Genomic DNA, 57426 nt, shown 5'->3' on the forward strand with positions numbered 1-57426 from the left:
TACGGCAGGCGCCAATCGATGGGTTCGGCGTCCATGTCGGCGAGCAGCTTGTTGGCGCGACTGAACGGCCGCGACCCGAAGAACCCACGCGATGCCGACAACGGCGAGGGATGCGGCGATTCGATCGCGACGCAGCTGCCCTCGGCCAGCATCGGTTTCAGCGTCGAGGCGTCTCGGCCCCACAGGATCGCCACCAACGGCTGCTCCCGCCGCACCAGCGCGCGAATCGCGCACTCCGTCACCGCTTCCCACCCCTTGCCGCGATGCGACGCCGGGGTGCTGGGCCGCACCGTGAGAACCCTGTTCAGCAGCAACACCCCGCGTTGCGCCCACGGTGTCAGATCACCGCACGACGGGCGCGGAAACCCCAGGTCGGCGGTGTACTCGTCGAAGATGTTGGACAGACTGCGCGGCAACGGGCGCACGTCGGGAGCCACCGAGAAACTCAGGCCCACCGCATGGCCGGGGGTCGGGTAGGGATCCTGCCCGACGATCAGCACCCGGACATCGGCGAACGGAAACGTGAAGGCGCGCAACACGTTCGGACCTGCGGGCAGATACTGCCGGCCGGCCGCGATCTCGGCACGCAGGAATTGCCCCAGCTGGGCCACCTGATCGGCGACCGGCTGCAGTGCCGCCGCCCAACCCGGTTCGACGAGTTCGCTCAACGGGCGCGCGGTCACTGCAGTCCCTCCACCTTCTTGTTTGATCCTGCGCTCAGGGTGCCGCAACACCGTCAGATGCAGCCCTGCACCGCGGAGTCGAAGTATTCCGGCGACTCATCACCCTAGAACGACTGCCAGCCCGCGTGCCCGTCCCACTCCCTGCCGTCGACCAGCACCCGCGCGGTCCCCTCCAGCACCCACCCGATCGCCCGCCACCCGGCCGGCACCGCGCCGGGGAAGCACGCCACCAGAGCATGGTCTTCACCACCGCCGAGCACCCATGCCCACGGGTCGGCGCCGACGGCCGCCGCGGCATCGGCCACCGCGTCGCGGTCGGGTGCGAGCGCCTCGGTGGACAGCTCGAACCCCGTCCCGGATGCCTCGGCGACGTGCCGTAGATCGGCGATCAAACCGTCGGAGACGTCGATCATCGCCGTCGCACCGGCTGCCGCGGCCAGCGGTCCCTGCCCATACGGCGGTTGCGGCACCAGGTGCCGGCGCCGCAGGTCGTCGAATCGCTCGATTCCGTTGCGCACCAGCTCATATCCGGCGGCCGAGCGTCCCAGGTCACCGGCTGCCGCCAGCACCGAGCCGGCCTTGGCACCAGACCGCAGCACCGGCGCCCGGCCGTCGAGGTCTCCCAGCACCGTCACCGACACCACCCACTGCGGACAGCTGACCAGATCCCCGCCGGCGACGCCGGCACCTACCAGTTCGGCTTCCTCCCACATGCCGTCGACGAGCGCACTCACCTGGTCGGCCGGCGTCGTGCCCGGCGCCCCGAAGCCCACGACGAACGCGGTGGGGCGCGCCCCCATGGCCTCAATGTCGGCCGCGTTCTGGGCGATCGCCTTCCGGCCGATGTGGTAGGGGCTCGACCAGTCCAGCCGAAAGTGCCGGTCCTGCACCAACATGTCGGTCGACACGACGATGCGACCGTCACCAGCCGACACCACCGCCGCGTCGTCGCCGGGTCCGAGGGTGACGGCGGCGGGTTGACGACGGCCGCGGACCAGTCGCTCGATCACGCCGAACTCACCGAACTGCTCCAGGGTCGGGGATTCCTCCGATGCGTGCTCGCCCATGCCCCTCCTGCCGGCGCGTCCCTGGACCTCGGGACGCTCGTCGGACCCACGGTAAGTTGAATCTTGCGCCCGTTGGGGCCAAAAGCGTCAGTGTAGTAGTGCAATACGTTCGGAGGTCGTATGACAACCGGGCCCGATCCGGGCGGGCCGCCCCGTGGCGTGCTGATCGGCGCACTGCTGCTGGCCGTCGCCACAATCGCGGGTATCCTGATCTTCGCGGCCACCCGCCGCACCGCGCAGCAACCGGTCAGCATTCCCTCGGTGCCCGCGCCGCAGGCCTCCAGTTCCGCCTGCCAGTCCCTGAAGACGGCCCTGCCGCCCCGACTCGGGGATTATCAGCGCACCGCGGTCGCCGAGCCGGTGCCCGAGGGGGCCAGCGCCTGGCGATCCGCACCCGACACCGAGCCGGTCATCGTGCGTTGTGGGCTCGAGCGTCCGGACGACTTCGTGGTGGGCGCGCCGATCCAGGTGGTCGACCGGGTGCAGTGGTTCCAGGTCCAGACCGACGTGGCCGGGCCGGGCCAATCCACCTGGTACACGGTGGATCGTGCGGTGTATGTAGCGATGACGCTGCCCGCGGGATCCGGGCCGACCCCCATTCAAGACCTGTCCAGCGTCATCGACCGCACCATCGCCGCACAGCCGATCCAGCCGGGCGAGGCCCGGTAGCGGGCGGCTACCGCAGGCCCACGCCTCGCGCCAAGGCGGTGTCCACCATGGTGGCCAACAAGGTCGGGTAGTCGACGCCGCTGGCCGCCCACATCCGCGGATACATCGAGATCTTGGTGAACCCCGGCATCGTGTTGATCTCGTTGATCACCGGGCCCTCGTCGGTCAGGAAAAAGTCCACCCGAGCCAGACCCTGACAATCGATGGCTGTGAAAGCTCGAACGGCCAACTGCCGCACCGCATCTGCGATGTCGTCGTCGACCTTGGCCGGTACGTCCAATTCGGCTGCATCGTCGAGGTACTTGGTGGCGAAGTCGTAGAAGGAATCCTCGCGCCCGCGCACCCCGGCCACCCGGATCTCGCCCAGCGTGCTGGCTTCGATTGTGCCGTCCGGCTTTTCAAGCACGCCGCATTCCAGCTCGCGCCCGCTGATCGCAGCTTCCACGATGACCTTCGGGTCGTGGCGACGGGCCTGGGCGATGGCGTCTGGCAACTGCTCCCAGCTCGACACCCGGCTGACGCCGATGGACGACCCGCCCCGCGCGGGTTTGACGAACGCGGGCAGGCCCAACCGTTCACGTTCCTCGGGCTCCAGGGTGTCCTGGGACGGGCGCAACACGGCGTAGGCACCCACTGGAAGTCCTTCGGCGGCCAGCAGCTTCTTGGTGAACTCCTTGTCCATTCCGGCCGCACTGGCCAGCACGCCCGCCCCGACGTAAGGCACACCGGCGAGTTCGAGCAACCCCTGGATGGTGCCGTCCTCGCCGTAGGGACCGTGCAGGACCGGGAACACCACGTCGACCTGCGTCAGCACTTTCACCGGATCTCCCGCGTCGCGAGTGGTGCCAGGCAGGGCCACCAGTTGTCCGCCGCGCTGCGGATTGGTCGACAACGCCAGCTCGGCGCCCGAGTCGGCGCTCACCTGCGGAAGTTGGCGGTCGGTGATGGCCAGCGCGTCGGGGTCGCCGTCAGTGAGCACCCACGACCCTTGCGGCGTGATGCCGATCGCGACGACCTCGAACCGGTGCGGGTCGAGGTTGCGCAGAATGCTGCCCGCAGACACGCAGGAGATGGCGTGCTCGTTGCTGCGCCCGCCGAAGACGACGGCAACGCGCACTCGGCTGGCAGTCACAACCTAGAGAGGCTACCGGTCGGGACGCGTGCGGGCCCTATTCGGGCTTTGTGCTGCGGCCCAGCAGTAGCGCGATCGCCTCGTTGACCGACAGACCCTTGTGACAGACCCGGTGCACGGCGTCGGTGAGCGGCATCTCCACGTCGTAGCTGGACGCCAGCGCCAGCACCGACTGGCACGACGTCACGCCCTCCACCACGTGCCCCTCCTTGCTGTGCAGCGCGGAGTAGATCGTGTCGCCGCGGCCCAGGCGCTCACCCAGTGAGCGGTTTCGCGAGTAGGGCGAGGTACAGGTGGCCACCAGATCACCCACCCCGGCCAGACCCGCCAGGGTCGCGCCCTTGGCGCCCAGGGCCAGGCCCAGCCGCATGATCTCGGCCAGACCCCGGGTGATGATCGCCGCGGTGGTGTTCTCGCCCAGCCCGACGCCGACCGCCATCCCGCAAGCCAGCGCGATGACGTTCTTGCACGCCCCGCCTATCTCGGTCCCCACCACGTCGGAGTTGGTGTAGGGACGGAAATAGCCGCTGTTCAAGAAGCGTTGCAGCGCCACCGCACGTCCGGAGTCGCTGCACGCCACCACGGTCGCCGCCGGCTGGCCCTGGGCGATCTCGCTGGCCAGGTTGGGTCCCGAGATCACCGCCACCTGCGAGGCGTCCACTCCGGTGACCGAGACGATCACCTGGCTCATCCGCATCAACGTGTCCAGTTCGATGCCCTTGGCCAGGCTGACCAGCGTCGCGCCGTCGGGCCACAGTCCGTTCCAGTTTTCGAGGTTGGCCCGCATCGTCTGGGCCGGCACACCCAGCAGCACCGTCGTGGCACCGGACAGGGCCTCTTCGGCGTCGGACGTGGCGCGAATTCCCGACGGCAACTGCGTATCCGGGAGATAGTCGGGGTTGGACCGGGTGGTGTTGATCCGGTCGGCGACCTCGGCGCGCCGCGCCCACAACGTCACCTCTCCTCCGGCGTCGGCGAGCACCTTGGCCAATACGGTGCCCCAGGCACCGGCGCCCATCACCGCGACAGTTCCCGTGCCCGCCATCCGCTACCCCTCGTGTGTTGCCTACGCAGGCGACACCCTAAACGACCGGGCGGGCGTCACGCGACGCTCGGGCCCGACTCACCGAAACCGACAGGACTGACGCTGGCAGGATGACCGTATGGGCGGCTCTGGGACTGACGGTGGAGTCGGTTTGATCATCGCCGTCAAACGGTTGGCCGCCGCCAAGACCAGGCTGGCTCCGGTGTTCTCAGCGCCGACCCGCGAAGCGGTGGTGCTCGCCATGCTGGTGGACACCCTGACCGCCGCGGCGCGGGTGAGTGCGTTGCACTCGATTACCGTGATCACCCCCGACGAGGAAGCCGCGGCCGCGGCGAGCGCCCTCGGGGCCGAGGTGCTGACCGACCCGACGCCCTCCGATGATCCTGACCCGCTGAACAGCGCCATCGGCGCCGCCGAACGGGCGATGACCGTCGACATACCCAATCTTGTTGTGTTGCAGGGTGATTTACCTGCCCTGCAGACACCGGAACTCGCCGAGGCGGTCTCGGCCGCCCGCGCCCATCGGCGTAGCTTCGTCGCCGACCGGGTCGGGACGGGGACGGCCGCACTCTGTGCGTTCGGGACACCGCTCGATCCCCGGTTCGGACCGGATTCCGCGGCGCGCCACCGTAATTCGGGCGCCGTCGAGCTGACCGGAGCATGGCCGGGTCTGCGCTGTGATGTCGACACACCCGCCGACCTGGCCGCCGCGCGACAACTGGGCGTGGGGCCGGCGACCGCGCGTGCCATCGCGCATCCTTGATTCCGTCGGCTCCCCGCATATGGCGGGACGGTGAACGCCATGTGGATATAGCCGGACTGCTGGCAGCATCGCCGGGTGATAGGCGATGATCGCAGGGTGACCGACATCGAAGCCAGCCCAGAGACAGCGGCACGCCCGGACGAGAACGTATGGCAGCCAGGCGACACCGCTCCCGGTGCGCTGCCGGCCGCGACAACCGCGGCGATCAGCGATTCGCTGCCCGAGGAGCGCTATCTCAATCGCGAATTGAGCTGGCTGGACTTCAACGCTCGCGTGCTCGCGCTGGCCGCCGACAACTCGATGCCGCTGCTGGAGCGAGCCAAATTCCTGGCGATCTTCGCGTCGAATCTCGACGAGTTCTACATGGTTCGGGTCGCCGGTCTGAAACGGCGCGACGAGATGGGCCTGTCGGTGCGCTCGGCCGACGGTTTGACGCCGCGCGAGCAACTGCGCCGCATCGGTGAGCAGACCCAGCACATCGCCAGCCGGCATGCCCGGGTGTTCCTGGATGTGGTGCTGCCCGCCCTGGAAGAAGAAGGCATCTACATCGTCACGTGGGCCGACCTGGACGAGGCGGAATGCGACCAGTTGTCGACCTATTTCAACGAGCAGGTCTTCCCCGTCCTCACCCCGTTGGCCGTCGACCCCGCCCACCCGTTCCCATTCGTCAGTGGACTGAGCTTGAACCTGGCCGTCACCGTCAAGCAACCCGAAGACGGCACCCGGCATTTCGCCCGAGTCAAGGTGCCCGACAACGTCGATCGCTTCGTCGAACTCGAGCCCAAGCCGGGCGGCGACGGAGACGACCGGGTGGCCGTGCGGTTCTTGCCGATGGAGGAATTGATCGCGGCGTTCCTTCCGGTGCTCTTCCCGGGCATGGAAATCGTGGAACACCACGCGTTCCGGATCACCCGCAATGCCGACTTCGAGGTGGAAGAGGACCGCGACGAAGATCTCCTCCAGGCCCTCGAGCGGGAGTTGGCGCGCCGCCGGTTCGGTTCCCCGGTCCGGCTCGAAGTCGCCGACGACATGACCCAAAGCATGCTCGAACTGTTGCACCGCGAACTCGACGTGCATCCCGGCGACGTCATCGAAGTCCCTGGACTGCTGGATTTGTCGTCGCTGTGGCAGGTCTACGGCGTGGATCGGCCCGACCTCAAGGACCGCGCCTTCGTCCCCGCCACCCACCCGGCGTTCGCCGACCTGGAGACGACCAGGGGCATCTTCGCCACCCTGCGCGAAGGCGATGTGCTGGTGCATCATCCGTACGACTCGTTCTCCACCAGCGTGCAGCGATTCATCGAATCAGCCGCCGCCGACCCGCACGTGCTCGCGATCAAGCAGACGCTGTACCGCACCTCCGGTGATTCGCCGATCGTGCGTGCGCTGATCGACGCCGCCGAGGCCGGAAAGCAAGTCGTGGCAATGGTGGAGATCAAAGCCCGCTTCGACGAACAAGCCAACATCCGTTGGGCGCGAACGCTTGAGCAGGCGGGCGTGCACGTGGTCTACGGGTTCGTCGGGCTCAAGACGCACTGCAAGACCTGCCTGGTGGTGCGCCGCGAGGGTCCGATCATCCGGCGCTACTGCCATGTCGGCACGGGCAACTACAACGGCAAGACGGCACGGCTGTACGAAGACGTAGGTCTGCTCACCGCGGATCCCGACATCGGCGCCGACCTGACCGACCTGTTCAACACCCTGACGGGCTACTCGCGCAAGCTGGCCTATCGCAATTTGTTGGTGGCCCCGCAGGGGATTCGCACCGGCATCATCGAGCGCGTCGAGCGCGAGGTGGCCGCGCACCGCGAAGGTCGTGACGCCCGGATCCGGCTGAAGATGAACGCCCTTGTCGACGAACAGGTCATCGACGCGCTGTACCGCGCGTCGCAGGCAGGGGTACGGGTGGAAGTGGTGGTGCGCGGCATCTGCGCGCTGCGCCCCGGCACCGAAGGCTTCTCCGAGAACATCGTCGTGCGCTCGATTCTCGGCCGCTTCCTGGAACATTCGCGAATCCTGCACTTCAATGCGATCAACGAATTCTGGATCGGCAGCGCCGACATGATGCACCGCAATCTCGACCGTCGGGTCGAGGTCATGGCGCAGGTCAAGGATCCCCGGCTCACCGCGCAACTCGACGAATTGTTCGAGTCCGCATTGGATCCGTCCACCCGTTGTTGGGAACTCAACTCCGACGGTCAGTGGACGGCCTCGCCCCAGGAAGGTCGCAGCGTTCGCGATCACCAGGTCTCACTGATGGAACGACACCGCAGCCCCTGATCCCGCGGACGGTCTGCTACGGAGCCAGTCCACTGCCGCGCCACCTGTTCGAATTGACCTGCAGGAGTTGGAGTGTCGTCCCAGAACTCGTCTGCCCGCCGGGACCGGATCGTGTACGCCGCGGGCGCGGTGTTATGGCGGCCTGCCCACGGCTCGGGCAAGTCGGTCGAGATCGCAGTGATCCACCGGCCCCGCTATGACGATTGGTCGCTGCCCAAAGGCAAGCTGGACCCGGGTGAGACCGCCCCCGTCGCCGCGGTGCGCGAAATCCTGGAAGAAACCGGGCACCGCAGTCATCTGGGCAGGTGCCTCACCACCGTCACCTACCCCGTCGACCAACGTGTCAAAAAGGTGCACTACTGGGCCGCACGCAGCTTGGGCGGGACTTTCACGCCCGGCGACGAGGTCGACGAACTGCTCTGGCTGCCCTTGTCGGCGGCCATGAAGAAGCTCGACTACCCGCCGGATCGAAAGGTCTTGCGGCGGTTCGCCAAACAACCGGCGGACACCAAGACGGTGTTGGTGGTGCGGCACGCCACCGCGGGAAGCAAGGCGCGCTTTCGTGGCGACGACACCAAACGGCCGCTGGACAAGAAGGGACGCGCCCAAGCCGAGGCACTGGTGGCTCAACTGTCGGCGTTCGGCGCTACGCACGTCTATGCGGCCGACCGGGTGCGCTGCCACCAGACGGTGGAACCCCTCGCCGAGGAACTCGGGGTCACCATCCACAACGAGCCGCACCTCAGCGAAGAGGCCTACGCCAAGAACGCCAAACGCGGCCGGCAGCGGGTGTTGCAGATCGCCAAGCGGTCCGGCACGCCGGTGATTTGCACGCAGGGCAAGGTGATTCCGGATCTGATCAGCTGGTGGTGCGAACGCGACGGGGTACGTCCGGACAAGTCACGCAACCACAAGGGCAGTACCTGGGTGCTGTCGCTATCAGGCGGCCGGCTCATCGCAGCCGACCACATCGAAGGCGCGCTGCCCCCTAACATGCGGGCCTGACGCACAAATTCCCTCCGGGGGCATCGCTGCCGCCCGAAGGGAATTCGCGTTAGGAACTACTTGCGGCCGCGCCGCGTCGACGTAGCCTTCTTGGCCGGAGCCTTCTTGGCCGGAGCCTTGCTTGCGGCCTTCTTGGCCGGAGCCTTGGTCGCAGCCTTGCGAGCCGGCGTCTTGGTGGCGGCCTTCTTGGCCGGAGCCTTGCTTGCCGCCTTCTTGGCCGGAGCCTTCGTGGCCGCCTTCTTGGCCGGAGCCTTGCTTGCGGCCTTCTTGGCCGGAGCCTTCGTGGCCGCCTTCTTGGCCGGAGCCTTGCTTGCCGCCTTCTTGGCCGGAGCCTTGCTCGCCGCCTTCTTGGCCGGAGCTCTCTTGGCCGCGGTCTTCTTCGCCGCACCACCGACCACGCCGCGCTTCACCGCGGGGCCGTCAGACGGGAGCTTTTGTGCGCCAGACACAACCGCTTTGAATTGGGCGCCCGGACGGAACGCCGGTACCGAGGTGGGCTTCACCTTCACAGTCTCGCCGGTGCGTGGATTGCGGGCCACGCGAGCCGCGCGGCGACGCTGCTCGAAGACACCGAAGCCGGTGATGGTCACGCTCTCGCCCTTGTGAACCGCACGCACAATCGTGTCGACGACATTCTCCACGGCGGCGGTCGCCTGCCGGCGGTCTGAGCCCAATTTCTGTGTGAGCACATCTATGAGCTCTGCTTTGTTCATCCAACCCTCCGAAGCCAGTGGTCCTCGATTAGGAACCGACTAGAGGACACGGTAAACCCTCAGCTGGCAAATTGCCAAGAGCCACGCGCAATTTCAGGTCGCGCATCTTCGCAAAGGGGCCGAATTTTCGGAATCCGATTGCCGCCCTTGACCGGTGGTGCGAGCGCGAATTTGCCTTGCCTTACCGGCTGACTCGGCAGCAATTCCGCGTCGCGGGGCCGGGTCAGGAGACTGGCAAAGTGCTCGGTTTCCAGGACGGACGAGCCGCCTCGAAATCCTGAATTTCGTCGAGTTTTCGCAGCGTAAGGGCTATATCGTCAAGACCTTCGAGCAGTCGCCACGCGGTGTAATCGTCAATCCTGAACGGCAACACCGTCGTTCCCGCGGTGATAATTCGATCTTCAAGATTGACAGTGACTTCCAGCCCCGGACTCTGCTCGATCAGCTTCCAGAGCAGTTCGACTCCGTCTTGGTCGACTTCGGCCGCCAGTAGACCCGCCTTGCCGGCGTTGCCGCGAAAAATGTCGCCGAAGCGGGAGGAGATAACTACTCGGAATCCGTAGTCCATGAGCGCCCAGACCGCATGTTCGCGAGAGGATCCGGTGCCGAAATCGGGGCCAGCAACCAAGACTGAGCCGCGGTCAAAGGGGCTGAGGTTGAGCACGAATGACGGATCCGAGCGCCAACTCGCGAACAAACCGTCGTCGAATCCAGTTCGGGTGACGCGTTTGAGAAAGACCGCCGGGATGATCTGGTCGGTGTCGACATTCGACCGCCGCAGCGGAACACCGATACCGGTGTGGGTGTGAAAGGCTTCCATGTCTTTTCCTAATTCTCAGCGTGAAATCAATTCAAGTCGGCCGGTGCGGCGAGCGTGCCGCGGACCGCGGTGGCCGCGGCAACGGCGGGAGATACCAAGTGCGTGCGGCCGCCCTTGCCCTGTCGCCCTTCGAAATTGCGATTGGACGTCGCGGCGCAACGTTCGCCCGGCGCAAGCTGATCGGGGTTCATTCCCAAGCACATCGAGCAGCCCGCCTGCCGCCATTCGGCACCGGCGGCGGTGAAGATCTCCCCCAGGCCTTCGGCTTCGGCTTGGGCCCGTACCCGCATCGAGCCGGGAACCACCAGCATGCGCACCCCGGGCGCCACCTTGCGGTCCCGCAACACGTCGGCGACGACCCGCAGGTCTTCGATGCGACCGTTGGTGCAGGACCCGACGAACACCGCGTCGACCGCGATGTCGCGCATGGCCGTTCCGGGCCGAAGGTCCATGTACGCCAACGCTTTCTCCGCTGCCTGGCGCTCGGCGTCGTCGGTCATCAACTCCGGGTCGGGCACGGCCGCGGCCAGCGGCACACCCTGGCCCGGGTTGGTGCCCCAGGTCACGAACGGGCTCAACGAGGCCGCGTCGAGATAGACCTCGGTGTCGAAGACCGCACCCGGGTCGGTGCGCAACTGCTGCCAATAGGCCAGCGCGGCGTCCCAGTCGGCTCCCGTCGGCGCGTGCGGACGGCCGCGCAGGAATTCGTAGGTCGTCTCGTCGGGAGCCACCATGCCCGCCCGGGCACCGGCTTCGATGCTCATGTTGCAGACCGTCATCCGGCCTTCCATGGACAGCGATTCGATGGCGCTGCCGCGGTATTCGATGACATAGCCCTGGCCGCCGCCGGTTCCGATCTTGGCGATCAGCGCCAAAATGATGTCCTTGGCGCTGACCCCCGGGGGCAACTGACCGTCGACGTTGACCGCCATCGTCTTGAACGGCCGCAGCGGCAACGTCTGCGTGGCGAGCACGTGCTCCACCTCAGATGTGCCGATGCCCATGGCAATTGAGCCGAACGCGCCGTGGGTCGACGTGTGACTGTCACCACACACGATCGTCATGCCCGGCTGGGTGAGGCCCAGTTGTGGTCCGACGACGTGCACGATGCCCTGCTCGATATCGCCCATCGGGTATAGGCGGACACCGAATTCGGCGCAGTTGCGCCGCAACGTCTCCACCTGAGTCCGCGACACCAGATCCGCGATCGGCTTGTCGATGTCGACAGTCGGGACGTTGTGATCCTCGGTGGCGATCGTCAGGTCGGTCCGCCGTACCGGACGCCCGGCCAGTCGCAGCCCGTCGAAAGCCTGTGGGCTGGTGACCTCGTGCACCAGATGCAGGTCGATGTAGATCAGGTCCGGCCCGGTGCCTTCACCGGACACGACCACATGGTCGTCCCAGACCTTTTCCGCCAACGTGCGCGGTCGCTCCGCCATTTCAACCTCGATTCACTCGTCCGCGGCTCGCCGATCATTGGGCTGGCGATCTCACAATGCGAGACGCTAGTATCTCTCTGTGAGACAGCATAGCGGTATCGGCGTCCTCGACAAAGCCGTCGGCATCCTGCACCAGATCGCGGAATCCCCGTGTGGGCTGGCCGAACTGTGCGACCGGACGGGTCTGCCCAGGGCGACGACCTACCGACTGGCGGCGGCCCTGGAGGTGCACCGGTTGCTGGCACGCGACGAGGAGGGTCGCTGGCGATTGGGACCCGCGGTGACCGAACTCGCTGCGCGCGTGAACGACCCGCTGCTGGCCGCGAGTGCGGTGGTGCTGGCACAGTTGCGCGAAACCACCGGTGAGAGCGTGCAGTTGTACCGTCGTGAAGGTACGTCGCGGGTCTGTATCGCCGCGCTGGAACCGCCTGCGGGCCTTCGCGATACCGTGCCGATCGGGGCGCGCCTACCGATGACGGCCGGGTCGGGGGCCAAGGTGTTACTGGCGCATAGCGACGGGGCCACCCAGAAGGCCGTGTTGCCGGACGCGAAGTTCAGCGAGCGGGTGCTGGCCGAGGTGCGCAAACGCGGCTGGGCGCAGAGCGTGGCCGAACGCGAGCCCGGTGTGGCCAGCGTGTCGGCACCGGTGCGCGACGGTCGAGGCGTTGTCGTTGCAGCGATTTCGGTCTCCGGCCCCATAGACCGGATGGGCCGACGACCGGGTGAGCGTTGGGCGGCCGACCTGTTGGCCGCGGCCGAGGAGCTGGCGCGGCGTCTGTGAGGGTCGGTGCCGAACTGCATCCCGGGCGGGTAATTCGCGAAAGATCCGCCCTCAGTTCGGTGTCGGCGGCCTCATTGCAGGCTCGCCGCAGGCACCCCGCGACCAAATGACACACTGACGCCATGGGAACCAATCAGCGCGCGAGCATCGTCATGTCCTCCGATGAAATCGCCGACTTCGTCACCAACAGCCGCACCGGCACGCTGGCCACCATCGGTCGCGACGGCCAGCCGCACCTGACGGCGATGTGGTACGGGGTCGTGGACGGTGAGATCTGGCTGGAGACCAAAGCCAAATCGCAGAAGGCGGTCAACCTCAAGCGGGATCCGCGAGTGAGTTTCCTGATCGAGGACGGTGACACCTACGACACGCTGCGCGGGGTCTCCTTCGAGGGCGTGGCCGAGATCGTCGACGATCCCGAGACCTCGCACCGGGTCGGCGTCAGTGTGTGGGAGCGCTACACCGGCCCGTACACCGACGAGATGAAGCCGTTCGTCGAGCAGATGATGAACAAGCGCGTCTGTGTGCGCATCGTCAGCCGTCGCACCCGATCCTGGGATCACCACAAGCTGGGGATGGCCCCGATGCCGCTGGGCGGCTCGACCGCGCCCGCCGCGGACTGACGAGCAGACGCAAAATCCCCCTGTTTCGCACCGAAAAGGGGGATTTTGCGTCTGCTCGGCATTTGTAGCCCCGATGGGATTCGAACCCACGCTACCGCCGTGAGAGGGCGGCGTCCTAGGCCGCTAGACGACGGGGCCAGACACGATCCGGAGTGTCAGCATAGCCGAACCCGGAAAGCCTACCTAATCATTCGATCGGGTGACGCTTTGCTGGGGTACCAGGACTCGAACCTAGAATGGCTGAACCAGAATCAGCTGTGTTGCCAATTACACCATACCCCATTGGCCGCCTAAAACCGCTGCTCAGAGCCCGTTTTCGGGTTGTGCCCGGTCGCGGAACCGCTGAGATCAGTCGTTGAAGACCTTTTGAAAGCCGAAGAGCACACTACCAAAGACTCAGACCGCGATCCCCTCGCGGGCTGAACGCAGTCTGCTCAGGCTGCGGTCCCGCCCCAGCAGTTCCAGCGACTCGAACAACGGCGGGCTGATGGTGGTGCCGGTGGCGGCGACTCGGATCGGACCGAACGCCTTACGTGGTTTGAGCGCCAGGGCTTCGATCAGCGCACCCTTCAGCGCCTGCTCGATGTGCTCAGTGGTCCACTCGGTCACCGTGTCCAGCGCCGAGATCGCCGCATCGAGTACCGGACCCGCGTCCGTGCCCAGTTCCTTGGCGGCCGCCTTCGGGTCGAGGCTGTACTCGTCGTCGTTGAGGAACCTCAGCAGGGCCCACGCGTCACCGAGCACCACAATGCGAGTCTGGATCAGCTCGGCCGCGGTGGTGAAGTCAGCCTCGTCCAGTTCGAGCCGCTGACCGTGGGCGGCCAGATAATCGCGCAACCGGCCGGTGAAATCCTCGAGGGTGAGCCTCCGGATGTGTTCGGCGTTGAGTGCGTCGGCCTTCTTCTGGTCGAACCGGGCCGGGTTGGAGTTCACGTTCACCACGTCGAAAGCCGCAACCATCTCGTCGAGACTGAACAGGTCGTGGTCGTCGGCGATCGACCAACCCAGTAGCGCAAGATAATTCAGCAATCCTTCGGGGATGAAACCCCGGTCACGGTGGGCGAAGAGATTGGACTGCGGATCGCGCTTGGACAGTTTCTTGGTGCCCTCCCCCAATACCGTTGGCAAGTGGGCGAATTCCGGAATACGCTGGGCCACCCCGATTCGGATGAGCGCTCGGTACAGGGCGAGCTGGCGCGGCGTCGACGGCAACAGGTCCTCGCCGCGCAGCACGTGGGTGATCTCCATCAGCGCGTCGTCACAGGGATTGACCAAGGTGTACAACGGATCTCCGCTGGCTCGGGTCAGCGCGAAGTCCGGCACCGAGCCCGCCGCGAACGTGGTAGGTCCACGCACCAGATCGTCCCAACTCAGATCCTCGTCAGGCATCCGCAACCGCACCACCGGCTTTCGGCCCTCGGCCAGGTACGCAGCACGCTGTGAATCGGTCAGTTGCCGATCGAAGTTGTCGTATCCCAGTTTCGGATTGCGGCCGGCAGCGACGTGGCGTGCCTCGACCTCGTCGGGCGTCGAGAACGCGTAGTAGGCCTCGCCCGCTTTGAGCAGCCGGCCCACCACGTCCCGGTAGAGGTCACCGCGCTGAGACTGTCGATACGGTGCGTGCGGCCCCCCGACGTCGGGACCTTCGTCCCAGTCCAGGCCGAGCCAGCGCAACGCGTCGAGCAACGCCGAATAGCTTTCCTCGCTGTCCCGCTCGGCGTCGGTGTCCTCGATGCGGAACACGAAGGTGCCACCGGTGTGCCTGGCGTAGGCCCAGTTGAACAACGCGGTGCGCACCATCCCGACGTGCGGTGTGCCGGTGGGCGACGGGCAGAACCGAACTCGTACTGTCACGACTTTCCTTTGTGCACAAGCGGATTCGATTTTCGCAAAACGGGATTCGTGAGGGTGCCGATCCCCTCGACGGTGATCGAGACGGTGTCGCCGTCCTCGATCGGGCCGACCCCGGCGGGTGTGCCGGTGAGAATGAGATCGCCTGGCAGCAAAGTCATTACCGCCGAGATCCACTCGATGACGGCGCCGACGTCGTGGATCATCAACGAGGTACGCGCGTGCTGCTTGACCTCGCCGTTGACCTCGGTGCGCAGCTCCAGATCGGCCGGATCGACGTCGGTGACGATCCACGGTCCGATTGGGCAGAAGGTGTCGTGGCCCTTGGCCCGGGTCCACTGGCCGTCGGACTTCTGCTGATCGCGCGCCGACACATCATTACCGATGGTGTAGCCGAGGATGTTGTCTGCGGCCTGCGCCGCCGACACGTCCTTGCAAGCCCGGCCGATCACCACGGCCAACTCGCCTTCGTAGTGCACGGGTGATGCGTTGGCGGGCAATCGGATCGGGACGTTCGGTCCGACGATCGCGGTGTTGGGTTTCATGAAGATCACCGGATCCGCCGGTGCCTGGCCGCCCATCTCGGCGATGTGGTCGGCGTAATTCTTCCCGACGCAGACGACCTTGCTGGCAAGTATCGGCGCCAACAGTCGGACGTCGGCAAGCGGCCAGGAGCGGCCGGTGAAACTCGGCGTCCCGAATGGATGTTCGGCGATCTCGCGGGCCGTCATACCGCCCGGATCGTCCAATGGGCCTTCGACGCTGACGAAAGCCACTCCGTCGGGGCTGGCGATTCGACCAAGGCGCATTCGGAAAAGCCTAGCGAGGGTCGCGAGCGCGGCGTAGCCGGGCGCTGCGGGCCCTCGCCATCAGACCCCGCGAGGGTCGCGAGCGCGGCGTAGCCGGGCGCTGCGGGCCCTCGCCATCAGGCCCCGCGAGGGTCGCGAGCGCGGCGTAGCCGGGCGCTGCGGGCCCTCGCCATCAGGGCCCGCGAGGGTCGCGAGCGCGGCGTAGCCGGGCGCGCCTCGATGACATCGAAGAGGAAACGGCCGGTGCCCACCTCGATAACTCCTTTGCTCAGCACCTCCTTTCCACCTGACATGTGTGCAAGCATGGCTTGATGTCCTCGGACGCGATCAGCGCCGTCACGCGCTGGTCGATGGTCGCCGTCGCGCTGGTGGTGACTGCCAGCGCGTTCAGCTTCATCAACGCCGTCCCATTCCTGATCCCTGCGCTGGAAGCCGCGCGCGGGACACCGCTGTCCGAAACCGGTTTGTTAGCGGTGATGCCGAGCCTGGGCATGGTGGTGACGTTGATCGCCTGGGGCTACGTGGCCGACCTGATCGGCGAGCGCATCGTCCTGACCCTGGGTGCGATGGTGACGGCGGCGGCGGCCTACGCCGCGTCGACGGTCGATTCCCTGCTAACCCTGGGAATCCTGCTGTTCATCGGCGGCATGGGCGCGGCCAGCGCCAACCCCGCCTGCGGCCGGCTGGTTGCCGGTTGGTTTCCCCCGCAGCAACGCGGTCTGGCAATGGGAGTTCGCCAGACCGCACAACCGCTCGGAATAGCGATGGGAGCCTTCGTTATCCCGGGGCTCGCGCAAGATGGCCCGCCCGCAACGGGACTGCTGTTTCCGGCTTTGGCGTGCGCGGTCTCGGCGGTGGTCGCCGCCGTCTTCGCCCACGACCCGCCACGCAAACCGCGCCCGCAAGCCGTCCCGGCAGAGTTGACCAGCCCCTACCGCGATTCCACCGTTTTGTGGCGGATCCATGCACTCTCGGCACTGATGGTGATGCCGCAGTCGATGACCGTGACCTTCATGCTGGTCTGGCTACACAAGGATCATGGCTGGTCCGTGGAAGCGGCCGGGACGCTCGTCACCGTCACCGCACTGCTCGGCGCGATCAGCCGCATCGCAGCGGGTCGCTGGTCGGACGTCATCGGGTCCCGGATGCGCCCGATCCGAGCGATCGCGCTGTGCACCAGCGCGACCATGCTGCTGCTGGCGCTCACCAACGATCTCTACCCGGCGCTGGCCGTAGCGCTGATGGTGACGGTGTCGGTCGTCACGGTGATGGACAACGGCCTCGAGGCCACCGCCATCACCGAATTCGCCGGTCAGTTCTGGAGCGGACGCGCTCTGGGCGTGCAGAACACCACTCAGCGCCTGATGACGTTGGCCGGACCGCCGATGTTCGGCGCGGTCATCGGCGCGTTCGGCTACCCGGTGGCGTTCGCGTTGTGTGGACTTTTCCCGTTGGCGGCCGTACCGGTCGTCCCGACGGGGTTGCTGGTGCCCGGAATGGAGGAGCGGCCACCGCAAAGACCTCGCGACGAGGTTGCCCGGTTGCTCGAGTAGCGGGTCGCCGACGGCCGCTGTGCGAGCATTAGCGGATGTCCGAAGAGCCGGCGGGCCCCATCGCGCGTTGGTCGATCGTCGTCGTCTCGCTGTTCGTGACTGCCAGCTCGTTCCTGTTCATCAATGGCGTCGCCTTCCTGATACCCAGGTTGCAAACCGCGCGCGCGATACCGCTGAACCAGGCGGGTTTGCTGGCGTCCATGCCGAGTTGGGGCATGGTGCTCACACTGATCGCGTGGGGATACGTGCTGGACCGCGTCGGCGAGCGCATCGTGCTGACGGCAGGCACGGCCCTCACCGCGGTGGCGGCCTACGCTGCTGCTTCGGCGGATTCGCTGTTCCTGATGGGAGTTTTCCTTTTTCTGGGCGGCATGGCGGCGGCCAGCTGCAACACCGCCGGCGGCCGGTTGGTGTCCGGGTGGTTTCCGCCCGAGCAGCGCGGGTTGGCGATGGGAATCCGCCAGACCGCCCAACCGCTGGGAATTGCCGTGGGCGCGTTGGTCATTCCAGAGCTGGCCGAGCGCGGCGCCCAGGTTGGGCTGATGTTCCCGGCCGCCGCGTGTGCAGTTTCCGCGCTCGCCAGCCTGCTGGGCGTCAAGGACCCGCCCCGCAAGCCCCGCGCGACGGCCACCGACGAAGAATTGGCCAACCCATATCGCGGTTCGCCGATGTTATGGCGGACACATGCGGTGTCGGGATTGCTGATGATGCCGCAGACGGTCACCGTCACCTTCATGCTGGTCTGGTTGATCAACCATCACGGCTGGTCGATCGCCGCCGCCGGTGGCCTGGTCACCATTTCCCAGCTGATCGGCGCCGCGGGCCGCATTCTGGTCGGGCGTTGGTCGGATCGCATCGGATCCCGGATGCGACCGGTTCGGATCATCGCGGGGGCGGCCGCCTTGACGATGTTTCTGCTGGCCTTCGCCGACCACCTCGATTCCCGGCTCGACGTGCTGCTCATGATCGCCATCTCGGTGATCGCGGTGCTCGACAACGGACTCGAGGCCACCGCCATCACCGAGTTCGCCGGACCCTACTGGAGCGGGCGTGCGCTGGGCATTCAGAACACCACGCAGCGATTGATGGCCGCGGCCGGGCCGCCCATGTTCGGTGCGCTGATCAGCGCGGCCGCGTATCCGCTGGCGTGGGCGCTGTGCGGGCTGTTCCCGCTGGTTGCGACACCGTTGGTGCCTACCCGCGTGCTGCCGCCCGGTCTGGAATCTAGAGCGCGGCTGCAATCCGTTCGCCGGCATCGCCGGTGGCAGGCCGTTCGTCCCCGCGAGTCGCCAGGTAAGTCGCGACCGCCCGATCCACTCGCGCCGCCGCCTCGTCCTCGCCAAGATGGGCCAGCAGCAACGCCACCGACATGATCGCCGCCGTCGGATCGGCGATGCCCTTGCCGGCGATGTCGGGCGCGCTGCCGTGCACCGGTTCGAACATGGACGGATTGGTCCGCGTCGCGTCGATGTTTCCGCTGGCCGCCAAACCGATACCACCGCAGACCGCGGCGGCCAGGTCGGTGATGATGTCGCCGAACAGGTTGTCGGTGACGATCACGTCGAACCGGCCCGGGTCGGTGGCCAGGAAGATGGTGGCCGCGTCGACGTGCTGGTAGGCCACCTCGACGTCGGGGTACTGCTCACCGATCTCCTGCACGGTCCGCAACCACAGGCCGCCGGCGAACGTCAGCACGTTGGTCTTGTGCACCAGGGTCAAGTGCTTGCGACGCTTGCGGGCCCGTTCGAACGCGTCGGTCACCACCCGTCGCACCCCGAAGGCGGTGTTGACGCTCACTTCGGTCGCCACCTCGCGGGGGGTGCCGACGCGGATCGCGCCGCCGTTGCCGGTGTAGGGGCCTTCGGTTCCCTCGCGAACCACGACGAAGTCGATCTCGGGATTCCCGGCCAACGGACTGTGCACACCGGGATACAGCCGGGCCGGGCGCAGGTTGACGTGGTGGTCGAGTTCGAAGCGCATCCGCAGCAGCAGGCCGCGTTCCAGGACGCCGCTGGGCACCGACGGGTCGCCGATGGCTCCCAGCAGGATGGCGTCGTGCTCGCGTAGCTCGGGCACCACCGACTCCGGCAGCACTTCCCCGGTGGCGTGAAACCTGCGGGCGCCCAGGTCGTACTCGGTCTTCTCCACGCCGGGCAGGACGATGTCGAGGACCTTGACTGCCTCGGCGACGACCTCAGGCCCGATCCCGTCGCCGGCGATCACCGCTAACTTCAATTGCGCCGCTCCTCCTCATCACTGCGTTCTGCATCGTCGCCGGCGCGTTTCATGACAGGTCGACCACTTCGAGCTTGTTGGCGCCGACCGCCTCGGTGATCTCCGAGCGCACGCCGTCGGGGACGTCCTGGTCCAGCCGCAACAGGATGGTCGCGCTGTCGCCCTCGGTGTCCTCGGACAGCTGCGCGGCCTGGATGTTGACCCCGGCCGCACCGAGCAGCGTGCCGATCTTGCCGAGCGCGCCCGGCTGGTCGGCGTAGTTGATCACCAGGTTGATGCCCTGGGCGCGCAGGTCGTAGTTGCGGCCGTTGATCTGGACGACCTTCTCGACCAACTGCGGTCCGGACAGCGTGCCGGCGACATTGACCACCGACCCGTCGGCGGCGACGGCTCGCACGTCCACCATGCTGCGATGGTTCGGGCTCTCGGTGGCCTTGCTGATCTCGGCCGTCACACCCCGGTCCGCGGCCAGGGCCGGCGCATTGACGAACGTCACCGTCTCTTCGATGACAGCCGAGAAGAGCCCGCGCAGCGCGGAGAGCTTGAGCACCTCGACCTCTTCGGCGGCGAGCTCACCGCGCACCTGCACCTGCACGGTTACCGGCAACTCGTCGGACAGCGCGGCCGCCAGCACGCCGAGCTTGCGGGCCAGATCCAGCCACGGAGCCACCTCCTCGCTGACGACGCCGCCGCCGACGTTCACCGCGTCGGGAACGAACTCCCCGGCCAGCGCCAGCCGCACGCTCTCGGCGACGTCGGTGCCGGCGCGGTCCTGGGCCTCGGCGGTCGAAGCACCCAGGTGCGGGGTGACGACCACCTGCGGCAGCTCGAACAGCGGGCTGTCGGTGCAGGGCTCGGTGGAGAACACGTCCAGACCGGCGGCGCGCACGTGGCCGCTGGTGATCGCCTCGGCCAGCGCGGCCTCGTCGATCAATCCCCCGCGCGCGGCGTTGACGATGATGACGCCCGGCTTGGTCTTGGCCAGCGCTTCCTTGCCGATTAGACCCTTGGTCTCGGGTGTCTTGGGCAGGTGCACCGAGATGAAGTCGGCGCGGGCCAGCAGGTCGTCCAGCGAGAGCAGTTCGATGCCCAACTGGGCGGCGCGGGCCGACGACACGTAGGGGTCGTAGGCGACGATGTGGGCGCCGAACGCGGCGATCCGCTGCGCGACCAGCTGCCCGATCCGGCCGAGCCCGACGACGCCTACTGTCTTGCCGAAGATCTCGACGCCGGAGAACTTCGACCGCTTCCAGGTGTGCTCGCGCAGCGTGGCGTCGGCGGCCGCAATCTGGCGAGATGCGGCCAGTAGCAATGCGATTGCGTGTTCGGCGGCGCTGTGGATGTTCGACGTGGGGGCGTTGACCACCAGCACGCCGCGCGCGGTGGCGGCGTCGACGTCGACGTTGTCCAGGCCGACGCCGGCACGGGCGACGATCTTCAGCTTGGGCGCCGCGGCGAGTACCTCGGCGTCGACGGTGGTGGCCGACCGGACCAGCAGCGCGTCGGCCTCGGGTACCGCGGCCAGCAATTTCTCCCGGTCCGGGCCGTCGACCCAGCGCACCTCGACCTGGTCTCCCAGGGCAGCGACGGTCGATTCGGCCAGTTTGTCGGCGATCAGTACAACAGGCAAGTTCACGCGGACAGCCTAGCGGCGACCGTCAGCGCGACGGAGTCGGGCGCAACGGGTCGCCGCCATCGCGGCCAGCGGCGACCGTCAGCGCGACGGAGTCGGGCGCAACGGGTCGCCGCCATCGCGGCCAGCGGCGACCGTCAGCGCGACGGAGTCGGGCGCAACGGGTCGCCGCCATCGCGGCCAGCGGCGACCTTGCGGCGGCCAGACATCGCTGCGGCAGATTCCCAGAACGACGACCGGCGCTGCTGAGTACGATCCGGCCGTGTCCTCCCCCACCCGCCCGGCGATCTGCGTCAACATGATCGTCCGCAACGAGGCCGCGATCATCGAGGAGACCCTGGACAACATCGCGCCCTATATCAGCTCCTGGGTGATCGTGGACACCGGCTCCGAGGACGGGACCCAGGAACTCATTCGCGATCACATGGCCCGGCTCGGCATTCCCGGGGAGTTGCACGAGCGACCGTGGCGCAACTTCGGACACAACAGGTCCGAGGCGCTGACCCTGGCCCAGGGCCGCGGAGACTACATCTGGGTCCTCGACGCTGACGACAAAGTCACGGGCACTATCGATTTCGGCCAGCTGGGCTATGACCTCTACCAGCTCCGGTACGGCCAAAGCGAAAGCTCCGAGGTGTACTGGCGCCCGAACCTGTTCCGCGACGGGTTACCGGTCCGCTACGAAGGCGTGGTCCATGAGTACGTGATGGTGGACTCCGATTTCAGCCACGACCGGCTCGACGGCGACTACTACATCGATTCTCGCCGCCTCGGAGCGCGCAACCGCGACCCGCAACAGAAGTACGAGAGCGACCGCGACCTGCTGCTCGCCGAGGTCGAACGCAATCCCGACGACGCCCGGTCGGTGTTCTATCTTGCGCAAAGCTATTTCGATCTGGGCGATTTCGAGAATGCCCGCAGGTGGTATCTGAGGCGCGTCGACATGGGAGGGTGGGCCGAAGAGGTCTACCAATCGATGTACCGGGTCGCGGAGTCGATGTGGTCGATGGGTGCGTCCTGGCCGGAGGTGCAAGACGCCTACCTGCGGGCCTGGGAGTTCCGGCCGACCCGCGCGGAACCGTTGTACGCCATCGCATTTCGGTACCGACTCGACGAGCGTTACCGGCTCGGCTATCTGTTCGCCAAGCATGCCGCCGAGATCGCGTTTCCCGCCGAGGACACGTTGTCTGTCAGCGCAGACACCTACAACTGGGGTGCGCTCGACGAGGCAGCCGTCTGCGCATCGTGGATCGGCGAGCACGCTGAGGCGGTCGCACTTTGGCGGCGAATCCTGGCCCGCCCCGGCGTCCCCGAAGAAGATCGGCAACGCATCGCCGCCAACTGCGACAACAGTGCCGCGCGGATGATCGACGGCGCCGCCGCGTACCCCGGTGAGCTGGCGCGGCAGCTGACGGGTGGTCGCCGCCACGCCGAGGTGACGCTCAGCCTGATCGCCGGGCCGGATCGCGCCGGCACCGAGGTGACGCTGAACTCACTGCTGAACTGCTGCACCGACGTCTGGCGAGTCGGGCTATTTCTGGTGGTCGATGCCGGGCTGTCTGCGGCCGACCGCGCGGTACTGCTCGAGCGGTATCCGTTTCTGGAGTTCTGCCCGATCGCTGTCGCCGCGTCCCCGGCGTCGCTGTTGGCACAGGTCCGGGACCAGATCTACGGACGGTTCTGGCTGCATCTGGACCAGGGTTGGCGGTTCTATGCCGCCGACAGCCTGATCACCCGCCTGACCAGCGTGTTGGAGGCCGCGGACCACGTGTTCCAGGTAGCGGTCAACTTCACCGACGCGGACCAGCTCATCGGCGCCAGCGCGACGGACGAAATGGTGTCTCAGGCGCCCGGTGCCGGACGCTACGTGCTGGGTAAGCAGGTGGCGCAGGGCCCGGCGATGTTCGACACCGCACGACTGGACCGCCTCGGCGGTATCCGTGCCGATGACCCCGATGCGCTCGCCGAGCTGGGCCGACGAGCCGCAGCCGCCGGGTTGGCGACCGCGAGTCTCGACCAGGTGTTGTGCATCACCTCGGCCTGACCGGTAGGCCCGGTTTGCGCCGAGGATGTCGTCGGCTGTAATTCACAGATGGATGTCACCGTCGTCGGCAGCGGACCCAACGGATTGGCCGCGGCCGTTATTCTCGCCCGCGCCGGACTGAAAGTGCAGGTCATCGAGGCCCAGCCGACCTTCGGCGGCGGCGCCCGCAGTGCCGTCGACATCGACTATCCGGGGATCCTGCACGACGTGTGCTCGGCGGTACACCCGCTGGCACTGGCCTCGCCGTTCTTCGCTGAGTTCGATCTGCCCGGCCGGGGCGTCAACCTTGCCGTGCCGGAGATCTCCTACGCCAACCCGCTACCCGGGCGGCCCGCGGCAATCGCCTACCGGGATCTGGAGCGCACCTGCGCGGAGTTGGACGACGGCGCGTCCTGGCGGCGTCTGCTGGGACCGGTCGCGGCAGACAGCGATGCGGTGGTGGCATTCCTGCTGGGCGACAAGCGCTCGGTTCCGCGCGCGTTGCTCACCGTCGCGCGGTTGGGGTTGCGCATGCTGGCTCAGGGCACCCCGGCGTGGGGGACGCTGGCCGGCGAGGATGCGCGCGCGTTGTTCACCGGCGTTGCCGCGCACGCGATTACGCCGCTGCCATCATTGGCGTCGAGCGGCGCCGGGATGATGTTGGCGACGCTGGCCCATGCGGTCGGGTGGCCGTTACCGGTGGGCGGCAGTCAGGTCATTCCGGACGCCCTGATCGAGGATTTGCGGGCCCACGGTGGCGAATTGACGGCCGGCGTCGAAGTCACCGAGCCGCCAGAGGGTGTCGCGATCTATGACACGGCACCGACCGCGCTGCTGCGCATCTACGGTGATGCGATGCCGTCGCACTACGCAAAAGTGTTGCAGCGCTACAAGTTCGGTGCGGGCGCGGCCAAGGTCGACTTCGTGCTCAACGACGACATCCCGTGGTCTGACCCGCGCCTGCAGCAGGCACCGACCCTGCACCTGGGCGGCACCCGAGCGGAAATGGCGAGCGCCGAGGCGGATATCGCGGCCGGTCGGCACGCAGAGTTCCCCATGGTGCTTGCGTCGCTTCCGCACCTGGCCGATACCGGCCGGCTCGATGCCGACGGCCGTCGGCCGTTCTGGACCTACGCGCACGTACCGGCAGGATCGCCCGTCGACCCCACCGAAGCCGTGACCCGGGTGGTCGAGCGCTTCGCGCCGGGGTTCCGCGACATCGTCGTGGCCGCACGCAGCGTTCCCGCCGCGCGAATGTCCGAGCACAACGCCAACTATGTCGGCGGAGACATTTCGGTGGGCGCCAACTCGCTGTTGGGAGCGCTCACCGGCCCCAGTCCGCGGCTAAATCCTTGGAGCACACCGATTCCCAGGGCTTATCTCTGTTCGGCAGCGGCCCCGCCGGGCGCCGGGGTGCACGGCATGGGCGGGTACTACGCGGCGCGCACGGTGTTGCAGCGGGAGTTTGGGATTCGGGAGGTCCCTCCTCTGACGCCGTTGCCCCCGCGAACGTCACGCTAGCGTGACTGCCGACGCCGAGCGTCACGCCAGCGTGACCGCGACACCGCGCGAAATGGTAGGACCTACTCCGCTGGGTATCACCCCCGACGGCCTCGGGACTGGTTTGGGTTGCGGCTAACCCCGCTCTGCAACAGCACCTGGATCAAACCGCGATTCCACTGCCCTTGTCCGCCGCACCGACAACCACCAAGGTCCCTCTGGGCGGGCCTCCACATGCCTTTCGACGCTTGCCCACCGGTTCGCAAGGTGGATCAACTGATCCCAAGCCGGCTTGCTGCCGATGGCGCCATACAGATGAATCACCTTGAGCTTGTGCGCAATTGCCAACGTTGCCTCTGCTGGTCGGGTGCGCAAACGCCGGTCATTGGTGATGATCACCCAACCGCGATCGCCGACGATCGGTATCCATTCCGGGTCAGTGATGCCGCGAGGCAACAGGTGGTCGACGGGCGGACGACTGAAACGAGCGGTGTCTCTGCGCAATGCCGCCATGCCATTGCCGAGGCTCAACAAATTCTCGTCAACGACGTACCTGATGTCATCGAGCGCCAACATGGCAATGCCTTATGCCGCACTCAGCCCGTACCTTTCGGTGTAGGTGACTGCTTGATCGACCTGCTCCAAGCTCAGGCCGTACTCTGCGGCCAACACGTCGCGAGGTTCGCCGCTCTTCACCATGCCCGCGATAGTCACGGGCGATACCCTGCGACCCGCAAACGTGGGTTGCCCGCTGTAGCGCAGTGGGTTGATCACGATGTCTGGGAAATCGGTATCTGCAGGGATTTCCGCAATGATGGGCCGTCCCTGGTCATCGTGCTCCAGGCCAGACTTCCTGGCCAGCCAACGACCGTCGCCGAGCAGTTGCTGCCCGGTCCGGATGACGAGTTCAGCTTCCGACGAGCGACCATCGGCCGGCATGTTCGAGGCGAGCGTCAGGTCGCGATCGTGGACGGAGAGGAACGGTTGCAGATGTGCCAGCGGGTATTGCGTGGCGTACTGCTGGCGTAGGTGCTCGATCGCTGCCCGGAGGCGCGGTATCGGCACTTTCTTGACGTCACGGAATTCAGCGAGCATGCGCGTCTCGACGAATTCACCCCACGTCACCCACGAGGTGGCGGAGCACTCGAGCCGCAGAATCGGGTCGTATTCCTTGCCGTCCCGCTGGTACCCGTTTATCCAACGCTTGGCCGTGCCGCCGCGGAGGCCGACGAGGCGGTCTACCTCGGCATATACGTAGACCTCGCGGTCGAGCATCGACGCAGCAGCCATGATCGTAAGCATGGCACAACGTTATAGTCTATGGCCGACAAAAGGCCTTCGTGGATGTGCCATCTCAGAGGCAAGTCAAAGCACCGAGTCGTTTATCCGGTGCAGGAGTTCTCGGCGGCTCTGGCTGCCTTCCACTGGCGGGCCCGATCGTCGACGCGAATGCCCTTCGAGGGCATAGGTTCTCGGTTGCGCTGCCCGACGAACTGGCGCGGCATACGTTGGGCGCGCGGTGGGTGATGTGGTGCACGCGCGCAAGGCGTGGGCAGAAGAGCGAACGGTGGTGCGGCCAGGGAGCTGAATTCATGCATTTAGGTGCCCCGAGTCGAAAGCCTACGCTGGTGTCATGACCAAACTTGCGATCATCTACTACTCCGCCACCGGGCACGGCACCACCATGGCCAAGCGCGTCGCTGCGGCGGCCGAGGCCGCCGGCGCCGAGGTGCGGGTCCGCCACATCGCTGAAACGCGCGACCCGGCCTCGTTCGCCGAGAATCCGGCGTGGACGGCGAATTACGAAGCGACCAAAGACCTTCCGGCGGCCACCGGCGACGACATCGTGTGGGCCGACGCGGTGATTTTCGGCTCGCCGACCCGCTTCGCATCCACCACGTCGCAATTCCAGACGTTCATGGACTCGCTCGGCGGCTTGTGGGCGCAGGGCAAGCTGGCTGACAAGGTCTATGCGGCATGGACTTCGACGCAATCCCCGCACGGCGGGCAGGAGACCACGCTGATCGGCCTGTACACCTCGCTGATGCATTTCGGCGGCATCCTCGTGCCGCCCGGATACACCGACCCGTTGAAATTCGTCGACGGCAACCCTTACGGGGTTGGTCTGATTGCCACTCGCGACAACATCGACGAGCTCGATGACGCGACGACGGATGCGCTGGACCACTTGGCCCAGCGGGTGGTCGCGGTGACCGACCGCCTCACATCGGCTGGCGGTTAGGCGCCCCTGATTAGTCCGCTGGCCAGTAGCCGACAACGCCGCCGTCGAATCTGAGGTCGGTGCGCGAAAAGCCCTCTCCCACAGCTGCTCTTGCGTCGGGTCGCCGAACGTCACGCTAGCGCAACGGCAGACGCCGAGCGCCACTCCAGCGTGACGCTCGGCGCGAAACCCAAGCACACCTGGCCTAGCCGACCGTCCCGCCTCGCCGAACGTCACGCTAGCGCAACGGCAGACGCCGAGCGCCACTCCAGCGTGACGCTCGGCGCGCCACCCGACTTCCTAGCGCGAGCAGACGCAAAAGCGCCCTAAATCCGCAAGGATTTGGGGTGCTTTTGCGTCTGCTCGCGCAAACCTTAAGCGGTCTCGGTGATCGGCCGGTCGACCCAACTCATCAAGTCGCGCAGCTTCTTGCCGGTCACCTCGATCGGGTGCTCGGCGTTCTCCTTGCGCAGCTGCTCGAGTTGCTTGTTGCCGCCCTCGACATTGGCGACCAGCTTCTTGGTGAAGCTGCCGTCCTGAATGTCGCGCAGGATGGCGCGCATCCGCTCCTTGGTGTCGGCGTCAATCACCCTGGGACCCGACAAATACCCGCCGAACTCCGCGGTGTCGGACACCGAGTAGTTCATCCGCGCGATCCCGCCCTCGTACATCAGGTCCACGATCAGCTTCAGCTCGTGCAGCACCTCGAAGTAGGCCATCTCCGGCGGATAGCCCGCCTCGACCATCACGTCGAACCCGGTCTTCACCAATTCCTCTGTGCCACCGCACAACACGGCCTGCTCACCGAACAGGTCGGTTTCGGTCTCGTCCTTGAACGTGGTCTTGATGACGCCCGCGCGGGTGCCGCCGATGGCCTTGGCGTACGACAACGCCAGCGCCTCGCCCTCACCGGTCGGGTCCTGGTCGACGGCGATCAACGCCGGCACACCCTTGCCGTCGACGAACTGGCGCCGCACCAGGTGGCCCGGCCCCTTGGGCGCGACCATCGCGATCGTGACGTTCGCGGGCGGCTTGATCAGGTCGAAGTGGATGTTGAGCCCGTGGCCGAAGAACAGGGCGTCGCCGTCCTTGAGGTTGGGCTCGATGTCGTTGGTGAAGATCTCGGCCTGCGCGGTGTCCGGCGCCAGCAGCATGATCACGTCGGCCCACTTGGCCACCTCGGCGGGCGTGTCGACCTCCAAGCCCTGCTCGGACACCTTCTCCCGGGACTTCGAACCTTCCTTCAACCCGACGCGAACCTCGACGCCGGAGTCGCGCAGGCTCAGCGAGTGCGCGTGCCCCTGGCTGCCATAACCGATCACACCGACCTTGCGGCCCTGGATGATCGACAGGTCTGCGTCGTCGTCGTAGAACATCTCCAACGTCTGCGCTGGCACATCTGCCACGTGAATATCTCCTTCTTGTATCGGCTTATCGAAAATTACTTGGCCGTGCCGATGCTGCGCGGGCCACGGGCCATCGACACCACCCCGGACTGGACGATCTCTTTGATACCGAACGGCTCCAGCAGCCGTAGCAGCGCTTCGAGCTTGCCGCGGTTGCCGGTGGCCTCGACGGTGAGCGACTCCGGGGATACGTCGATCACGTTGGCGCGGAACAGGTTTACCGCCTCGATCACCTGGCTGCGGGTACCGGCGTCGGCACGGACCTTGATCAGTGCCAACTCTCGATCCACCGAATTGTCGTCGTCCTGTTCGACGATCTTGATCACGTTGATCAGCTTGTTGAGCTGCTTGGTGATCTGCTCGAGCGGCGTCTCCTCGGCGGAGACCACAATCGTCATCCGCGACATGTCCTTCTGCTCGGTACCGCCGACGGCCAGGGACTGAATGTTGAAGCCCCGCCTCGAGAACAGCGCTGCCACGCGGGCAAGCACCCCGGGTTTGTCCTCGACCAGCACCGAGAGCGTGTGCGTCTTGGTCTGCATCAGGCGTGCCCTTCGGTGATGTCGTCGAACAGCGGACGGATACCGCGCGCGGCCTGGATCTCGTCGTTGCTGGTGCCGGCGGCGACCATCGGCCAGACCTGCGCGTCGGCGCCGACGATGAAGTCGATGACGACGGGGCGGTCGTTGATCTCCCGCGCCTTCTGAATCATCTCCGCGACGTCTTCCTCACGCTCGCAACGCATTCCGACACAACCCAGCGCCTCGGCCAGCTTCACGAAGTCCGGGATGCGATGCGAGTGGGTGGCCAGGTCGGTCTGCGAGTAGCGCTCTCCGTAGAACAGCGTCTGCCACTGGCGGACCATGCCCAGGTTGCCGTTGTTGATCAGCGCCACCTTGATCGGGATGCCTTCGATGGCGCAGGTGGCCAGTTCCTGGTTGGTCATCTGGAAGCAGCCGTCGCCGTCGATGGCCCACACCTCGGTGTCGGGCAGCGCGATCTTGGCGCCCATGGCCGCCGGGATGGCGAAGCCCATCGTGCCCAGGCCGCCGGAATTCAGCCAGGTGCGCGGCTTTTCGTACTTGACGAACTGCGCGGCCCACATCTGGTGCTGCCCGACGCCGGCCACGTATATCGCGTCCGGACCGGCGAGCTCGCCCAGCTTCTCGATCACGTATTCCGGGCCCAGGCTGCCGTCGCTCTGCGGGTCGTAACTCAGCGGGTAGGTCTTGCGGACGTCCTCCAAATACGCCCACCAATCGGTCATTTCGATGTTGCCCGGAACGTCGTAGTGGCGCAGCATCTCGATCAGCTCGGTGATGACGTTGCGGACGTCGCCGACGATCGGCACGTCGGCGTGCCGGTTCTTGCCGATCTCCGCCGGGTCGATGTCGGCGTGGATGACCTTGGCCTCGGGCGCGAACGAGTCCAGGCGCCCGGTAACCCGGTCGTCGAAGCGGGTGCCGAGCGCGATCAGCAGGTCGCTGCGCTGCAGCGCCGCCACCGCGCCCACCGTGCCGTGCATGCCCGGCATGCCGAAATTCTGCCGGTGGCTGTCGGGGAACGCACCGCGCGCCATCAGGGTGGTGACCACCGGGATGCCGGTCAGCTCGGCCAACTGCAGCAACTCCTGGGTCGCCTCGCCGCGGATGACACCACCGCCGACGTACAGCACCGGCTTGCGCGCGGCCGCGATCAGCTTGGCCGCCTCCCGGATCTGACGGTTGTGCGGCTTGGTGTTGGGCTTGTAGCCCGGCAGCTCCATGCGCGGCGGCCAGCTGAAGGTGCACTGGCCCTGCAGCACGTCCTTGGGGATGTCGACCAGCACCGCGCCCGGCCGTCCCGACGCTGCGATGTGGAACGCTTCGGCCATCACCCGCGGGATCTCGTCGCCGGTGCGCACCAGGAAGTTGTGCTTGGTGATCGGCATGGTGATGCCTGAGATGTCGGCTTCCTGGAAGGCATCGGTACCGATCAGCTGCCGGCCGACCTGGCCGGTGATCGCGACCACCGGGATGGAATCCATCTGCGCGTCGGCCAGCGGGGTGACCAGGTTGGTGGCCCCGGGTCCCGAGGTCGCCATGCACACCCCGACCCGACCGGTGGCGTGCGCGTAGCCGCTGGCGGCGTGACCGGCGCCCTGCTCATGGCGCACCAGGACGTGGCGCAGCTTCTGCGAGTCGAACAGCGGGTCGTAGACCGGCAGGACGGCGCCACCCGGGATCCCGAAGATCACGTCGACGTCCAGCGCCTCCAACGACAAGATGACGGACTGTGCGCCGGTAACTTGTTGGGGTGCAATGCGTTTCGCCGGCGGCGGGGCGGACTTGACACCGTTGGCCGGTCCTTGGCGCGACGGCGTCGGGGCCGGTGAGGGTGGCTTGGTCGGTGCGCTCACTTTGTCCTCTTGAATCTTTCGGCTTCGTGGAGTCTCGGGGCAACAAAAAACCCCCGTCAGCTCAGCTGCTGCACGAGGGTCGCGTTGGTGCTCGATGGCTAGTCAGGCACCAACGCGCCGACTAAGTACTACGAGCATTCCAGGCTTCATAGCGTCCGACGGTAGCCTTCGCACAGCTCAGCAGTCAAATCCGGGTCCCGCCGGCAGCGGTGGAATGATGCGAGGGTGGTCACCAAGTCATCGGTCGTGCTCAAAGTCTCCCCGATTGCCCATCTCGCCGTCGGTTTCCTGACGCTGTGCCTGCTGGTGCCGGTGCTGGCCTGGCCGCCCAGCGCGCCGGTACTGCTGATTCCGGTGCTGTTGTCGGCGCTGATCGTGCGGCTGCGCACCGTGGCCGACGACGACGGCGTGACGGTGCGGACACTGCTGGGCAGCCGGCGGGTGGCCTGGGAGGACATCGAAGGGCTGCGGTTCCACCGCGGTAACTGGGCGCGGGCGCAACTCAAGAGCGGCACGGAACTGCGGTTGCCCGCGGTGACCTTCGCGACGCTGCCGCAGCTGACCGAAGCCAGCTCGGGGCGGGTACCGAACCCCTATCGGTGATCAGCCGATTCTGTCGAAACATTCGTCGGTGTTGTCCAGCACGCCACCACGGAAAGCGACGATCCGGGTGAAGCCGGCGGGCGTGTTGGCGCCGTTGACGTCGCTGGCGGCGATGCCGTTCATCAACAGTCCGATGACCGCCTTGTCCAGGTCGCCGGCCGTCAGCACCAGCTGCTTACCGGACGGGATGCTCACCGGCTGAGCCATGCCACGCTGCGCGGCGCCGGTCAGACAGGCCGTGCGCACCGCGGTCACCGCCGAGCTCAGTGGCAGATCGCGCTCCCGCTGCAGTGCCAGCACATACCGGGAAGCGACGATCGACAACGCGGTGTTGTCGCCCTGCAACATCTGCGGATCGGTCATGCCCTTGCGGCCACCGGGCTTGCCGATCTCCTGCAAAGTAGGCAGGTCGGCGACGACGGTATTGGTGGACGGGCAGTAGGAAGCGCCCTTGGTGGGCTTGGCGTCCGAGCAGCTGGTGGACGAAAAGACCACCGTGGGCGCCGTTTTCGGGGCGAACACCACGTTGAGGATGTCGACCAACGTTTGCACGGTGTCTTCGTTGATCTCCACTTCGCCGGCATTGGCATCGCGCGATGAGCCCTCTTGCAGCGCCACCGGCAGACCTTCGCGGCGTTTCTTGATTTCGGCGGTGTCGATCTTGGCGCACGTTCCGGACCCGCTGTCGAAGCCCATCTGCAACGCGCTGACCCGGTCGAATCCGGAGCCGTGCTCGGAGTCTTCGGTCTCCTCGTACTCTTCCTCGCCCATGATCGGGTCGGAGATCTTCAACATCCCGGCGATCACGTGGCTCAGCGCGTCACCGGTGCTCAGCGTGAAACGCGACGAGTGCCCCTCGGCGACCCAGCGCAGATAGACCCCAGCGAAACAGTCCGCCTGCTGCTCGCCGACGATGGTGGGCGCCGTCCGACCGAGAATCCCGCCGTTGTGCTGAATCGCGTGGCCGTACTCGTGGGCGAGGATTCCGACCACCGCCATGTCGCCGAAATACTTTTTGGCCGCCGGGAACAGCTGTCCCCGATCCCATTTGACGGAGTTGCAATTCAGCGAATAGGAGGCGTTGACGTTCTGATATGTCTTGGCTCGGCACACAACCGGGCTGCGCGGATCGGTCGAGTCGTAGGACGTCACCTCGCTGACGGCCTTGAAGGGCTTCTTGGCGTCGTCGGGCCAGTTCTTCTTCCAGAACTCTTCGAGGTCGTTGAGCGCCAGCATCGACAGTCGGTCGATCTCACCGTTGTCGGTGTTCTTCACGGTGCCGGTCGGCCGGGGCGCATTGGCCCGAGGTCCGCTGGCGCCCTCATTCAACGGCAACCCGGCTACCCCGGCCGGATCGTAGAGTCCCGACACGGCGCGCCCAGTGATCATGCTCGTCTTGCCTGACGAGCTGCTGCAGCCGGTCAAAGCCAGCAGCGCGCACGCGCCGACGACGACGACGGCCCTGGCCCACCCCGCGCGCTTCACTTGCCACCGTCCAACTCGGGCAATCCGACCTGGTACGTCCCGTCGTCGTCCTTGAATTTCACCGTCAGCTTGCGCGGCTTACCGCGAACGCTGACGTTGCAGGTGAAGCTCTCGCCCTTCTCCACCGTGGGATCTTTGCCGTCATTGCACTTGACGTCCTTGATGTCGCCGGAGGCATAGCCGGTGACGCGGTCCAGCAGGACTTGCTGGACCTGGGTCTGCACGTCGGCGACGGCGAGTTTCTTGACGTCGCGGTTGACGACGGCGGTCGTCACCAGCAGGACGACCAACACGACGGCCAGCACCGCGACGACGGCCCCGACGATGAGTAGCGGTCTGCTTTTCGAGGTTTTCTTCTTCGGCGGGCTGGGCGTCGGCGGCGCAGCGGGCGGTCCGTATTGTGCGGGCGGCTGGGCCCAGTGGCTGGGCCGCTGGCTCGGCGGTGCGGGCGGCTGGGCCCACTGGGTCGGCTGATGTGCCCATGGATTCGCGGGCTGCTGCGGGTATCTGGGCGCTCGACGCGGATCGTGTCCTGGATTCGGCCGTGGCGGCCAAGGAGGCTGGTTGTAATCGCGGGGTGTGCTCAAAGTATCCCCAATGCTCGACCCGACACCGGCGCATCCCAGGCTAGGTCATCGCCCCCGCAGCGGCGAAAAAATGTGGCTCAGGCCAGCGGATTGACCCCGTTGAGCAGCACCCACACGGCGATACCGGCGGCGATTCCGGCCAGCAACGCCACGAATGATCCGATGAAAGGCCGGTTGGCCCAGCCCCGCCGCGCGTCCAGGCCATAACGTCCGGGACCGGACAGGATCACGGCAACGGCCATGACGATCAGACTGATCTGGTATTCGTGCCCGTCGGGCAAGAAGTAGGCGAACGTGTTCGAACGTGGCTGCGCCGAGGCGTTCGCGAGCAGGCCGTTGATCAGGAAGGCCAGCGCGCCCGCCGCCGCGATCGGAGTGAACAAGCCCAGCACCAGCAGCACACCCGCGACGATCTCGCCGCCGGCACTGACGTAAGCCAGGATGTCGGCGTGCTGGTAGCCGACGTCGGATAGCGAATTCCGGAACCCGTGCAGCCCGGAGCCACCCCACCAGCCGAACAACTTCTGCAGCCCATGGGTGATCAGGACCGCGCCCAGTCCCATCCGCAGGATCAACAACCCGAGATGCTGGGTGCCGCGCCGTCCGGCCGTACGCAGCCGATCGTCTTCGTCGTCGATATCGATGGCTGCCGGAGCGACCGGGTGCGCTCGGGCGGGTTGCTGCGGTTGGACGTAGGGCAGCGGTTCGTCGAGCGGGCTGTAGCCAGGTCCGCCGACGCCGGGACCGGGGTCGTAGGGCGGGATGATGGTGGTCGTCCCGGTGTGTTCGCGCTGAAACGCCGCTGGGGTCAGGTCGTCTTCCGGGTCGACCAGCCTTGCCGAGGCGGGCGGGGCCGCGATCGGCCCGTGGGAATCGTCCGGGCGCTGCCAAAGTGCGTCATTCGAACTGCTCACGGGTGTCAGGGTAAGGGCAATTTCGCTGGAAGCTGGGATTTGACAGGCGCTTTTGCCCGACAAATCCGCAGTTTGCCCGCCGATACGCCCCGACGGCCCGCAAGGCTCGTATTCTGGCTCTCCTTGAGCGCGCTATCTCGCCGACCTCCCGATCCCTGCCAACCATGGGCCACTGATCGAGCACGAAATGAATATATGAGAGTAAGCGGCGCTCCATCGGGCAATCGGGCGTCCAGCTGCGGTATCAGTGCCTACCCGGTAGCAGGCGGCGGTCACGACAGCAAATTCCCGTAGCCTGTCGGTCATGCGGATACGGCGGTCGGTTCGGTGCGTGCTGGTTGCGCTGTGCGCCGCGGCCCTGGTGTCGAGCGGCTGCGCACGGTTCAACGACGCCCAATCGCAGCCGTTCACCACGATGCCCGAACTCAAGCCCCAACCCAGCTCCACGCCTCCCCCGCCGCCCCCGTTGCCGGCCACGCCCTTTCCGAAAGCCTGCCCGGCGCCGGGGGTGATGCAGGGCTGCTTGGAGAGCACCAGCGGCCTGATCATGGGCGGTGACAGCAAGACCGCGCTGGTCGCCGAGCGCACCACCGGTGTGGTCAAAGAGGTGTCGGTCAGCGCCGAGCCCAAGGTGAAGATGGTCATCCCGGTCGACCCGTCCGGTGACGGCGGCCTGATGGACATCGTGCTGTCCCCCACGTTCTCCCAGGACCGACTGATGTACGCCTACGTCAGCACCCCCACCGACAACCGGGTGATCCGCATCGCCGAAGGCGACGTACCCAAGGACATCCTGACCGGCATCCCCAAAGGAACCACCGGCAATACCGGTGCGCTGATCTTCACCAGCCCGACCACCCTGGTGGTGATGACCGGTGATGCCGGCAACCCGGCGTTGGCCGCCGACCCGAAGTCGTTGGCCGGCAAGGTCTTGCGCATCGAACAGCCCACGACTCTGGGCCAGGCCCCTCCGACGACGGCACTGTCGGGCATCGGCTCGGCCGGGGGCTTGTGCATCGATCCCGTCGACGGCTCGCTGTATGTCGCCGACCGCACTCCCAGCGCGGACCGCTTGCAACGCATCACGAAGAAGTCCGAGGTATCCACGGTGTGGAGCTGGCCGGACAAACCCGGGGTGGCCGGGTGCGCGGCGATGGACGGCACCGTGCTGGTCAACTTGATCAATACCAAGCTGACCGTGGCGGTCCGCCTCGCGGCCAAGACGGGGGCGGTCACCGGCGAACCCGACGTCGTCCGCAAGGACACACACGGGCACGCGTGGGCGCTGCGGATGTCGCCGGACGGCAACGTCTGGGGCGCCACCGTGAACAAGACCGCCGGCGATCCCGAGAAACTCGACGACGTGGTGTTCCCACTGTTCCCGCAGGGCGGCGGCTTCCCGCGCAACAACGACGACAAGGTCTGAGCCGTCGGTCTGTTAGGGCACGTCGAGGGTGAACCTCATGCCGTAACGGCCCGTCGCGTCGGCGCGCCTGCCCTCGTATAACCGCTGCGGGGCTTCCTGACCCGGATCGACATCCTCGTCGAGATCGGACAGATACAGCAGCTCCTCGCCGTTCTCGGAGGCCCAGGCGGCAACCGGGTCCAGGAGGTAGGCCACATGGTCACCGACTTCGCTGCGGCTCAGTGTCCGGGCGACGAACCACCCCACGGCGTCGTCGAGAATCGGCATCCCGGCCGGACCGGCCCGCCAGGAGCAGTGCGCGAATGTGTCCGCACCGTCGCCGCTTTGGCGTGCGAACATCTCGGCCAGCACCTGCTGGTGTCGCGGCAGAACGTGTACCGCCACATACTCGGAGTGGCTCGCCACCTCGTGGGTGGGACTGTCCTGCGGCATACCGATCATGAAACTGGGCGGTTGCACGCTCGTCTGGGTGGCGAAAGCGATCAGACTGCCCGACGGCTGACCGTCGGCCTGAGTTGTCACCACGAACACCGGGGCATCCAGCATGGACATCATGCCGTCGAAGGGTTCCTCGATCACTTCACCATGATGCTTGCCAACCGGTCTTGCAGCAGTCATTTCGCGCCCGATGGTCGGCGAGTTCATATCCGATTGGCTCAAGGGTCGTGGCCGGGCTCGACATCGATCACGTCCGTGAACCGGATCGCATCGGCGTCGGTGTCTTCGAACCACCCGTCGACAGGTTCGAGCAAGTAGCCGAAGTGGTCGCCGAATTCGATGCGATCCAACGTTCTGCCCACCACCCAACCGATCGCATCGTCGAGGATCGGCATGCCGTGCGGGCCGGTGTGCCACGCGCAGTGCTCGAACTTGTCGACTTCGTCGTCGGTTTCACCGCCGAACAGGTGCGCCAGGCTCAGGTCGCGGCGCGCCAGGACGTGGACCGCGAGATGATCGGATCGGCGCGCCACGTCAAACGTGTGATTGGTGCGCGACAAACCGACCAGAAATCGAGGGGGGTCGATGCCGACTTGTGTGGAGAACCCCACCAGACAGCCGGATTTCTCACCGTCGGCTTCGGTGGTGACGGCGAGCATGGTGCCGTTCATGGTCTTGGTCAGCCGCGACAGCCAGTTTTGTGCCACGTGATCATCATGAATCAACGCCCCGCTCAACGGGTAGTGATCGCGATATCGGCTGAGCGCTGATCAGCCCTGGCCGCAGGCAGCCAACACGAGTTCGCGCACCCGCGCCGCATCGGCCTGCCCGCGGGTCGCTTTCATCACCGCACCGACGATCGCTCCCGCCGCGGCCACCTTGCCGCCCCGGATCTTCTCCGCCACTTCGGGATTGGCGGCCAACGCGTCGTCGACGGCAGTCTGGGTCACCGAGTCGTCACGGACCAGTTCCAAACCGCGGGCCGACATCACTTGCGCCGGTTCGCCTTCCCCGGCCAGCACCCCTTCGACGACCTCGCGCGCCAGCTTGTTGGAGAGCTTGCCTTCTTCGACCAACGCGACGACGGCCGCGACCTGGGCCGGGGTGATGGGCAATTCGTCAAGTGAGATGCCGGCCTCGTTGGCCTTCTGCACCAAGAAGTTTCCCCACCAGGACCGCGCCTCTTTGCTGGACGCGCCGTGCTTGACGGTCGCGGCCACCAGTTCGACCGCGCCGGCGTTGACCAGGTCGCGCATGACTTCGTCGGAGATCCCCCACTCGTCCTGAATCCGCTTGCGGCTCAACCACGGTAGCTCCGGGATGCTCTGACGCAGTTGCTCCACCAGTTCCCGGCTGGGCGCGACGGGCTCGAGATCGGGCTCGGGAAAATACCGATAGTCCTGCGCGGTCTCCTTGGCACGACCCGGACTCGTGTAACCGGCTTCGTGGAAGTGCCTGGTCTCCTGGATGATCTGGCCTCCGGCCAGCAGAACGGCGGCCTGACGCTGCATCTCGTAACGCACGGCAACCTCGACGCTTTTCAGCGAGTTGACGTTCTTGGTCTCGGTGCGGGTGCCGAATTCCGTTGTCCCCTTGGGCATCAGCGACACGTTGGCGTCACAGCGCATCGAGCCCTGGTCCATCCGAACGTCGGACACATCCAAGGAGCGCAACAGATCCCGCAACGCGGTCACGTAGGCTCGCGCGATCTGCGGTGCCCGCTCGCCAGCCCCGACAATGGGCTTGGTGACGATTTCGATCAGCGGCACCCCGGCCCGGTTGTAGTCGATCAGTGAGGTCGTGGCCCCGTGAATCCGGCCCGTCTCGCTGCCGATGTGGGTGAGTTTGCCGGTGTCCTCTTCCATGTGCGCGCGCTCGATGTCCACCCGCCAGGTGGTCCCGTCCTCCAGCGGCGCCTCCAGGAAGCCGTTGATCGCGATCGGCTCGTCGTACTGCGAGATTTGGTAGTTCTTGGGCATGTCAGGATAGAAGTAGTTCTTGCGGGCGAACCGGCACCACGGCACGATCTCGCAGTTCAGCGCCAGACCGATGCGGATCGCCGACTCCACCGCCACCTGGTTGAGCACCGGCAGCGAGCCGGGCAACCCCAGGCACACCGGGCACACCTGGGTGTTGGGCTCGCCGCCGAAGGTCGTGGCGCAGCCACAGAACATCTTGGTGGCGGTGGAGAGTTCGACGTGTACTTCCAGACCGAGCACCGGGTCGAATCGTTCGATGACCTCGTCGTAGTCCAGCAGATCAGCCCTGGCAACCGTCATAGGGACCGATCCTAGTGGTGACTGACAGAGCCTCCGGAGTGCGTCGCACCCAGCCGGCCCGGAAACATCTGGGCCAGCGCGGCTGCCATCTGCAGGTACGCGCGTCTGCTGTCCTTGCTCATCCGGTCCAGCCCGATCTCTGTGCCCTGACGGATGTGCCGGTCGAACGGCAGTGCCACGGTAGCGCCCACCCGGTCAGACAACTGCTCGAGTTGCTTGGCCGCCAACGGTTCGGGCTTTGTCCGCTCGATGTGGTTGACCGCCAGCACGGTCGATTCGGCCAACCGTCGGTGGCCGTTGTTGGTCAGCCAATCCAGCGTCGTACTCGTCTTGTGTATCGCGTCGAGCGACGTGCTGGTCACCACCACCAGCGCACGCGACTCAGCCAGCACCGCTCCCATCACCTCGGCCTTGAGAGCTTTCGGGCAGTCCACCAGCACCACCGAGTAGTGGTTTCGCAGGATCGAAAAGGCTTTGACGAAATCCTGCCGGGTGGGGCTCCAGTGCGTCTCGGCGTAGTCCGGCGGACCCAGCACTTCCAGTCCCGCACTGTTCATGTAGGTGTGTGCTCGCACGTCGGCATAGCGCGCGATGCGACGATCCAGCAGGAGGTCGGCCAGGGTCAGCGGGTTGCGGCGACCGTGCCGATCTGCCAGGTCACCGGCATCGAGGTCGACGGCGATGACCCGGTCGTCGCGCAAGCTGGCGAATGTCGACCCGAGGGCTTCGACCACTGCGGTCTTGCCCACGCCACCCTTGAGGTTCAGGACGGCGATGGGGAACGCGCCGCCGACGGCGGTGTTGATCTGACCGCGTACGGCCGTTTCACGTACCGCTCCCTTACCGGAGCCCGCGCAGCGCGAGACCAGATCCCGCCAGTTGCTGCGGGCGAAGTCGTCGGCTCCGAGCTGCTCGATCGCGTCCAGCGCCAACCCGCCGGGTACCCGCTGGAGTGGGCCCGGTGGCCGCTGCTGGGCGGACGTACTCGGTGCGTCGGCGGTACGCGCTGAGCCAGCCGGTTGCCGGTTTGCCGGGCTTGGCGCGCGGGGCGGCTGTGCCACCGTGACGAGTCCGGTTTCGGCGTCCACCGACCACTTCGGTGGGGGCTGCTGAACCGGTGGGGCGGGGGGTTGAAGGACTCCGCTAGCCTGACCGCGGTTGCTCATACATGACGTATAACCGACGCCGATAAACCAGAAACCGGCCTGTTGGTTAAGACGACACGACCGTTTGGCGAACAACGCCGGGCATCACCCGAAGAAAGCGGCGGCGTCGTCGTACCGGCTTTCGGGTACCAGCTTGAGTTGGCGCGTTGCGTCGGCCAGCGATACCCGCCCGATGTCCTGCCCGCGCAGTGACACCATCTGCCCGTACTCCCCCGCGTGCGCCGCGTCGGCGGCGTTCACCCCGAACCGGGTGGCCAGCACCCGGTCGTAGGCCGTGGGGGAACCACCGCGCTGCACGTGACCCAGTACCGTCACGCGCACGTCCTTGTTGATGCGCTTCTCCACTTCGAGCCCGAGTTGGGCTGCCACGCCGGTGAACTTCTCGTGACCGAATTCGTCAATTCCGCCTTCGCGCAATGCAATTGAGCCTTCGACGGGCTTCGCGCCCTCGGCCACTACGCAGATGAAGTGCGAATCCCCGCGCTGGAAGCGCCGTTTGACGAGCCGGCACACCTCCTCGACATCGAAAGGCTGCTCGGGAATGAGCGTCATGTGCGCGCCGGACGCCAGACCGGCGTTCAACGCGATCCAGCCGGCGTGCCGACCCATCACCTCGACCAGCATCACCCGCTGGTGGGATTCGGCGGTGCTGTGCAACCGGTCGATGGCGTCGGTGGCGACGGTCAACGCGGTGTCGTGGCCGAAAGTGACGTCCGTGCAATCGATGTCGTTGTCGATGGTCTTCGGAACCCCGACCACCGGGACGTTCTCCTGGGAAAGCCAGTGCGCGGCCGTCAGCGTGCCCTCCCCGCCGATCGGGATCAGCACGTCGATGCCGTTGTCGTCCAACGTCTCCTTGATCTGTTCCAGGCCGGCCCTCAGTTTCTCGGGATGCACGCGCGCCGTGCCCAGCATGGTGCCGCCCTTGGCCAGCAGTCGATCGTTGCGGTCGTCGTTGCGCAGTTGCATGCGGCGGTTTTCCAGCAATCCGCGCCAGCCGTCCTGGAAGCCGACCACCGACGAGCCGTACCGGGCGTCGCAGGTACGCACTACCGCCCGAATGACTGCGTTGAGGCCGGGGCAGTCGCCGCCGCCGGTGAGTACTCCGATGCGCATGCCTTCATCTTGCCCCGCGCCCCGCCCGATCGCGCGAGTTGGGGGAACCTCCCGCTCGCGAGCAGACGCAGAATCGCACCAGAAGTCGCATTTTCATGCGATTCTGCGTCTGCTCGCGGGGCCTAGATTGCGGTGGGCAGCGCGCCGCGAGCGGCCTCGTAGGCCGCGCCCACCCGATACAGCCGGTCGTCGGCCAGCGCGGGCGCCATGATCTGCAGCCCCACCGGCAGCCCGTCGTCCGGAGCCAACCCCGACGGCACGGACATGCCGCAGTGACCGGCCAGGTTCAGCGGCAGCGTGCACAGGTCGAACAGGTACATCGCCAGCGGGTCGTCGACCTTCTCCCCCAGCCGGAACGCGGTCGTCGGGGTCGCCGGCGACACCAGCACGTCCACGGACTGGTATGCCTCGTCGAGATCGCGGGCGATCAGCGTGCGCACCTTCTGCGCCTGGTTGTAGTAGGCGTCGTAGTATCCGGCGGACAGGGCGTAGGTGCCGATCATGATGCGGCGCTTAACTTCTGGTCCGAATCCGGCCGCCCGGGTCAACGCCATCACCTGTTCGGCGCTGTGCGTGCCGTCGTCACCCACGCGCAACCCGTAGCGCATCGCATCGAAGCGCGCCAGGTTGCTCGACACCTCCGACGGCAGGATCAAGTAGTAGGCGGGCAGCGCGTAATCGAAGTGCGGACAGTCGACTTCGCTGATGACCGCGCCCAGCGCCTTGAGCTGCTCGACGGCGGCTTCGAACGAGGCCAGCACGCCGGCCTGGTAGCCCTCGCCGCTGTGCAGCTGGCGCACCACGCCCACCCGCACGCCGCTCAGGTCACCGGAAGCGCCGGCCCGAGCGGCGCCGACCACGTCGGGCACCTCGGCGTCGATCGAGGTGGAGTCGCGCGGGTCGTGCCCGGCGATCACCTGATGCAGCAGCGCGGTGTCGAGGACGGTGCGCGCACACGGCCCGCCCTGGTCCAGCGACGACGCGCACGCCACCAGGCCGTAGCGGGACACGGTGCCGTACGTCGGTTTGACCCCGACGGTCGCGGTCAAAGCGGCCGGCTGCCGGATCGAACCCCCGGTGTCCGAGCCGATGGCCAGCGGCGCCTGAAAAGCGGCCAGCGCCGCCGCGCTACCGCCCCCGGAGCCGCCCGGAACCCGATCGACGTCCCACGGGTTGCGGGTCACCCCATAGGCGGAGTTCTCGGTGGACGAGCCCATCGCGAACTCGTCCATGTTGGTCTTGCCGAGGATCGGGATGCCGGCTTCGCGCAGCCGGGCGGTGAGGGTTGCGTCGTAGGGCGCCTGCCACCCTTCGAGGATCTTGGAGCCGCAGGTGGTGGGCATGTCGGCGGTGGTGAAGACATCCTTGAGCGCCAGTGGTACCCCGGCCAGCGGCGACGGCAGCGGGTCGCCGGCCGCCACCGCCCGGTCGACGGCCGCCGCGGCGGCCAGCGCCTCATCGGCCGCAACGTGCAGGAAGGCTCCGTAGCGGTCGTCGGTGGCCTGGATCTGGTCCAGACAGGCCCGGGTGACCTCGGCCGACGACAGTTCCTTGGCAGCGATCCTGGCGCCCAGCGTCGCCGCGTCGAGCCGGATGATGTCCGTCACTGGCTCTCCCCGAGGATCTGCGGGACGGCGAAGCGGCCGTCGACGGCTTCGGGCGCGGCGGCCAATGCCTGCTGCTGCTGCAGCGACGGCCGCGTCTCGTCCGGGCGGGTGACAACCTGATCTTTCAAGACGTCCTTGAGCGGGTTGTCGGTGGCTTCGACGCCGGTGACGTCGACGGCCTGGATCTGGCTGACGTGACTGATGATGGCGTCGAGTTGACCGGCGAAGCTGTCCAACTCCGCCTCGGTCAACGCCAACCGGGCCAGCCGGGCCAGGTGGGCCACCTCGTCGCGGGAGATCTGGGACACGAGCGGAAAGCCTAGTCGTCGGCGATCAAAGCCTGTCGGCTAGCACCTCGCGTGGGGTTACCCTCATGCAGGGATCACACCAAGCATCGGATCGATAGTCGTGCTCAACGAATTCGGGCATTACCGCTTGCTACGGCTGCTGGCCGGGGCGCGCTGCGACGTGTACGCCGCCGAGAACACCACCAGCCGACGACAGGTCGCGTTGAAGATCCTGCCGGATTGGACCGATTCAACCGAGCTGCGCGATCGGCTGCGGCAAGACATGGCCGTCGCGACCCAGTTACGCGAGCCCCACCTCGTTCCGGTCGAGGAATGGGGTGAGATCGACGGTCGCATCTATCTGGAGATGCCGCTGCTGAGCGGCACCGATCTGCAGACGATGTTGGATCGCGAAGGTCCACTGGGTCTCTCGGAGGCGGCCGACCTGGTGTGTCAGATTGCCGACGCGCTGGAGGCTGCGCACCACGCAGGGCTGATCCACTCCGGCGTAGCACCGCAGAACGTCTTCGTCGCAGACGACGGGTCGGCGCATCTGATGGGCCTCGGCTACCGCGATTACCTGGCGCAATGCCAGTCGGGCGACGACGACATGGCCGACCCCGAGCCGCTGCTTGCCAATCTGGTCGGGTTGCCCCCAGAACGGTTGACGGCCGACGAGCGGTCCGAGCGCGCCGACGTCTACGGACTCGCCCAAGTCGCATATGCCTGCCTGACCGGGGCGCTCCCCCATCCGGCTACCGACGCGCGCCAGCACATGGCCGAGATCCTGACCGTGACGCCGCCACCGCCGAGCGAGCTGCGCCCAGATTTGCCGGCCGGCATCGACGACGCGATCAGCCGTGGCATGGCCAAAGATCCCGCGGAGCGCTTTGCCGGCCCGGGCCATCTGGCCAACGCGATCCGCGACGCGCTGGGCACCGAGGACGCCGAGGAGCCGGTGCCGTTCGGGCCGTATCGGTTGCTACGCAAGCTATCCGACACGAACGTCCCGTGCTGGGAAGCCGAGGACGCCACGACCTCGGCCCGGGTCACCCTGAAAATGTTCGCGACGGGCGATGCGGAGGATCCTCTGGTCCGTCGGGTGAAACGGGACGCGAGCATGGCGGCCATAGTGCTCAGAGCGCTCGGTGAACCGCAGCTCGTCGTGGTCGACCACATCGGCGAGGTGGACGGGAAGTTCTATCTGCAGATGCCGTTCATCGACGGGATCGTCCTGGACACGATGTTGGAGCGCTACGGACCGCTCACCCCCTCACGCGCGGTGCAGATCGTCAGTCAGATCGCGCGCGTGCTCGACGCGGTACACAAGGCGGCGCCCATACCCGGAGCGGTACTGCCGGACAAGATCCTGGTCGGCCACGACAACATGGCCTACCTGCTGTGCGACCCGATACTGCAGGACGGCGGACGCGACTCGGACCTGCCCGGCCAGGTCTATTTCGCACCCGAGCGTCTCGACAGCGGCGACCGCACCAATGCCGGGGACCGTTACTCACTGGCGTGCATCCTCTACGCATGCCTGACCGGGACGCCACCCGACTGCGGCGACGAGCCACCAAAGCCCAGCGTGGTCAACGAGTGGGTGCCTGCCACGTTCGACGACGTCATCGCGCGCGGCATGGCCACCGACCTACAACAGCGGTACCCGACCGCCGGCGAGCTGGCCACGGCTGCCCGCGGGGCACTGGCGTCGGTGGCGGCCCAGACCATGGAGCAAACGAGTCCCGTTCAGACGGTGGAGATTTCGACGGTGAGCAGCCCGGTCTGGTCGCCGGTCTGCACGGTCTGCGGCGAGGTGGCCGAGGCGGGCCAGCACGCGATGTTGTGCCGCAACTGCCGAGAGCAGGGACTCCCGCACGAATTGGTGCGACGAGTGGGGGGCGACTCGGTCGAACCGGTCACCGTCGCCGGCTACACCCTGCTGGACCTGCTCGACCGGCGTGGGCCCGGGCCCGTCTTCCGCGCCCGCTCCCAGCAGACCGGACAGATATGCGCCCTGCGGGTCGCACCCAAGGCCGCGATCGCGCCCGACGAGATGCGCCGGCCGCAGCCGTTGTCTGACCTCGCGAGCCTGCGCCACGCCAACATTGTGCAGTTTCGGGAAGCCAAGGCCGTCGGCGAGTTCGTTCTGATCGCTTCGGAATACTGCCCGGGCGACACCGTCGAGGATCTGGTCCGGCGGCTCGGCCGGCTCTCGGTTCGTCAGGCGATGTCGCTGATCCTGCCGTGTCTGGACGGTCTCGACGCAGCCCACAGCTGCACCCGCGGCGACCGGTCGCGGGGCGTCATGCACCGCAACATCACCCCGGCCAGCCTGCTGCTGACCTGGTCTGGAGCCGATCCGGTCACCAAGATCGCCGACTTCGGTTTCGCCACGCCCATTCCGCCCGACCCGGCGTTCACCCCGCTGGCCCAGCTGCTCAAACCCGAGCGGGCGGCGCGGGACGTCGACACCTGGCGGATGGGGGCGTGCCTGTATTACCTGCTGACCGGGGAAGCGCCCCGGCACGCCGCCGCCGGCCAGGATCCCGTCGACGTCGTGATGACCACGACCGCCCGGCCGATCCGTCGGCTCAATCCGGATATTCCGCCTCGGCTGGCCGCCGTCATCGACGAGGCCGTCACCGACACTCCGCATATCAGCATTCCCACCGCGAGCCATCTGGCCATAGCGCTGCGCGAAGTCGTGGCCGCGCGACCCGGCTGAACCGCCCACCACCCCAACGTGCGGGTATGAGCCGACATGCCGTATCCGCGCCGCTGTGCGACAGTGTTGGCCGTGCCGTCGTATCTGTTGCGCATCGAGTTGGTCGACCGACCAGGTAGCCTCGGGTCGCTCGCGGTCGCGCTCGGCTCGGTCGGGGCTGACATCCTCTCGCTGGACGTGGTCGAGCGCGCCTCGGGATACGCCATCGACGACCTGGTGATCGAGCTGCCGCCGGGATCGATGCCCGACACCCTGATCACTGCCGCCGAAGCGCTGTCCGGCGTTCGAGTCGACAGCGTCCGTCCGCATACCGGACTGCTCGAGGCCCACCGTGAGCTGGAACTACTGGACCTCGTCGCCGCGGCCGCAGATCGGGCGGCGAAGCTGCAGGTGCTGGTCGATCAGGCGCCCAGGATCCTGCGGGTTAGCTGGTGCACCGTGCTGCACAGCGCGCAGGGCAAGGTGCAGCGACTCGCCGGCAGTCCGGGCGCGCCGGAAACGCGCGCCGATTCGGCGCCGTGGCTGCCGATCGAACGTGCCGCGACGTTGGACAGTGCTGCCGAATGGGTCCCGCCGGCCTGGCGTGACATGGACACCACGATGGTCGCGGCCCCACTGGGCGACCCACATACTGCGATGGTGCTGGGCCGTCCGGGCCCGGAATTTCGCCCGTCGGAGGTAGCTCGGCTGGGTTACCTGGCCGGCATTGCCGCGACCATGTTGCGCTGACGACCCGTGGCTCAACTCGTCTTCTTCGAATTCGTCGCGTTATATTGAGGGTCCCACTCGGGCGGAGCGACATTTTGCTGTTGCGGTTCCGGACCGGACCGGTTCGGAATCGTCAAGCAGGCACCGCGAACTTTCGACAGGAAACGCGGCACGACTGAATGGAGAGCTCCACTTCCCCCGCTGGTTTGAATTCGATCGTCACCGCCGTGGCGACCAAACTCATGGGGGTCACCGCCCGCAATGCCGCGACTGTCAGCACCGAGGTGCTTTCCGATCTGGTGGGCTTTCTGGGGGTCGATGTCAGCTTTCTAAGGCACAACGACCACCGGACCCAGGCGACGGTGTTGGTGGCCGAGTGGCCACCGCGGCTCGATGTGCCGGACCCGGACCCGCTGCACACGATCTACTTCGCCGACGCCGACCCGGTGTTCGCGATGGCCGAGAACGCCCGAGAACCGGTCATTCTGCGACCCGAAGCCCAGAGCGGGGAATATCGCCGAACCATCGCCGAGGCGAGCGGCGCACCGGCCATCTCGATGGCATGTGTCCCGCTGGTATCCGGCGAGGTCACCACCGGGGTCCTCGGTTTCGTCAAATTCGGCGATCGGGAATGGGACGACGACGAGATCAACGCGCTGACGGTCGTGGCCACCATGTTTTCCCAGGTTCAGGCACGTATCCAGGTCGAGGACCAGTTGAGTTATCAAGCCGGGTACGACGATCTGACCGCCCTGCCTAACCGCCGTACCCTGCTGGCGCACCTCGACGAGCGACTGGCCGCCGACGACGGGCCGGTGCCGGTGTTGTCCTTCAACCTCGATCGGCTCAAAGCCATCAATGACTATCTCGGCCATGCCGCCGGAGATGAGTTCCTGCGTGACTTTGCCACCGAAACCCGGGCCGCGCTGGCGGGTCAGGGACTGATCGCCCGAGTGGGTGGCGACGACTTCGTCGTGGTGCCCGCCGCGGCGATGGACTCCGGGGAGGCACGACGACTGGCCGAGAGTCTCGGCCAGCGACTCACCGACCTGGTGCAGATCGACGGGGAGATGCTCACCCGCACCGTCAGCATCGGCGTCGCGATCGGAAATCCCGGCCGGGACTCCGGCCTGGACGTGCTGCGGCACGCCGACGAAGCGCTGCTGGCGGCGAAAACCTCGGGGGCAGAACGGATCAGCGTCTTCTCCAGCGAGATGCGCGGCCGGCGCGAGATCCACGCCGAGATGGAACTGCATCTGCAGCACGCCATCGAAGCCGACGCCCTCACCGTCGTCTACCTTCCCGAGATCGACATGGTGACCGGCAACGTGCTGGCCGTAGAAGCGTTGGTGCGTTGGCAGCACCCGACCCGCGGACTGTTGCTGCCGGACCTGTTCATCCCCGTCGCGGAATCCCTCAATCTGGCAGGGCAACTCGGGGAGTGGGTGCTCAACGCGGCATGCGCCGACATGGCCAGCTGGCGGGCGGGCGGCGTGGGGACCGGCACCATGTTGCGCGTGAATGTGTCTCCGGCACAACTGGTGGCCCACGATTTGGTGGGCACGGTGAGCCGCGTGCTGGACAGGTTCGGACTCGACGGCAGCGCAATGGGTCTCGAGATCACCGAGAGCATGTTGATCAGGGATCTGGTCAGCACCAGGACCGTGCTGAGCGGACTCACCGACATGGGCGTCGACATCGCCATCGACGATTTCGGCACCGGTTTCAGCGGGATGGGTCTGTTGCGGACTTTGCCGGTGAGCACGTTGAAGATCGACCGCGGGTTCGTCCGCGATCTGGAGCACAGCAGTGATGATCTGGCGATCGTGCGGGCCGTCATAGGCCTGGCCGACGCCCTTGATCTCAACGTCGTCGCCGAGGGCGTCGAGACGCCAGGGGCGGCCCGTTCGCTGCTCGACGAGGGATGTTTTCGCGCGCAGGGCTTCTTGTTCTGTCGCCCGATGACCGCCGCGGCCACTCGACGACTACTGACCGTGGGCTCCGTCTCAACCAATATCTAAGCGCGCGAACGAGATTCGGACGCCACCACTGGGTCGTCATCTTCCCACAGCAGCAGCTGCCGGACCGCCGGGCGCGGGCCGTACGGCCGCAGCATGGTGCTGGCCGGGCGCGGGCGCACCCGTTGTGGCCACCAGAACCATCGTCCGAGCAGCGTCGCGATCGACGGCGTCATGAACGAGCGCACGATCAGCGTGTCGAACAACAGCCCGAGTCCGATTGTGGTGCCGATCTGGCCGAGTACCTGGAAACCGCTGAACAAGAACGCGCACATGGTGATTGCGAAGACGAGACCCGCGGACGTCACCACCGAACCGGTCCCGGCCATCGCGCGGATGACCCCGGTCTTCAACCCCGCGCCGATCTCCTCGCGGAACCGGGATATCAACAACAGGTTGTAGTCAGAACCCACCGCCAGCAGCAGGATCACGGCGAGCGCCAGCACGACCCAGTACAGCTTGATGCCGAACATGTACTGCCACACCAGCACCGACAATCCGAACGACGCCCCCAACGAAAGCGCCACGGTGCCAACGATTACCAGCGCGGCGACCAGGCTTCGGGTCAACAGCATCATGATCAGCAGAATCAGGCTCAGCGCCGCGATTCCGGCGATCATCAGGTCGTATTTCGAGGCGTCCTGGATGTCGGAGTAGGTGGCCGCGGTGCCGCCGAGATAGAACTTCGATTCGGCCAAGGGGGTTCCCTTGACCGCCTCGTGCGCCGCCTTCTTGATCGGCTCGATATGCGAGATGCCTTCGGTGGTGGCCGGATCACCGTCGTGGGTGACGATCATCCGGACGGCCTTGCCGTCGGGTGAGAGGAACAACTTGAGGCCGCGTTGGAATTCGGGGTTGGTGAACACTTCCGGCGGCAGGTAGAAGGTGTCGTCGTTCTTGGCTTCGTCGAAGGCCCGTCCGAGCGCTGTGGCATTCTCGATCGCGGCGGCGGTCTGCGCGTAGATCCCGGACAGCGTCGCGTAATTCGTCATCGTCAGGTCATGGTTGGTCTGTTGACTGGCGATCTGCTCGGGTATCAGCGCCACCAACTTCGGCTGCAGCGCGTCGAGTTTGTCCAGCGTCGCCGTCAGATCCTCGAAACGCGCGCTGAGCTGGTCGATCCCGTCCAACGCGTCGAGTACCGACCTGATCGCGAAACAGACCGGAATATCGAAACAATGCTTCTCCCAATAGAAGTAGCTGCGCAGCGGCCGGAAGAAGTCGTCGAAGTTCGCTATCTTGTTCCGCAAGTCGTTGATGGTGGCGATGGTGTCGCGGAAGCTCTGCGCCTCGCTGTGCGTGGTGGCCGCGAGCTCCTGCTGCAGCGTGTACTGGCGATGCAAGAGGTCGATCGAGTTCGACAACTCACCCGCTTGGCGCAGCATGTCGTTGGCGCGATCACGCTGATACCCAAGGTTTTCGATCTGGTTTGCGCTTTGCGCGCTCATCTGGAACACCAGCGAGGTGTGGTCGAGCGGGGTCCCCAGCGGCCGGGTGATGGTCTGCACCTGGGCGATTCCGGCTGTGTGGAACACCGCCTTGGCTACCCGGTCCACGACCAGCATGTCGGCCGGATTGCGCAGGTCGCGGTCGGCTTCCATCATCAGCAGCTCGGGTTCCAGCCGGGCCCGGGAGAAGTGCCGCTCGGCGGCGGCGTACCCGACGTTGGCCGGGGCGCTGGCCGGCATATAGGGACGGGTGTCGTAGCTGGTCTTGTACCCGGGCAAAGTGAGCAGGCCGACGAAGGCCAGCGCGCACGCCACGGTGAGTACGGGGCCCGGCCAGCGGACGACGGCGGTGCCGATGCGCCGCCAGCCGCGGGTGCGCATCTTGCGTTTGGGTTCGAACATCCCGACGGCCGCACCCAGGGTCAACACGGCGGGCGCGAGGGTGAGCGCGGCCGCAAGAGCGACCAGGATGCCCAGCGCCGCTGGAATGCCCAAGCTCTGGAAATACGGCAACCGTGTGAAACTCAGACAGAACACCGCCCCGGCAACGGTCAGCCCCGAACCCAGCACGATGTGCGCGGTGCCGCGAAACATGTTGTAGTAAGCGGCTTCTCGGTCCTCGCCCACGCTGCGCGCCTCTTGATAGCGACCGACGACGAAGATCGCGTAGTCGGTTCCGGCGGCGATCACCAGCAGCGTGAGCAGATTGGTCGCATACGTCGACAACCCGATGATCCCGGCGTTGCCCAGCACGGCGACGATGCCACGGGCGGCGGCCATTTCGATCAGTACCGTTACCAAGACGAGCAGCATGGTGAGAAACGACCGGTAGACGAACAGCAACATCAACGCGATCACACCGACGGTGATCGAGGTGACCTTGGCGGTGCCCTTACTGCCCACGTCGAACTGATCGGAGATGATCGGCGCCGCGCCGGTGACATAGGCCCTGATCCCGGCCGGCGCCGGGGTGTGTTCGACGACGTCGCGAACCGCGCCGACGGACTCGTTGGCCAACGCCGAGCCCTGGTTGCCGGCCAGGTTGAGTTGCACGTAGGCGGCCTTGCCGTCGGTACTCTGCGATCCCGCCGCCGTCAGGGTGTCGCCCCAGAAGTCCTGGACGTGCTGGACGTGCTTGCGGTCCTGCCCGATCTTGTGGATCAACGTGTCGTAGTACCGGTGCGCCTCTGCACCCAGCGGCTTGTCACCCTCGAGCACCACCATGGCCGTGCTGTCGGTGTCGAATTCTTTGAACACCTGACCGATGCGCTTGGTCGCCTGCAACGAGGCCATGTCGGGTGAACTCAACGCCACGTTGTGGGTCTTGCCGACTTCCTCCAGCTGCGGGACCGACGCATTCGTGATCGCGGCGAGCGCGATCCACAGCAGCAGGATCGGCACCGACAGCCGCCGGATGGTATGAGCCAGGCGCGGCGGTTTCCGATCGCTCATCCGGACTTGTCCAGACAGAAGGTGTAGGCGTCCTTGGTGGTGACGGTGCGTTCGTCTTTGACCTTGCCGTCCACGGTGATCCGGCAGCCCAGGACACTGCCATCACCCTGTGCGACAACGTTTCCCAGCACCGCGGGTTCGGTGGTGGTGATCGTCAACGACCAGGGCAACGGTGCGTTGCGGACCTGCTGCGGCTGGGCGTGCACATCAAGGTAGTTGATGGTCGCCGTGGCTCCGGGCGCACCGAAGACCTCGAGCACCACGTTCTTGGGATTGAACGGGACGATCTGGTTCGAGATGCCGTTGTTGGCCGCCTCGTTGCGGTGGGCACCGAAGAGTCCGTGCAGGCGGTAGATGGCGAACCCGGCGGTCGCGACCACGAGGACGGCGACGATCGCCATCCAGCCCCGCCTGACCAGGCTCGAGAGTGAAAACACTTTCACCCGTTGACCTTTCGACTCCGGGGGGTCACCCCGAGCAGGGCGCCCCGCGCGGCGTCCTGGTCAGCACAGTACGGTACTGGACCGTACTGCACAATAGACGCGGGCGTTCCGGTCGACGGTTTGATCGCCCGGCCTCTCATCCGGTGGGTCGGGTGAGGCCCGGGATGATGAAGTTGTCGACGAGCAGTTGCACGGTGCGGCGGGTCGGCGGACTTCCGGGAACGATGCTGCGGAAGATCAGGTAGTGCGGCAACAGGTCCCATAACTCGTCGGTGATGGCGGCTTGGGTGATCTCTCCCCGGTCGACGGCCTGCTGCAGGACGTGCTGGAACACTGCTTTGCGTTGCTCCAGGAACTGCTGTTGCAACGCGTCGTTGAGGGCGGGGTGGCGCGACACCTCCACCAGCACCGCGCGGATCGTGCTGGCGAGCTGGCTGCCTTGCCGGCAGATGGTCTCGCCGAGGTGCAACAGGTCGCCGCGCAGTGTGCCGGTGTTCGGCGGCACCGCGACCTGACGGACGCCTTCGATGAACGCCGCCAACACCAACTCGGCTTTGGAGGGCCAGCGGCGGTACACCGTCGACTTGCTGGCGCGGGCGGTGTTGGCGACGGCGTCCACGGTCAACCCGTCGTAGCCGTGTTCCTGTAGCAGCTGCAACGTCACTGCCAGTAACTCGGCCTCGCGCGGCGACCACGGCGAGACGTCCGCGGACGGGTCGGCGGTCTGGGTCATAGCGCCAACCATAGAACCTATTGGCTGGCCAGCAACTCCCCCAGCACCTGCTGGTTGCGCTCTAGCCATTCGTGTTCCTCGCCGGGGGCAGGCATGATCAGCCCGGCCTCCATGATCGAGGTGGGATCGACGTCGTTGAGCCCGATCAGCAGTGAGCGGGGGTCCTGGCCGGTGATCGACACCCACGCCGTGGAGAGTTCAGTCAGCAGCCGCGCCCTCGTCTCGCGGTCCCGGCCGGCTCGGATGTTGCCGTTGATCACCGCGGCGTTGTTGGGTTTGCCGGCGGTGAAGTACATCCCGGGTTCGTATTCGACGAACAACACGTTGACGAATCCGCGGGGCGCGCCTGTCACGGCACAGTGAATTCCGGTGATCGCCTCGGCCAGCTTCGACCGGGCGTCGACGCTGAGCGATCCGGCCGGGACCAGGCACTGATAGAACGGCATCGTCCTAGTCTGCGCCATCTGCCGGCGTCGCGGGACCCTCGGCCAGCAGGTCCCGGAATCCGTCCTCGTCCAGGATCGGCACGCCGAGTTCGACGGCCTTGTCGTACTTGGATCCGGGCGCGTCGCCGGCCACCACGTAGGACGTCTTCTTCGACACCGAGCCGGCCGCTTTGCCGCCCCGGGACACGATGGCTTCCTTGGCCTGGTCGCGGGAGAAACCGGCCAGCGAACCGGTGACCACGATGGTGAGCCCGGTCAGGTTGCGCGGCACGCTCTCGTCGCGCTCGTCGACCAAGCGCACTCCGGCCGCGCGCCACTTTTCAACGATCTCGCGGTGCCAGTCGACGGTGAACCACTCGGTGACGGCGGCGGCGATGGTGGCTCCCACGCCCTCGACCGCGGCCAACTCCTCGGTGGTTGCCGCCACGATCGCATCGAGGCTGCCGAATTCGGTGGCCAGTGCCCGGGCCGCGGTCGGCCCGACATGGCGGATCGACAACGCCACCAATACCCGCCACAACGGCTTGGCCTTGGCTTTGTCGAGGTTGGCGAGCAACCGTTTGCCGTTGGCCGACAAGCTGCCGGCTTTGGTCCGGAACAACTCGGTGCGTAACAGGTCGTCTTCGGTGAGATCGAACAGATCACCTTCGCTGTCGATCACCTGCGCCTGCAACAACGCCACGCCAGCCTCGTAACCCAGGCCCTCGATGTCCAGCGCGTTGCGGCTGGCGACATGGAAAACCCGCTCTCGCAGCTGCGCCGGACACCGCTTGGTGTTGGGGCAACGGATGTCGGCGTCGCCTTCCTTCGCCGGCGCCAAGGTGGTTCCGCATTCGGGACATGTTGTGGGCATGACGAATTCGCGTTCGGAACCGTCGCGCAGGTCGACCACGGGTCCCAGCACCTCGGGGATGACGTCACCAGCCTTGCGGATCACCACGGTGTCGCCGATCAGCACGCCCTTGCGCTTGACCTCCGAGGCGTTGTGCAGCGTGGCTTGCGACACCGTGGAACCGGCCACCTTCACCGGTGTCATCCACGCGAACGGGGTGACCCGGCCGGTGCGTCCCACGTTGACCCGGATGTCGAGCAGTTCGGTCTGAGCTTCCTCGGGCGGGTACTTGTAGGCGATAGCCCAGCGCGGCGCCCGCGAGGTGGAGCCCAGCCGCCGTTGCAACACCACCTCGTCGACCTTGACGACAACTCCGTCGATCTCGTGAGCGACTTCGTGCCGGTGCTCACCCCAGTAGTCGACGCGCTCCTGCACGCCGGCCAGGTCGTCGACCAGGGTAGTGTGCTGGGAAACCGGCAGTCCCCACGCTTTGAGCGCCAGGTATGCATCGTGCTGGGTCACCGGACGAAAACCTTCGGTATGCCCCAGGCCGTGGCAGATCATCCGCAGTTTGCGCCGCGCGGTGACGGCCGGGTCCTTCTGGCGCAGCGAGCCGGCAGCGCTGTTGCGCGGGTTGGCGAACGGCGACTTTCCGTCCTCGACCAGGCTGGCGTTGAGCGCCTGGAAATCGGCCACTTGGAAGAAGACCTCGCCCCGGACTTCGAGCACGTCGGGCAGCGGATACTCGTCGGCGGCGGTGAGCCGGTGCGGGATGTCGTCGATGGTGCGGGCGTTGTTCGTGACGTCCTCGCCGGTGCGGCCGTCGCCTCGGGTCGCCGCACGAGTGAGTCGGCCGTTCCGATACACCAGGGACAACGCGACGCCGTCGATCTTGAGTTCGCACAGGTAGTGCGCGGAGTCGCCGACCTCGGCGTGCACCCGGGCTGCCCAAGCGGACAGTTCGTCGCTGCTGAACGCGTTGTCCAGGCTGAGCATCCGCTCCAGGTGCTCGGCCGGCTCGAAGTCCGTCGCAAACCCCGCACCGCCGACCAGCTGGGTGGGCGAATCCGGGGTGCGCAGCTCGGGATGCTCGGCTTCGAGCGCCTCCAGCCTGCGCAGCATCACGTCGAATTCGGCATCGGTGATGATCGGCGCGTCCCGCACGTAGTAGCGGAACTGGTGTTCGCGGACCTCCTCGGCCAGGTCCTGCCATTGCCGCAGAATTTCCGGGGCGGTGTGATCGGCTGCAGGAGAGCTCACTCTGGCAGGCTAGCCGAGCACGCCGACACCTCAGCGGCTCTGTCGCCCAGCAAAGCGACGAAAGCGCAGACCCGCCGCCCTGGGTTGCGATTACAGTTTGACGATGGCACCGCGACATTCGTTGCCTCAGCTGACGCAACAAGACGAGCTCACCGACCGCATCCTCGATGCGGCGCTGGCGGAGTTCATGGATCACGGTATCCAGCGGTCGAGTATCGACAGTGTGGCCAGACGGCTCGGTGTCGACCCGTGGGTCGTCTCGCGGAGATTCGAGAAGGATGCGCTGGCCAAGGCAGTGATGCTGCGCGAGGCGAAGCGTTATCTGGACAGCGTCGGTCAGAGCATCACCGGCGGTGATCTGCGCTCGGGTGTAGAGGAGGGCTTCGTGGCAGGGGTAGCCCGCCGCCGCGAACAGCACATTCTGGACGCGTTGCTCAAGCGCGACCCGACCGCGGCGATGGGATACCTCGTAGGTCCGGAGGCGGGCCTGCTGCTGGAATACGCGACCAAGATCACGCGCGAGGCGTTGCGGCGCGCACCCGATTCGTCTGAGTACACGGCGGCAAGCGTGGATGCGGTGGCGACGGCCATGATCCGGCTGGCGCACTCGTTTTCCAATGCCCCACCCAATACCGGGATGGACGACCACTACCTGCGCGAAATCGCGCGCAATGTGCTGTTGCCGGTCCTGATGCCGGTCAAGCCGCGCTCGGGCCGTCGGTAAATCCCGGATTCGGCACCGAACGATATTGAGACCAGGTCCTGGCGTCGTCGCTTGCCGGGTCAGATCTGGTCGGGGTCGTCGGCAAACGCTTCGGCCGCCTTGCGGGCGAGTTCGATCGCCGTGCGAGCCCAGGAGGGCGTGGCGCCGGCCAGACCGCACGCAGGGGTGACCCCGACGCGGCCGCGCAGCGCCGAGCGGGCGAAGCCGAGTCGATCGGTCACCGCGACCAACGAGGTGGCCACCTCCTCTGCCGACACCCGCCGCTCCGGCGCGCTGGCGGGGACCACACCGAGCAGGACGGAACGGCCGGAATCCACGAACGCCGCGATGCTTTCCAAGTCCGCGGCCTGCAACGTCCCGGCGTCCACCGACACGGCGCGGATTGCGCTGCGCTGCAACAGGTTCCAGGGCAAATCGGGCGCACAACAGTGCAACAGGACGTCCCCGCCGACGGCCTGTACGCAGCTGTCCAGCAGGGTGAGGGCCACCGCCTCGTCGAGCGGACGGACAGGACTCAGTGCGGTGACGCCGGTGAGCCGACCACCCAACGCGGTCGGCAGGGTCGGTTCGTCGAACTGCACCACTACCGGTGTGTCCAGCCGACGCGACAGCGTCGCGCGATGAGCGGCGACTCCCTCGGCCAGGGAAGCCGCCAGATCCCGCAGTGCGCCCGGATCGGTGATCGCGCGGTGGCCGTTACCGAGTTCCAGGCCCGCGGCCAGCGTGACCGGTCCGGGGGCCTGCACCTTGACCACCCGGCCGCCGCCGCGCAGACCGGCCGTCTCCCACGCCTCCTCCAGCGCGTCCATGTTCTCGTCGAGCAGGCTGATCGCTCTGCGCGTCACCGCTCCGGGACGGGCGACGATCCGATAGCCCCGCGGCACCGTGTCGACGGCGACGTCGACCAGTAGCGCACCGGCGCGCCCGAGCAGGTCGGCGCCTACTCCCCTGGCGGGCAACTCGACCAGATGAGCCATCGCGTCCGCCAGTTCACCCACGACGACCTCAGCGGCCTGGCGCGCCGCGGTGCCGGGCCAGGACCCGATCCCGGTCGCCTTGACCGGCAGCGCCGCCAAAACACTCACCCGGCAACCGTATTCGACATCGCATAGCGTGCTGGTCGGCAGGGGTGTTTACGGTCGCGTCCCGCGGGTAGGTTCGACGCAGAAGGGCGGCGGATGGTCAGACGGCTGTGGTGTCCCCGGCGATCGCAAGCGCGGCGAAGCCGGGCGCAGCGGGTCGCCGGAATAATGTCACCGCGGGCGCAAGCGCGGCGAAGCCGGGCGCAGCGGGTCGCCGGAATAATGTCACCGCGATCGCAAGCGCGGCGAAGCCGGGCGCAGCGGGTCGCCGCGTTAGGGCTAGCGATGTTGCTGACGGCGGCGTGCACCCGGGTAATCGACGGCGAAGCGCTCCCGGCTTTCGGCGCCCTCCCGCTCGGCGTGCTCGACGCCGGCACGCTGCTGCTGGACCAGTCACGGATGCGCGCGATCACCGGCGCCGGTGAGCATCTGACCATCATTCCGTCGATGGACGGCAGGTACCCGGTGGACGTCGACAGCCTCGCGTCGACGGCGCCGCGGGAATGCCGCTTCGTGTTCGCCGAGACCGCCACGTTCGGCCCGGACGTCAAGGCGTTCCACAAGACGACCTTTCAGGATCCGCCCGACGGCCGGTTGATTTCCGAAGGCGCGGCGAGCTACCACGACACCGCAACCGCCCGAAGCGCGTTCGACGCACTGGTGGCGACGGTCAACGCGTGCGCAACCAGCTCGATGGGCTGGCTGCTGGTCAGCGACTGGGAGGCCGACGCGGACTCGCTGCGCATGCGACCGGGCAACTGCGGCCGCGACTATCGGGTGTTGTCGGTGGCGCTGCTGGAAGTCACATTCTGCGGATTCACCGAGTCCGTATCGGAGATCGTGATGACGAACATGGCCGCCAACGTGCCGCAGTGACAACACAACTCGTCACCATGCCGCACTCGGACCCTGCGGCGACTCGCTGAGAAGCTCCGGTATCAGACAGCGGTCGCTATGGTCGCGCTGCCGAGTACCTCGTCGCCCTCGGGGTCGGC

At 66.6% G+C, this 57426-nt stretch carries 51 protein-coding genes, 2 tRNA genes and 1 pseudogene (1 of these 54 only partly in view); 19 read left to right on the top strand and 35 right to left on the bottom strand.

Annotation, left to right across the window (positions count from 1 at the left end; translation table 11 throughout):
* On the bottom strand, positions 1–683 hold a 683-nt coding region (locus tag AC5Y4D_RS14175; protein ID WP_500037469.1), incomplete at its 3' end, for a uracil-DNA glycosylase.
* A gap of 104 nt (positions 684–787) precedes the next feature.
* Positions 788–1750, bottom strand: a complete 963-nt coding sequence (locus AC5Y4D_RS14180) for a thiamine-phosphate kinase (protein ID WP_500037470.1) — start codon at positions 1748–1750, stop codon at positions 788–790.
* Positions 1751–1870: 120 nt separating this feature from the next.
* Between AC5Y4D_RS14180 and AC5Y4D_RS14185 the strand changes: the two genes are divergently transcribed.
* Positions 1871–2419 carry a DUF3515 domain-containing protein gene (locus AC5Y4D_RS14185; protein ID WP_500037471.1) on the top strand — a complete coding sequence of 183 codons (549 nt, stop codon included), beginning with the start codon at positions 1871–1873 and terminating at the stop codon, positions 2417–2419.
* 7 nt (positions 2420–2426) lie between these two features.
* On the opposite strand, the gene AC5Y4D_RS14190 is transcribed toward AC5Y4D_RS14185, so the two are convergent.
* Positions 2427–3551, bottom strand: a complete 1125-nt coding sequence (locus tag AC5Y4D_RS14190; protein WP_500037472.1) for a D-alanine--D-alanine ligase family protein — start codon at positions 3549–3551, stop codon at positions 2427–2429.
* Between the two features lie 37 nt (positions 3552–3588).
* Complete coding sequence (locus AC5Y4D_RS14195; RefSeq protein WP_500037473.1) at positions 3589–4596, bottom strand: NAD(P)H-dependent glycerol-3-phosphate dehydrogenase; 1008 nt, start codon at positions 4594–4596, stop codon at positions 3589–3591.
* Between the two features lie 118 nt (positions 4597–4714).
* Between AC5Y4D_RS14195 and cofC the strand changes: the two genes are divergently transcribed.
* The 3 genes from cofC (at position 4715) to mutT1 (ending at position 8644) form a co-directional block, all read left to right on the top strand.
* Positions 4715–5359 (top strand): 2-phospho-L-lactate guanylyltransferase, encoded by a 645-nt coding sequence (cofC, locus tag AC5Y4D_RS14200; protein ID WP_500037474.1) that lies wholly within the window; start codon positions 4715–4717, stop codon positions 5357–5359.
* A 75-nt stretch (positions 5360–5434) separates the two neighbouring features.
* Positions 5435–7639: an RNA degradosome polyphosphate kinase gene (locus tag AC5Y4D_RS14205; RefSeq protein WP_500037475.1), complete on the top strand. Its 2205-nt coding sequence runs from the start codon at positions 5435–5437 to the stop codon at positions 7637–7639.
* A gap of 72 nt (positions 7640–7711) precedes the next feature.
* On the top strand, positions 7712–8644 hold the full coding sequence (mutT1, locus tag AC5Y4D_RS14210) for an 8-oxo-(d)GTP phosphatase MutT1 (RefSeq protein ID WP_499942039.1): 933 nt from the start codon (positions 7712–7714) through the stop codon (positions 8642–8644).
* A gap of 56 nt (positions 8645–8700) precedes the next feature.
* On the opposite strand, the gene AC5Y4D_RS14215 is transcribed toward mutT1, so the two are convergent.
* The 3 genes from AC5Y4D_RS14215 to leuC all read right to left on the bottom strand — a co-directional run bounded on the left by AC5Y4D_RS14215 (position 8701) and on the right by leuC (position 11616).
* Entirely contained in the window at positions 8701–9357 is a 657-nt protein-coding gene (locus tag AC5Y4D_RS14215) for an HU family DNA-binding protein (RefSeq protein ID WP_500037476.1), read from the bottom strand.
* 223 nt (positions 9358–9580) lie between these two features.
* Entirely contained in the window at positions 9581–10177 is a 597-nt protein-coding gene (leuD, locus tag AC5Y4D_RS14220; protein ID WP_500037477.1) for a 3-isopropylmalate dehydratase small subunit, read from the bottom strand.
* A gap of 26 nt (positions 10178–10203) precedes the next feature.
* Complete coding sequence (gene leuC / locus AC5Y4D_RS14225) at positions 10204–11616, bottom strand: 3-isopropylmalate dehydratase large subunit (protein WP_500037478.1); 1413 nt, start codon at positions 11614–11616, stop codon at positions 10204–10206.
* Positions 11617–11695: 79 nt separating this feature from the next.
* On the opposite strand from leuC, the gene AC5Y4D_RS14230 reads away from it, so the two are divergent.
* Both AC5Y4D_RS14230 and AC5Y4D_RS14235 read left to right on the top strand, forming a co-directional pair.
* Complete coding sequence (locus AC5Y4D_RS14230; RefSeq protein ID WP_500037479.1) at positions 11696–12397, top strand: IclR family transcriptional regulator; 702 nt, start codon at positions 11696–11698, stop codon at positions 12395–12397.
* Positions 12398–12519: 122 nt separating this feature from the next.
* Positions 12520–13020: a PPOX class F420-dependent oxidoreductase gene (locus AC5Y4D_RS14235; protein WP_500037480.1), complete on the top strand. Its 501-nt coding sequence runs from the start codon at positions 12520–12522 to the stop codon at positions 13018–13020.
* Positions 13021–13085: 65 nt separating this feature from the next.
* On the opposite strand, the gene AC5Y4D_RS14240 is transcribed toward AC5Y4D_RS14235, so the two are convergent.
* The 4 genes from AC5Y4D_RS14240 to AC5Y4D_RS14255 all read right to left on the bottom strand — a co-directional run bounded on the left by AC5Y4D_RS14240 (position 13086) and on the right by AC5Y4D_RS14255 (position 15680).
* A tRNA-Glu gene (locus tag AC5Y4D_RS14240) sits at positions 13086–13158 on the bottom strand.
* Between the two features lie 72 nt (positions 13159–13230).
* Positions 13231–13302: transfer RNA gene (locus AC5Y4D_RS14245), tRNA-Gln, on the bottom strand.
* Positions 13303–13416: 114 nt separating this feature from the next.
* A complete protein-coding gene (gene gltX, locus AC5Y4D_RS14250; protein ID WP_500037481.1) occupies positions 13417–14874 on the bottom strand; it encodes a glutamate--tRNA ligase in 1458 nt (485 codons plus the stop codon).
* A complete protein-coding gene (locus AC5Y4D_RS14255; protein ID WP_500037482.1) occupies positions 14871–15680 on the bottom strand; it encodes a fumarylacetoacetate hydrolase family protein in 810 nt (269 codons plus the stop codon). The genes gltX and AC5Y4D_RS14255 overlap by 4 nt, the downstream gene beginning before the upstream one ends.
* Positions 15681–15991: 311 nt before the next feature.
* Between AC5Y4D_RS14255 and AC5Y4D_RS14260 the strand changes: the two genes are divergently transcribed.
* On the top strand, positions 15992–17233 hold the full coding sequence (locus AC5Y4D_RS14260) for an MFS transporter (protein ID WP_500037483.1): 1242 nt from the start codon (positions 15992–15994) through the stop codon (positions 17231–17233).
* A 35-nt stretch (positions 17234–17268) separates the two neighbouring features.
* Positions 17269–18324 (top strand): annotated as a pseudogene (locus AC5Y4D_RS14265) (MFS transporter); the annotation flags it as partial.
* 133 nt (positions 18325–18457) lie between these two features.
* Here the strand turns inward: AC5Y4D_RS14265 and AC5Y4D_RS14270 are convergent.
* Positions 18458–19468, bottom strand: coding sequence for a 3-isopropylmalate dehydrogenase (locus tag AC5Y4D_RS14270; protein WP_500037484.1), 1011 nt, complete (start codon positions 19466–19468; stop codon positions 18458–18460).
* A gap of 49 nt (positions 19469–19517) precedes the next feature.
* On the bottom strand, positions 19518–21104 hold the full coding sequence (gene serA / locus AC5Y4D_RS14275) for a phosphoglycerate dehydrogenase (protein ID WP_500037485.1): 1587 nt from the start codon (positions 21102–21104) through the stop codon (positions 19518–19520).
* A gap of 259 nt (positions 21105–21363) precedes the next feature.
* Between serA and AC5Y4D_RS14280 the strand changes: the two genes are divergently transcribed.
* Both AC5Y4D_RS14280 and AC5Y4D_RS14285 read left to right on the top strand, forming a co-directional pair.
* Positions 21364–23145: a tetratricopeptide repeat-containing glycosyltransferase gene (locus tag AC5Y4D_RS14280; RefSeq protein ID WP_500037486.1), complete on the top strand. Its 1782-nt coding sequence runs from the start codon at positions 21364–21366 to the stop codon at positions 23143–23145.
* Positions 23146–23193: 48 nt separating this feature from the next.
* Entirely contained in the window at positions 23194–24645 is a 1452-nt protein-coding gene (locus AC5Y4D_RS14285; RefSeq protein WP_500037487.1) for a phytoene desaturase family protein, read from the top strand.
* 114 nt (positions 24646–24759) lie between these two features.
* Here AC5Y4D_RS14285 and AC5Y4D_RS14290 read toward each other — a convergent pair whose 3' ends face one another.
* Both AC5Y4D_RS14290 and AC5Y4D_RS14295 read right to left on the bottom strand, forming a co-directional pair.
* Entirely contained in the window at positions 24760–25200 is a 441-nt protein-coding gene (locus tag AC5Y4D_RS14290; protein WP_500037488.1) for a PIN-like domain-containing protein, read from the bottom strand.
* 9 nt (positions 25201–25209) lie between these two features.
* The gene (locus AC5Y4D_RS14295) at positions 25210–25926 is read right to left on the bottom strand and encodes a DUF433 domain-containing protein (RefSeq protein ID WP_500037489.1); all 717 of its coding nucleotides are present in this window, start codon (positions 25924–25926) and stop codon (positions 25210–25212) included.
* A gap of 331 nt (positions 25927–26257) precedes the next feature.
* On the opposite strand from AC5Y4D_RS14295, the gene wrbA reads away from it, so the two are divergent.
* The gene (gene wrbA / locus AC5Y4D_RS14300; protein WP_500037490.1) at positions 26258–26866 is read left to right on the top strand and encodes an NAD(P)H:quinone oxidoreductase; all 609 of its coding nucleotides are present in this window, start codon (positions 26258–26260) and stop codon (positions 26864–26866) included.
* 353 nt (positions 26867–27219) lie between these two features.
* On the opposite strand, the gene ilvC is transcribed toward wrbA, so the two are convergent.
* From ilvC to AC5Y4D_RS14315, 3 genes are all read right to left on the bottom strand, one after another.
* The gene (ilvC, locus tag AC5Y4D_RS14305) at positions 27220–28221 is read right to left on the bottom strand and encodes a ketol-acid reductoisomerase (RefSeq protein ID WP_499942357.1); all 1002 of its coding nucleotides are present in this window, start codon (positions 28219–28221) and stop codon (positions 27220–27222) included.
* Between the two features lie 65 nt (positions 28222–28286).
* Positions 28287–28793 carry an acetolactate synthase small subunit gene (gene ilvN, locus AC5Y4D_RS14310; RefSeq protein ID WP_499942008.1) on the bottom strand — a complete coding sequence of 169 codons (507 nt, stop codon included), beginning with the start codon at positions 28791–28793 and terminating at the stop codon, positions 28287–28289.
* Entirely contained in the window at positions 28793–30649 is a 1857-nt protein-coding gene (locus AC5Y4D_RS14315; RefSeq protein WP_500037491.1) for an acetolactate synthase large subunit, read from the bottom strand. Before AC5Y4D_RS14315 ends, ilvN begins: the two co-directional genes overlap by 1 nt.
* A 225-nt stretch (positions 30650–30874) precedes the next feature.
* Between AC5Y4D_RS14315 and AC5Y4D_RS14320 the strand changes: the two genes are divergently transcribed.
* Positions 30875–31252, top strand: a complete 378-nt coding sequence (locus AC5Y4D_RS14320; RefSeq protein WP_499942005.1) for a PH domain-containing protein — start codon at positions 30875–30877, stop codon at positions 31250–31252.
* Here AC5Y4D_RS14320 and AC5Y4D_RS14325 read toward each other — a convergent pair whose 3' ends face one another.
* Together AC5Y4D_RS14325 and AC5Y4D_RS14330 are read right to left on the bottom strand one after the other, a co-directional pair.
* The gene (locus tag AC5Y4D_RS14325; RefSeq protein ID WP_500037492.1) at positions 31253–32737 is read right to left on the bottom strand and encodes a neutral zinc metallopeptidase; all 1485 of its coding nucleotides are present in this window, start codon (positions 32735–32737) and stop codon (positions 31253–31255) included.
* The gene (locus AC5Y4D_RS14330; protein WP_499942002.1) at positions 32734–33042 is read right to left on the bottom strand and encodes a DUF4333 domain-containing protein; all 309 of its coding nucleotides are present in this window, start codon (positions 33040–33042) and stop codon (positions 32734–32736) included. Before AC5Y4D_RS14330 ends, AC5Y4D_RS14325 begins: the two co-directional genes overlap by 4 nt.
* 19 nt (positions 33043–33061) lie before the next feature.
* On the opposite strand from AC5Y4D_RS14330, the gene AC5Y4D_RS14335 reads away from it, so the two are divergent.
* On the top strand, positions 33062–33211 hold the full coding sequence (locus tag AC5Y4D_RS14335) for a hypothetical protein (RefSeq protein WP_500037493.1): 150 nt from the start codon (positions 33062–33064) through the stop codon (positions 33209–33211).
* A 190-nt stretch (positions 33212–33401) separates the two neighbouring features.
* Here the strand turns inward: AC5Y4D_RS14335 and AC5Y4D_RS14340 are convergent, their stop codons facing one another.
* Positions 33402–34238 (bottom strand): DoxX family protein, encoded by an 837-nt coding sequence (locus AC5Y4D_RS14340; protein WP_500037494.1) that lies wholly within the window; start codon positions 34236–34238, stop codon positions 33402–33404.
* 304 nt (positions 34239–34542) lie between these two features.
* On the opposite strand from AC5Y4D_RS14340, the gene AC5Y4D_RS14345 reads away from it, so the two are divergent.
* A complete protein-coding gene (locus AC5Y4D_RS14345) occupies positions 34543–35664 on the top strand; it encodes a PQQ-dependent sugar dehydrogenase (RefSeq protein ID WP_500037495.1) in 1122 nt (373 codons plus the stop codon).
* A gap of 12 nt (positions 35665–35676) precedes the next feature.
* Here the strand turns inward: AC5Y4D_RS14345 and AC5Y4D_RS14350 are convergent, their stop codons facing one another.
* From AC5Y4D_RS14350 to gatC, 7 genes are all read right to left on the bottom strand, one after another.
* Positions 35677–36282, bottom strand: a complete 606-nt coding sequence (locus tag AC5Y4D_RS14350; protein ID WP_500037496.1) for a flavin reductase family protein — start codon at positions 36280–36282, stop codon at positions 35677–35679.
* A 38-nt stretch (positions 36283–36320) separates the two neighbouring features.
* Positions 36321–36773, bottom strand: a complete 453-nt coding sequence (locus tag AC5Y4D_RS14355; protein WP_500037536.1) for a flavin reductase family protein — start codon at positions 36771–36773, stop codon at positions 36321–36323.
* A 99-nt stretch (positions 36774–36872) separates the two neighbouring features.
* The gene (gene gatB / locus AC5Y4D_RS14360; RefSeq protein WP_500037497.1) at positions 36873–38381 is read right to left on the bottom strand and encodes an Asp-tRNA(Asn)/Glu-tRNA(Gln) amidotransferase subunit GatB; all 1509 of its coding nucleotides are present in this window, start codon (positions 38379–38381) and stop codon (positions 36873–36875) included.
* Positions 38382–38392: 11 nt separating this feature from the next.
* A complete protein-coding gene (locus tag AC5Y4D_RS14365) occupies positions 38393–39469 on the bottom strand; it encodes a MinD/ParA family ATP-binding protein (RefSeq protein WP_500037498.1) in 1077 nt (358 codons plus the stop codon).
* Positions 39470–39631: 162 nt separating this feature from the next.
* Positions 39632–40663, bottom strand: coding sequence for an ATP-dependent 6-phosphofructokinase (locus AC5Y4D_RS14370; protein ID WP_499941993.1), 1032 nt, complete (start codon positions 40661–40663; stop codon positions 39632–39634).
* Between the two features lie 122 nt (positions 40664–40785).
* Complete coding sequence (gene gatA, locus AC5Y4D_RS14375) at positions 40786–42270, bottom strand: Asp-tRNA(Asn)/Glu-tRNA(Gln) amidotransferase subunit GatA (protein ID WP_500037499.1); 1485 nt, start codon at positions 42268–42270, stop codon at positions 40786–40788.
* The gene (gene gatC / locus AC5Y4D_RS14380) at positions 42267–42578 is read right to left on the bottom strand and encodes an Asp-tRNA(Asn)/Glu-tRNA(Gln) amidotransferase subunit GatC (RefSeq protein WP_499941990.1); all 312 of its coding nucleotides are present in this window, start codon (positions 42576–42578) and stop codon (positions 42267–42269) included. The genes gatA and gatC overlap by 4 nt, the downstream gene beginning before the upstream one ends.
* Positions 42579–42678: 100 nt before the next feature.
* Between gatC and AC5Y4D_RS14385 the strand changes: the two genes are divergently transcribed.
* The 3 genes from AC5Y4D_RS14385 (at position 42679) to AC5Y4D_RS14395 (ending at position 48014) form a co-directional block, all read left to right on the top strand.
* Positions 42679–45285, top strand: coding sequence for a protein kinase domain-containing protein (locus AC5Y4D_RS14385; RefSeq protein ID WP_500037500.1), 2607 nt, complete (start codon positions 42679–42681; stop codon positions 45283–45285).
* Positions 45286–45357: 72 nt separating this feature from the next.
* Positions 45358–46014, top strand: a complete 657-nt coding sequence (locus tag AC5Y4D_RS14390; RefSeq protein WP_499942353.1) for an ACT domain-containing protein — start codon at positions 45358–45360, stop codon at positions 46012–46014.
* A gap of 158 nt (positions 46015–46172) precedes the next feature.
* On the top strand, positions 46173–48014 hold the full coding sequence (locus AC5Y4D_RS14395; RefSeq protein ID WP_499941987.1) for a putative bifunctional diguanylate cyclase/phosphodiesterase: 1842 nt from the start codon (positions 46173–46175) through the stop codon (positions 48012–48014).
* Here the strand turns inward: AC5Y4D_RS14395 and AC5Y4D_RS14400 are convergent.
* The 5 genes from AC5Y4D_RS14400 to ligA form a co-directional block, all read right to left on the bottom strand.
* Positions 48011–50911, bottom strand: coding sequence for an MMPL/RND family transporter (locus AC5Y4D_RS14400; RefSeq protein WP_500037501.1), 2901 nt, complete (start codon positions 50909–50911; stop codon positions 48011–48013). The genes AC5Y4D_RS14395 and AC5Y4D_RS14400 overlap by 4 nt on opposite strands.
* Positions 50908–51312: an MmpS family transport accessory protein gene (locus AC5Y4D_RS14405; RefSeq protein WP_500037537.1), complete on the bottom strand. Its 405-nt coding sequence runs from the start codon at positions 51310–51312 to the stop codon at positions 50908–50910. The genes AC5Y4D_RS14400 and AC5Y4D_RS14405 overlap by 4 nt, the downstream gene beginning before the upstream one ends.
* Positions 51313–51490: 178 nt before the next feature.
* Positions 51491–52099 carry a TetR/AcrR family transcriptional regulator gene (locus AC5Y4D_RS14410; RefSeq protein ID WP_499941984.1) on the bottom strand — a complete coding sequence of 203 codons (609 nt, stop codon included), beginning with the start codon at positions 52097–52099 and terminating at the stop codon, positions 51491–51493.
* A gap of 5 nt (positions 52100–52104) precedes the next feature.
* On the bottom strand, positions 52105–52533 hold the full coding sequence (locus AC5Y4D_RS14415; protein ID WP_499941982.1) for a tautomerase family protein: 429 nt from the start codon (positions 52531–52533) through the stop codon (positions 52105–52107).
* 4 nt (positions 52534–52537) lie between these two features.
* On the bottom strand, positions 52538–54625 hold the full coding sequence (gene ligA, locus AC5Y4D_RS14420; protein WP_500037502.1) for an NAD-dependent DNA ligase LigA: 2088 nt from the start codon (positions 54623–54625) through the stop codon (positions 52538–52540).
* A 103-nt stretch (positions 54626–54728) separates the two neighbouring features.
* On the opposite strand from ligA, the gene AC5Y4D_RS14425 reads away from it, so the two are divergent.
* Positions 54729–55349 carry a TetR/AcrR family transcriptional regulator gene (locus AC5Y4D_RS14425; RefSeq protein ID WP_499941979.1) on the top strand — a complete coding sequence of 207 codons (621 nt, stop codon included), beginning with the start codon at positions 54729–54731 and terminating at the stop codon, positions 55347–55349.
* 59 nt (positions 55350–55408) lie between these two features.
* Here the strand turns inward: AC5Y4D_RS14425 and AC5Y4D_RS14430 are convergent, their stop codons facing one another.
* A complete protein-coding gene (locus AC5Y4D_RS14430; RefSeq protein ID WP_500037538.1) occupies positions 55409–56416 on the bottom strand; it encodes a uroporphyrinogen decarboxylase/cobalamine-independent methonine synthase family protein in 1008 nt (335 codons plus the stop codon).
* A 300-nt stretch (positions 56417–56716) separates the two neighbouring features.
* Here AC5Y4D_RS14430 and AC5Y4D_RS14435 point away from each other — a divergent pair, with 300 nt between their 5' ends.
* Positions 56717–57307: a sensor domain-containing protein gene (locus AC5Y4D_RS14435; RefSeq protein WP_500037503.1), complete on the top strand. Its 591-nt coding sequence runs from the start codon at positions 56717–56719 to the stop codon at positions 57305–57307.
* A gap of 62 nt (positions 57308–57369) precedes the next feature.
* On the opposite strand, the gene mnmA is transcribed toward AC5Y4D_RS14435, so the two are convergent.
* Positions 57370–57426 carry the 3' portion of a tRNA 2-thiouridine(34) synthase MnmA gene (mnmA, locus tag AC5Y4D_RS14440; protein WP_500037504.1) on the bottom strand. 1017 nt of this gene lie beyond the right edge of the window, so 57 of the gene's 1074 nt are visible here — the last part of the coding sequence; the start codon falls outside the window, past its right edge — the gene reads right to left on this strand; its stop codon occupies positions 57370–57372.

The organism is Mycobacterium sp. NGS67, assembly GCF_059812185.1.

Bases quoted from the DNA above. Each gene is read 5' to 3' on its own strand.
- AC5Y4D_RS14180 (WP_500037470.1), bottom strand. From the start codon at position 1,750: ATGGGCGAGCACGCATCGGAGGAATCCCCGACCCTGGAGCAGTTCGGT.
- AC5Y4D_RS14185 (WP_500037471.1), top strand. From the start codon at position 1,871: ATGACAACCGGGCCCGATCCGGGCGGGCCGCCCCGTGGCGTGCTGATC.
- AC5Y4D_RS14195 (WP_500037473.1), bottom strand. From the start codon at position 4,596: ATGGCGGGCACGGGAACTGTCGCGGTGATGGGCGCCGGTGCCTGGGGC.
- cofC (WP_500037474.1), top strand. From the start codon at position 4,715: ATGGGCGGCTCTGGGACTGACGGTGGAGTCGGTTTGATCATCGCCGTC.
- AC5Y4D_RS14215 (WP_500037476.1), bottom strand. From the start codon at position 9,357: ATGAACAAAGCAGAGCTCATAGATGTGCTCACACAGAAATTGGGCTCA.
- leuD (WP_500037477.1), bottom strand. From the start codon at position 10,177: ATGGAAGCCTTTCACACCCACACCGGTATCGGTGTTCCGCTGCGGCGG.
- leuC (WP_500037478.1), bottom strand. From the start codon at position 11,616: ATGGCGGAGCGACCGCGCACGTTGGCGGAAAAGGTCTGGGACGACCAT.
- AC5Y4D_RS14235 (WP_500037480.1), top strand. From the start codon at position 12,520: ATGGGAACCAATCAGCGCGCGAGCATCGTCATGTCCTCCGATGAAATC.
- AC5Y4D_RS14255 (WP_500037482.1), bottom strand. From the start codon at position 15,680: ATGCGCCTTGGTCGAATCGCCAGCCCCGACGGAGTGGCTTTCGTCAGC.
- AC5Y4D_RS14260 (WP_500037483.1), top strand. From the start codon at position 15,992: ATGTCCTCGGACGCGATCAGCGCCGTCACGCGCTGGTCGATGGTCGCC.
- AC5Y4D_RS14285 (WP_500037487.1), top strand. From the start codon at position 23,194: ATGGATGTCACCGTCGTCGGCAGCGGACCCAACGGATTGGCCGCGGCC.
- AC5Y4D_RS14290 (WP_500037488.1), bottom strand. From the start codon at position 25,200: ATGTTGGCGCTCGATGACATCAGGTACGTCGTTGACGAGAATTTGTTG.
- AC5Y4D_RS14295 (WP_500037489.1), bottom strand. From the start codon at position 25,926: ATGCTTACGATCATGGCTGCTGCGTCGATGCTCGACCGCGAGGTCTAC.
- wrbA (WP_500037490.1), top strand. From the start codon at position 26,258: ATGACCAAACTTGCGATCATCTACTACTCCGCCACCGGGCACGGCACC.
- ilvC (WP_499942357.1), bottom strand. From the start codon at position 28,221: ATGTTCTACGACGACGACGCAGACCTGTCGATCATCCAGGGCCGCAAG.
- ilvN (WP_499942008.1), bottom strand. From the start codon at position 28,793: ATGCAGACCAAGACGCACACGCTCTCGGTGCTGGTCGAGGACAAACCC.
- AC5Y4D_RS14335 (WP_500037493.1), top strand. From the start codon at position 33,062: ATGAGTAGCGGTCTGCTTTTCGAGGTTTTCTTCTTCGGCGGGCTGGGC.
- AC5Y4D_RS14345 (WP_500037495.1), top strand. From the start codon at position 34,543: ATGCGGATACGGCGGTCGGTTCGGTGCGTGCTGGTTGCGCTGTGCGCC.
- AC5Y4D_RS14350 (WP_500037496.1), bottom strand. From the start codon at position 36,282: ATGACTGCTGCAAGACCGGTTGGCAAGCATCATGGTGAAGTGATCGAG.
- AC5Y4D_RS14355 (WP_500037536.1), bottom strand. From the start codon at position 36,773: ATGAACGGCACCATGCTCGCCGTCACCACCGAAGCCGACGGTGAGAAA.
- gatB (WP_500037497.1), bottom strand. From the start codon at position 38,381: ATGACGGTTGCCAGGGCTGATCTGCTGGACTACGACGAGGTCATCGAA.
- AC5Y4D_RS14370 (WP_499941993.1), bottom strand. From the start codon at position 40,663: ATGCGCATCGGAGTACTCACCGGCGGCGGCGACTGCCCCGGCCTCAAC.
- AC5Y4D_RS14395 (WP_499941987.1), top strand. From the start codon at position 46,173: ATGGAGAGCTCCACTTCCCCCGCTGGTTTGAATTCGATCGTCACCGCC.
- AC5Y4D_RS14400 (WP_500037501.1), bottom strand. From the start codon at position 50,911: ATGAGCGATCGGAAACCGCCGCGCCTGGCTCATACCATCCGGCGGCTG.
- AC5Y4D_RS14405 (WP_500037537.1), bottom strand. From the start codon at position 51,312: ATGGCGATCGTCGCCGTCCTCGTGGTCGCGACCGCCGGGTTCGCCATC.
- AC5Y4D_RS14410 (WP_499941984.1), bottom strand. From the start codon at position 52,099: ATGGTTGGCGCTATGACCCAGACCGCCGACCCGTCCGCGGACGTCTCG.
- AC5Y4D_RS14415 (WP_499941982.1), bottom strand. From the start codon at position 52,533: ATGCCGTTCTATCAGTGCCTGGTCCCGGCCGGATCGCTCAGCGTCGAC.
- AC5Y4D_RS14425 (WP_499941979.1), top strand. From the start codon at position 54,729: ATGGCACCGCGACATTCGTTGCCTCAGCTGACGCAACAAGACGAGCTC.
- AC5Y4D_RS14435 (WP_500037503.1), top strand. From the start codon at position 56,717: ATGTTGCTGACGGCGGCGTGCACCCGGGTAATCGACGGCGAAGCGCTC.